Raw genomic sequence first — 55,597 nt, forward strand, 5'->3', positions numbered from 1 at the left:
GAGAGGACAAACCGGTGCGAGCAGTGGTGCTGGAAGTCCAACGACGATACGACAAAAGGAAAACCTGGTCCTGGCCCGTCTATCTGAGCACCTTGCGGGCGATCGAGGAGTGCCCGGTGGTGCTTCTGGTCTTCTGTCAGGACGACAAGACCGCGGAGGACTGCTACCCAAGTTCGACGTCGCTCAGTTCGGCAAGGAGATCGGCATGGACGTGACCATCGAAGACGCCATGGTCCACCCTTTCGTCCGCGAGCTTGTCGAATACGGCGAGGTGAAGGGTGAGGCCAAGGCTGTCCTCATGATCCTGGACGGGCGGAAAATCCAGGTCCCGTTCGAAGCGCGGCGTCGGATCCTCGCCTGCACGGACCAGGAAACTCTGAAGACCTGGATCGAAAGGGCGCTCGTCGCCACCAGTGTCGACGAACTGTTCGACTGACTCGCGGGCATAGGGCGGGTATGGCGACGTCTCGCCGTACCCGCTCACCTGTCGTCGGGGCTGTGGGCCGCCTTGATCACGCGGGTCAGCGCGGCGTGCAGGTCCTGCAGTTCTTCGAGGTCCATGCCGAGGCGGGAGACGATGGCCGGCGGGATCTTCTCGGCCTGCGCCCGCAGCTCGCGCCCGGCCGGGGTGAGGGTCACGACGAGGGAGCGCTCGTCGTGGCTGTTGCGCTCGCGGTTGACGTAACCGAGCGCCTGGAGGCGTTTGAGCAGCGGGGACATGGTGCCGGGGTCGAGCTGGAGCAACTCGCCCAGCTCTTTGACCGAGAGCGGCTCGTGCTGCCAGAGCGCGAGCATCGCCAGGTATTGCGGGTGGGTCAGGCCCATGGGCTGCAGCAGCGGCCGGTAGAGCGCGATCACGCTGCGGGAGGCGATGCTGAGGGCGAAGCACACCTGCCGGTCCAGCGCGAGGAGATCTGTCGTCTCCGTCACAGGCTCCATGCGATGGCACCTCCGGGGGCATCTGGTAAATTACTTTGTGTACTAACTAATAGTCCACAAACAGTCTGTACGCAAACCTTCGGCCCCTGAAGGGACGTCCCCGTGTTTCACCGCAAGTCGATCGAGGAACGCATCGCCGAACGCCAGGCCAAGCTCCCTCCGCTGAAGGAGGGCAAGCACTTCGAGCACGGCCCGGCCAAGTTCGTGTTCGTCTCGTTGCTGGTGATCGTGGTGCTGGTCCACTTCGGCGGCCTTGCGCTCGTGATGCACTTCTACTCCTGAGCGCGGCCGATCCCGGACGGCGGGAGCGGTCAGTGCCCTTGGACGTGCGGGAAGACCTGGCTGAAGTCGCGGGCGGCGAGCCGGTCCCGGCGGATGCCGAAGATCAGGATGCCGCCGTCCCCGAACATCATCCCATTGTCCTCGTCGAGCTGGAGCAGGGTGACCCACTGGGCGGCCTCCGCCGCGAAGCCGGGATCCTTCGGGGTCAGCCCCCCGACCCTGTACGCGGCCGCGACCTCGATCGGCGCCTGCAGGGCGTCGGAGTAGCCGCCGACCTGGTGAACCCGGTCACCTCCCGTGCCGGCGAACTCCGCGAGCAGGTCGCCGAACGGCTCCCCGGATTCCTCCCCCGCTTCCTCCTCCTCCAGATCCTCGTCCGGTTCCTCCTCCACGGGACGGTCCCAGAACTCCTGCCCCAGATTGACCAGTTCGTCATGGCTCCGCGTCGGCCAGGTGGCCACGGTCCGGGCGGCGAGCGGGGCCTCGGGGAACACCCGCGCGTCTCCGCTGACGGGCACGTCGCGCTCAGGCACCCGGACGGCGCCGGGAGGCAGCAGGATCACCCGCGCGGCCGCGTTGTCCCAGGTGCTGAAGAACAGCAGCGCGCCCTCGGCGGGCAGGTCGACGTCCGTCTCGTACGCCGCGAACGCCGCGCAGTCCAGCTCGGCGAGGAACTGCATCGCCCTGCCCTCGTCCGCGCCCGGCCACGGCACCCCCTCGGGCAGCCGGGGCAGGCCGCCCAGCCGGCCGACCACGGTCTCGCCCTCCTCGGCCCTCGACAGCCGCACGGCCGGACGAGCCAGGGCGATGAACGGCGCGGCGAGCTCCTCGGGTAACAGCTCTCGGACGTACCCGGCGAAGTCCTGCATCCAGTCATCCATGCGCTCATCCTGCCCAGATCCGCTCTCGTACGGAACAGCCGGCGGACGCGGCGTTCACCCCTTGACGGCGCCCACGATCACGCCCTTGGTGAAGTGACGTTGCACGAACGGATAGATGATCAGAGCCGGGATGACCGCGACCACCACGATGGCCATCTTGATCGCCAGGGTCGGCGGGGCGTCGCCGGTCACGCCGGCCGTGGCCGCGGGCAGCGGGTTGGAGTCGACCACGTACTGCCGCAGGATCAGGGCGAGCGGCCACTTCCTGGTGTCGTCGATGTAGAGCATCGCGTTGAACCACGCGTTCCAGTACCCGACCGCGTAGAACATCGCCACCACGGCCGTCACCGCCTTCGACATGGGCAGCACGATCCGGAACAGGATCCGGAACTCCCCGGCCCCGTCGATGCGCGCGCTGTCCAGGATCTCCCCGGGGATGCTCATGAAGAACGAGCGCAGCACCACCACGTTGAACGCCGACACGGCCGTCGGCAGGATCAGCGACCAGTAACTGTCCTTCAGCCCCAGCCCGCTCACCATCAGGTACACGGGGATGATGCCGGGGATGAAGACGAACATCAGCAGCACGCAGAACAGCAGCGGCCGGTGCAGGAACGAGCCGGGCCGCGACAGCGAGTACGCGCCGAGGATGCTCACCCCGGCGCTGACCAGCGTCCCGGCCACGGTCACGCCGGTGCTGACCATGACCGCGTGACTGACCACCGTGTCGGAGAAGATCTGCCGGTAGGCCTCGAACGTGATCCCGTCGGGCATCAGCACGAGCCCGCCCGCCCTGGTCACCGTGGCGGTGGAGCTCAGGCTGGTCAGCACGATCGTGTAGAGCGGGCCCAGCACGGCCACGACGATGATGGTCACCAGCGTGCCCTTGCCGACTTGGCCGACCGGCGACGGACGCTCCTCCCAGGGCGCCAGCCCGGCCGGCCGGCGGGTGCGGGGCCTGCTCGTCAGTGCCGTCATGATTTCGAATACACCCCTCGCTCGCCGAACGCGTGCGCCACCCGGTTGGCCGCCACGATGAGCAGCAGCCCCACCAGGCCCTTGAACAGCCCGGCCGCGGCCCCGTAGCCGAGGTCGCCGGTCCGGATCCCCGACCAGTACACGAACGTGTCGAACACCTCGGACGCCTCGCTGCCCACGGCGCTGCGCTGCAGCATGAACTGCTCGAACCCGACGTTCAGCGCGTCGCCCAGCCGCAGGATCAGCAGCAGCACGATCACCGGGCGCAGGCCGGGCAGCGTGATGTGCCACATGCGCCGCCAGCGGCGGGCCCCGTCCACGGCGGCGGCCTCGTACAGGTTGGGGTCGATGGTGCTGAGCGCGGCCAGGAAGATGATCGCGCCCCAGCCGGCGTCCTTCCAGATGGTCTGGGAGGTGATCAGCAGGATGAACGTGTCGGAGTTCGTCATCCAGTCCACGGCCTCGCGGCCGTTCTCCCGCAGGATCTGCGCCAGCAGGCCCGCTCCGCCGAACATCTGCTGGAAGATGGCCACGACCAGCACCCAGGAGAAGAAGAACGGCATGTAGACCACGCCCTGCACGAACGCCCGCAGCTTCGCCGAGGCGAGGCTGTTGAGCAGCAGCGCCAGCATGATCGGCAGCGGGAAGTAGAAGACGAGCTGGAAGGCGGTGATCGACAGGGTGTTGGTGATCGCGCGCAGGAACTGCGGGTCCTCGAAGAGCAGCGCGAAGTTCGTGAAGCCGATGACCGGGCTGCCGAGGATGCCGTCGGTGTACGGGTTGTAGTCCTGGAAGGCGATCACGTTGCCGAGCGCGGGGAGCCACCAGAAGGCGAGCACCACGAGCAGCATCGGCAGGTTCATCACCAGCAGCGGCCAGTCCCTGCGCAGTTTGACCCGCCACGTGGGCCTGGGCGGCGGGGGAGCGGGGCGCGTGCCGCTCGGGGCGGGCCGCCGGGTCGTCACCGTGCCCATGGCGGCGCCGTCCTGGAGACGTGCTGCGGCGTCGTCGCGTACGTCACGGGGACTCACAGCCGCCCGTTGTCGCGGGCGACCTTCATGTAGAACTCGCGCGCCTCGTTGCCGCCGCCGTCCTGCCACTCCTTGAGGATCTTGGGCCACTCGGAGACGGGCCGCTTGCCGCGGTAGATCTCCTGCAGCTTGTCCTCGGTCGGGACCGTCAGCCCGGCCATCTTGGACGGGCGTTCCACCCGGATGCCGACGAACGGGTCGTTCTCCAGGATCGCCGCCGCCTTGGTCGACCAGTCCCACAGGCCCTGGACCAGGCCCTCGTACTGGCTCATCGCGTTGGCGTTGGGGCGGCCCGACAGGAACAGGTACGTGGGCGCGACCTCCTTGCGCCCGAGCGCGGTCTGCTTCACCTTGCCGCCCTCGACCGTGTAGTGCTTGCCCTCGACGCCGTTGGTGACCAGCTCGTACTCCTGGGTGCCGAACGGCCCCGACGCCCAGTTCGACAGGGCGAGCAGCTCGCGGGTGCGGGCGTCGCCGAGGCCCTTCTTGATGAAGACGAACATGCTGGCGGGCTCGTTGCGCCACATGATCGGCTTGCCGCCCGCGTGCGCCGGATAGGGATCGACGATCATCTGCCTGAAGTCGGGGTTGTCGGCGCCGAAGCGGCCCATGTTCTCGTGCCAGGAGCCGAGGCCGTCCCGGTAGACGATCATCTCGCCGTTGCCGAAGATGGCCTTGTTGTCGGCGTCCTTGTTGGCCACCACGTCCGGATGGATGTAGCCGGCCTCGAACAGCTTGGTCGCGAACTCGATGGCGGCGGCCCACTCGGGGGTCTCGTACTTGTACTCGAGCGTGCCGTCGCTCTTCTTGCGCCACTCGCGCGGCGCGCCGAAGGCCCGCTGGAGCTCCTGGTCCATGCCGCCGCCGTAGGCCCAGCGCTTCTTCCTCGGGTCGGTGAGCTCCTTGCCGAGCGTGACGAGGTCGTCAGCGCTCCTGGGATGCTCCAGGCCGAGCTCGCGCAGGATGTCGTCGCGGACGAACGTGGCGAAGGGGAACGGGTCGTTCTGCCACGGGATGCCCTGGAGCACGCCGCCGAAGACGCCGTACTGCCAGGCGGCGGTGTCGTAGTTGGCCAGCAGCGGGAACTCCTTGGCCTTGTCCCCGGCCAGATAGGGGGACAGGTCGGCGAAGAGCTTGTTGGCGGCCTCGGTGAAGTGGCCGATCTTGATCAGCTCCCACTCGGGGATCATCACCATCTCCGGCACGTCGCCGCTGGCCAGGACGGTGCTGAGCTTCTGCCCGTAGGTGTTGCCGTCGGAGATGTTGAAGCGGACCGTGCCGCCGAGCCGCTCGTTGACGGTGTCGTAGTAGGAGTTGTTGCCGAGCCCCGGCGGCACCGTGCCCCACAGCGGCGTCATCGCGGTCACCTCCTTGCCGCTGGTGAGCGGCTTGGTGGTGACGGCCCGCACCATCTCGGCGGGGCGGGTCAGGAAGCCGGGCTGGACGAACTCGCTGCCCGGCAGGTCCGGCTTGAGCCCGGGGATCTCGAACGGCGTCCTCGTGGGCACCAGGCTCTTGAGCTTGTCGGCCGCCACGGCCGTGCCCTTAGACACTTCCTTCTTCTCGGCGCAGCCCGCCACGAGGACGCTCGCGCCTACCAGGCCGAGAAAGCCCCGGCGGGTTGTTGAGTTCTGCATGGCTCTGCCCCTGTCCCTGTCGGGATGGCCGCTCTAAATTAGTTGGTATTCCGACCAAACAAATTAGTAGACTGGGACCGCACCCACAAGTGAGCACGATGGTCACAGGTTGGTGAAGGGAGCCGGCGATGCGGCATGCTGGGGTCACCTCCTGGCGGGAACGGGGCTGATTTGATCACTTCTACGACCGGGCCTCAGCCGGCCGACTTCGCCGACGTACGGGCCACCAACCTCGCGGTCGTGCTGCGCTTCGTCCGCGAGCACGCGCCCTGCTCGCGCGCCGACATCGCGGCCTCCACCGGGCTGAACAAGGCGACGGTGTCGAGCCTGGTCGCGGACCTCATCGATCGCCGGCTCGTCCGCGAGACCGGGCTGACGGAGAACCGCGTCGGCCGGCCGGCCACGATGCTCGTCCTCGACGGCTCGCCCTACGCGGCCATCGGCGTCGAGATCAACGTCGACACCGTGTCGGCCGTGGCCGTCGACCTGGCCGGCGAGCGGCTGCTGACCTGGCGGCGCTCGTTCTCGGCCGGCGACTCGGTCAACCAGGGTGTGGCGGCCGTCGGGGCGGTCGTCAGGCGCGTGGTCGGGCGCATGGCCAAGGAGGAGCGCCAGGTGCTCGGCCTGGCCGTGGCCGTTCCCGGGCTGGTCGACGTGCAGGGCACCGTACGCATCGCGCCCGGCCTCGGCTGGCGCGACGCCGACCTCGGCGGCGACCTGGCCAAGGCGCTGCGCGACCCCGGCTTCCCCATCCAGGTCGACAACGACGCCAACCTCGCGGCCCTGGCCGAGCAGCGCTTCGGCGCCCACGCCGGCGCCTCCGACCTGGTCTACCTCACCGGCGAGCTCGGCGTCGGCGCGGGCGTCATCCTCGACGGGCGGCTGCGCAAGGGCGGGCGCGGCTTCAGCGGCGAGATCGGCCACGTCCAGCTCGACCCCGAAGGCCCCCGCTGCCACTGCGGCCGGCGCGGCTGCCTGGAGGCCATGGCCGGGATCGGCGCCGTGCTGCGCAGGGACCCGTCGCCGGCCGAGACCCAGGTCGAGATCGAGGAGGTCGTGCGCCTGGCCCGCGCGGGCGACGCCGGCACCCTGGCCACGCTCGACTCCGTCGGCCGCCATCTGGGCCAGGGCGTGTCTCTGCTGGCCAGCCTGCTCAATCCCGAAGTGGTGATTCTCGGCGGCTACTACGTGCCGCTGGCGCCGTGGCTGCTGCCCGCCGTCCACGACGAGCTGGCCGGCCGGGTCGTCGCCGAGGAGGCCGGCGGGTGCCAGGTCGTGGCCTCGACGCTGGGGCACGACGCGGCGGCGCTCGGGGGCGCGGCCCGCGTGCTCGACTCCGTCGATTCGGGAAGATTGCCCGGGGGATTGTCGCGAATCCCTTGACCTTGGTCACGGCGGCGTGCACCCTTCAGTCAACCCACCGAAATGCCCGCGTAACTTCCCCAGGCCGGTCGTCGAAGCGCTTCGACACTCTCAGAGGGATGATCATGCAACAACCCCCCTTCCGTGACCCGGCGGTACCCCTTCCCGACCGGATCGACGACGTCCTGCGCAGGCTGACCCTTGAGGAGAAGGTGGGCCTGCTGCACCAGTACCAGGCGCCGGTGGAGCGGCTGGGCATCGGCGCGTTCCGCACGGGCACCGAGGCGCTGCACGGCCTGGCCTGGCTGGGCCCCGCCACCGTGTTCCCGCAGGCCGTCGGCCTGGCCTCCACCTGGGACCGCGACCTGGTCCGCCGGGTCGGCGAGGCGACGGGAAACGAGGTGCTCGCCTTCCACCACAAGGACCCCGCGGGCGCCGGGCTCAACGTGTGGGCGCCCGTGGTCAACCCGCTGCGCGACCCCCGGTGGGGGCGGAACGAGGAGGGCTACTCGGAGGATCCGTGGCTGACCTCCGTGCTGGCCGCCGCGTACGCGCGGGGGCTCTGCGGGCTCGACAGGCATCGTGGGAGCGCTCCCGCAATCCTCAGGACGGCCCCCACGCTCAAGCACTTCCTCGGCTACAACAACGAGACCGACCGGTGCACGACCTCCAGCAACCTGCCGCCGCGGGTGCTGCACGAGTACGAGCTGCCCGCCTTCCGCGCGCCCATCGAGGAGGGCGTGGCGGTGGCCGTGATGCCGTCGTACAACCTGGTCAACGGGCGGCCCGCGCACCTCAGCCCGCTGATCGGGCAGGTGCTGCGGGCCTGGGCGCCGGACGACCTGCTGGTGGTCAGCGACGCGTACGCGCCGGGCAACCTCATCGCGCCGCAGGCTTACCACGACACGCTGCCCGAGGCGTACGCGCACGCGGTCAAGGCCGGGCTCGACAGCTTCACCCAGGACGACGACCGCGCCGAGGCCACGCTCGGCCACCTGCGCGCGGCCCTGGCCCAGGGGCTGCTGGCCGAGGCGGACGTGGACGCGGCCGTGCGGCACGCGCTGTCGATCCGGTTCCGGCTGGGCGAGTTCGACCCGGCGACGCCGTACGACGACGTCAACGACAACGTGGTCAACTGCCCCGAGCACCAGGCGCTGGCCAGGGAGGCGGCGCGGCGCTCGTTCGTGCTGCTGGCGAACGACGGGCTGCTGCCGCTGCGCGACGTGACCAGGATCGCCGTGATCGGCCAGCTCGGCGACGCGCTCATGGAGGACTGGTACAGCGGCACCCTGCCCTACGCCGTCACCGCCCGCGCCGGGCTGGCCGAGCGGTGCGAGACCGTGTTCTGCGAGGCCGTGGACCGGGTGACGCTGACCGCCGAGTCCGGCCCCATCGCCGCCGACCCGGCCGGCGGGCCGCTCGGCGTGGGCGAGCGGGCCGGGCTGTTCGACCTGTTCGACTGGGGCGGCGGCGCGTACGCGCTGCGCTCGGTCACCACCGGCCGGTTCGTGTCCGTGGACGGCGTGACGCTGGTGAACGACCAGCCGGGCCCGAACGGGTGGGAGGTGCGCCAGACGTTCCGGATGGAGGAGCGCCCGCGCGGCACGCTCGCCCTGCGCCACATCTCGACCGGCTGCTACGTCGGCGCCGCGGACGACGGCGTGCTGTGCCTGGTGGACGACGCCGACCAGGCCGTCTGGCTGGCCATGGACGTGGTCAGGAGCGGCACCGAGGAGGCCGCCAGGCTGGCCGGTCAGGCGGACGTCGCGGTCGTGGTGGCCGGCGATCATCCGCTGGTCAACGGGCGCGAGACCGAGGACCGCATGACGCTGGCCCTGGCGCCCGCCCAGGACGCCGTGGTGCGGGCCGTGCGCGCGGCGAACCCGCGTACCGTGCTGGTCCTCACCAGCGGCTACCCGCTCACCTGGACCGCGCGCGACCTGCCCGCGGTGCTGTGGTCGGCGCACGGCGGCCAGGAGTACGGCCACGCCCTGGCCGAGGTGCTGTTCGGCGACGCCGACCCGGAGGGCCGGCTGACCCAGACCTGGTACCGCTCGGAGCAGGAGCTGCCCGACCTGCTCGACTACGACATCATCGCCTCCGACGCCACCTACCAGTACTTCCGCGGCGTCCCCCTGCACCCGTTCGGCCACGGCCTGAGCTACACCACCTTCGACTACGCCGGCCTGCGCGTCCGCCTGGCCGACGACGTCCTGGAGGCCGAGGCCACGGTGACGAACACGGGCGCGCGGCCCGGCGTCGAGGTCGTGCAGTTCTACACCCACCAGCAGCGCTCCCGCGTCAAGCAGCCGCTGCGCCGCCTGCGCGGGTTCGAGAAGGTGCGCCTTGAGCCGGGCGAGAGCCGGACGGTGACGCTCCGGCTGCCCGTCGCCGAGCTGGCCTTCTGGGACGTCACCAGGAGCAGGTTCGTCGTGGAGCACGCGCCGCACCAGCTCATGGTCGGCCGCAGCGCCACCGACCTGCGCCTGAGCGCCCGCTTCGAGGTCGCGGGCGAGAGCGTCCCGCCCCAGCGGGGGCCGCTGCGCGCGTCCTGCCACGACGAGTACGACGCGATCACCTTCGTGGACGAGACCAGGGTGGACGGCGACGCCGTGCGCTCGGACGCGGAGGGCGCCTGGATCCTGTTCCGGCAGGTGGACCTGACCGGCCGGACGCGCTGCGTGGCGCGGGCGGGCAGCACCGAGGGCGGCGTGATCACCCTGCGCCGCGGCGACCCTCTCTACGGGCCGCCGCTGGCCACGTTCCCGGTGCCCAGGACCGCCCGGTACGGCTATCACTCCGTCGAGGCCTGGCTCGAAGACGCCGGCGGGGTGCAGGATCTCTACGTGGTCTTCGAGAACGAGGGCGTGACGCTGGCCGGGATCGACTTCGGAGCCGGGGCTTGAGCGGCCGCACGGTGACGATCGCGCAGGTCGCCAAGCACGCGGGGGTGGCCGTCAGCACGGTGTCGTACGTGCTCAGCGGCAAGCGGACGATCTCGGCCGACACCAGGCGGCGGGTGCTCGACAGCATCAGCGCGCTCGGCTACCACCCCAACGCCGGCGCCCGCGCGCTGGCCAGCAAGCGCTCCAACGTGATCGCGCTGGTGCTGCCGCTGCGCGCGGGCATGCACGTGCCCGTGCTGATGCGCTTCGCCAGCGCCGTCGTGACGGCCGCGCGCCGGTTCGACCACGACGTGCTGCTGCTGACCGCCGACGAAGGTCCGGAGGGCATCCGGCGGGTGGCGGCCAGCGCGCTCGTGGACGCGCTGGTGCTCATGGACGTGGAGCTGGACGACCGCCGGGTGCCGCTGCTGCGCGAGCTGGCCGAGCCGAGCGTGCTCATCGGCTTCCCCGCCGAGCCGGCCGGGCTCACCTGCGTGGACCTCGACTTCGCCGCGGCGGGGGCGCGCTGCGTGGAGCACCTGGCCGAGCGCGGGCACGAGGAGATCGCCCTGCTCGGAGCGCCGTCGGTGGTCTACGACCGGGGCACCGGCTTCGCCACCCGGACGCGCGAGGGCTTCGCCCGGGCGCTGGACGCCCACGGGCTCAAGGGCGTGACGCTGCCCTGCGAGGAGACGTTCGACGAGGTGTACGAGACCGTCCGCGACCTGCTCCTCGACCGTCCCGGCCTGTCCGGTCTCGTCGTGCACAACGAGGCGGCGGTGAGCCACGTGCTGGCGGCGCTGCGCCAGCTCGACCGGCGGGTGCCGCACGACGTGGCCGTGGTGGCGATCTGTCCCGACGACGTCGCCGAACGGGCCGGGCCGCCGCTCACCTCGGTGCTGATCCCGGCCGAGGAGGTGGGCAGGGAGGCGGTCCGCCTGGTCATGGACAAGCTGGAGGGCCGTGCGGTGCCCGAGTCGACCCTGCTGACGCCGCTGCTCGCCGTCCGCGCCAGCACCTGACCCGTCCCGGGCCCGCTGCGGCAAACACCCTCTCGCCCCAAAAGTACGGAAGGTAATCGTCCGTACGCTCAGCGTACGTCAAATCTGCCTGGTTTGTGGTTCCCTGTCGTATTTCACGGGCAGGCTGGCGGAGGCGAGGGGGAGATTCATATGAGTACGTCTGTGCAACCGGCGTCAGCCGGCGCGGGGGGCGGCGGCGGACCGTCAGGCCTCGCCGACGTGATCGACACGATCCTCGACAAGGGCCTCGTGATCGACGCCTACGTCAGGGTGTCGCTCGTCGGCATCGAGATCCTGACGATCGACGCCCGCGTCGTCGTGGCCAGCGTCGACACCTACCTGCGCTTCGCCGAGGCCGCTAACCGGCTCGACATGACCAAGAGCGAGAAGGGCCTGCCCGACGTCATCGCGGACGCCAAGGGCGTGCCGAGCCAGGACAAGGCCAAGGACATGATCCAGGGCGTCGTGGAGGAGGCCGGCGACTCGCTCGGCGAGCTCACCGGCAAGCAGCGCGATCCCGCGGCCGAGGCGGCCGAGTCCGAGACCGAGGTCGAGGTGGACCGCGCACACCAGGGCCCGCCGAAGAGGAAGTTCCGGCCCAAGCGAGAGGAAGGCTGAGCGCCATGGGACGTCCGACGAAGGTCTCCGGAGCCTCCGCGCCCGACCAGGCCGCCGCCCAGAGCCAGACCCTCGGCTCGTACGTGTACGGCATCGTCCGCGCGAACGCGAAACTGCCCTCCGGCCAGCGCGGACTGGGCGACCCCGCGGGCGAGGTCAGGCTGATCCAGCAGGGCGAGATCGCGGCTTTGGTCAGCGACGTCCGGCTGGACGAGCCGCTCGGCCGGCCCGACGACTTCTACGCGCACGAGAGGCTGCTGGACGCGCTGGCGGCCAAGGGCCCCGTGCTGCCGTTCCGCTTCGGCGCCGTCCTGGCCAGCGCCGACGCCGTCGAGGAGGAGCTGCTCGGGCCGCACCACGACGACTTCCTCGGCGCGCTCAACGAGGTCGAGGGTCACGCCGAGTACGTCGTCAAGGGCCGCTACGACGAGGGGACCGTGCTGACCGAGATCCTCGCCGAGAGCCCGGAGGCGCAGGCGCTGCGCGAGGCCATCCGCGGCAAGCCGGAGGACGCGACCAGGAACGAGCGGATCAGGCTCGGCGAGATCATCAACGCCTCGATCGAGGCCAAGCGCGAGATGGACACCAACCTGCTCGCCGACGCCCTGACCGGCCTGTTCACCCAGGCGGTCATCCGCGACCCCTCGCACGAACAGGACGCCGTGCACCTGGCCCTGCTGAGCAGGACCGACGAGCAGGAACGACTGGAGCAGGCGCTGCGGGAATTCGGCCAGCGCTGGGAGGGCCGGGTCACCCTGCGGCTGCTCGGCCCCATGGCGCCCTACGACTTCGTCGTCGCGCAGGCGTGAGGAGCATGAGCGATGGGCCTGATAAGCGGCATCTTCACCTGGCCGCTGACACTGCCGGTCCGGGGACTGATCCGGCTCGCGGAGCTCATTCAGGAGCAGGTCGAACGGGAGACGCGCAACCCCGCGACCGTGCGCAGGAAGCTGGAGGAGATCGAGGCGATGCGCGCCGCCGGCGAGATCTCCGAGGAGGACGAGCGCCAGGCGATCGAGCAGGTGCTGCGCATGGCGACCCGGAGGTGAAGCGATGACGATCAGGCGTCCCGCCGCGGAGCAGCCGCGCGTACGCCGCCGGTTCCGCACGGATGCCCCGTCCCGGTCGCAGGACCAGCCGTCCGAGCAGCCACCTGGCCGGCCGTCTGGGCGACCGCCTGAGCAGCCGTCCGAACGATCGCCGGAGCCGGAACGGGGGCGGCCCGGGGGTGGGCTGACCGCCGTGACGGCCGGCGGCGTCGGCCAGCGCCAGATCGCCGAGCTGACCACGAAGCACGTCGAGGGCGTCACCTCGGTCGCGCCCGCCGACGGCGGCTGGGTGATCGACGTCGAGGTGGTCGAGGACCGCCGGATCCCCTCGTCGGGCGACATCCTCGCCCTCTACCAGGTGCAGATCGACAAGGAGGGCAGCCTGTTGTCCTATCGCAGGATCCGGAGATACAAGCGGTCCAACGCCGAGTACAGCGAGGCGTACTGACATGGACAGAGCATCGTCGTCCGGCGCCGTGGCCCGGCCCGCGTACGGCTCGATGGGGTCAGGCGGCGGCCGTGAGCCCGCCAACCTCGGCGACATTTTGGAGCGGGTGCTCGACCGGGGAGTGGTGATCGCCGGGGACATCCGGGTGAACCTGCTCGACATCGAGCTGCTCACGATCAAGCTGCGGCTGCTGATCGCCTCGGTGGACACCGCCAAGGAGCTGGGCATCGACTGGTGGAAGCACGACCCGTTCCTGTCGGGGCGGGACCGTCAGCTGGTGGAGGAGAACCGCCGCCTGCGCCGCCGCGTGGCCGCACTCGAACGCCCGGGAGACCTCGATGACTGATGCGGGCTCGGGCTCGGGCGAGGGCTTCGCGGAGGGCGAGGGCTTCGCGGTAGGCGGGAACTTCGCGGAGGGAGAGGGCTTCGCGGCGGGTGAGGGCGAGGGGACCTATCTCTACGCGGTGGCCCGCGACCCGCTGCCCGCTCCGGCCGGCGTGGCGGGCGCCCCCGTGCGCACGATCGCCCACGCCGGCCTGGTGGCCTATGTGAGCACGGTGCCGCTGGAGCGGTTCGGGGAGGAGCCGCTGCGCCGGTTGCTGGAGGACATGGACTGGCTGGCGGAGACCGCCCGCGCCCACCACCTCGTGGTCGACACCGTGGCGGCGCTCACGACGACCGCGCCGGTCCGGCTCGTCACCGTGTACGCGGACGACGCCCAGGTCGCCGACCTGCTGGAACGGCGGGAGAACGACTTCCTGCGCCTGCTGGAGCACGTCACCGGCCGCAGGGAGTGGGGCGTCAAGGCGTACGCCGTCCAGCCCGCCGAGCAGGAGCACCCGCAGCAGAGCGCCGAGGCGCACGCCGGGCGGCCCGGCACCGCGTACCTGCAACGCCGCCGGACCAGCCTGCGCGGGCGGGAGCAGGCGCGCAGGCAGGCGCTCCAGCGGGCCGACCACATCCACCGCGCGCTGGCCGCCGTCGCCGCCGCCGGGCTGCGGCACCGCGCCCAGGACCCGCGCCTGTCCGGCCGGGACGCCCCGATGCTGCTGAACGGCGCGTACCTGGTGGACCAGGAGCGCGACGCCGAGTTCGCCGACCTGGTCGCCACCTTCGGCGGGGACGGCGTGGAGCTCAGGATGACCGGACCGTGGGCGCCGTACTCGTTCACGGTCATGGAGGCGACATGAGACGGGCCAGGACCGGGACATGAGACGGGTCAGGGTGCGGACGTGAGACGGGCGGTCATGACGGCGGCGTGCGGGGAGGCGACGTGAGACGGGACGTGGTGGCGGAGGAGCGGCTGCCGCCGGAGCGCGTGGCGCTCGTGGACCTGCTGGACCGGCTGCTGGCCGGCGGCGTCGTGCTGACCGGCGACCTGGTGCTGTCCATCGCCGACATCGACCTCGTCCACATTTCGCTGCGCGCCCTGATCGCGTCCGTGGACGAGCTCGAAGGGAGCTGGTGAGCGGCCGTGGAGACGCCCCGCTGGCGCGTCGCCGCCGACCCTGAGACGGTCGAGCGCGACCTGAGCCGCCTCGTCCTCACCCTGGTCGAGCTGGTACGCCAGCTCGTGGAGCGCCAGTGCGTCCGCCGCATGGAGCAGGGCAGCCTGACGGACGAGCAGATCGAGGTGCTCGGCGTCACCCTGATGCGCCTGGAAGAGGCGATGACGGACCTCTGCGCCCGCTTCGAGCTCACCCCGCAGGACCTCAACCTCGACCTCGGCCCCCTCGGTACGCTCCTGCCCGCGGACTGATCCCGTCCCGCGTGAACCCTGTCGCCCGCTCCGGGTGAAGGAAGGTGACAGGAACCGAGGAACGGAGTTCGAGCTTGACGCCGGACACAGAGCTGAGCGACGCGGAGGTGATCAGGCGTGCCAGGAGCGATCCCGGGTTCTTCTCGACGTTGTTCGACCGGCACGCCCCCGCCCTGCACCAGTACGTGACGCGGCGGCTGGGCGACTCGCTGGCCGACGACGTGGTGGCGGAGACGTTCCTGGCCGCGTTCCGCCGGCTCGCGCACTACGACACCGCCCACCGCGACGCCCGCCCCTGGCTGTACGGCATCGCCGCCAACATCGTCGGCAAGCACCGGCGGGCCGAGGTCAGGGCGTACCGCGCGCTGGCCAGGACCGGCGTGGACGAGGTCGCCGAGAGCTACGCCGACCGGGTGGAGGCCCGGGTGTCGGCGGGCGGCGCGCAGCGGGAGCTGGCGAGCGCGCTGGCCGCGCTGTCGCCGCGGGACCGCGAGGTGCTGCTGATGGTCGCCTGGGCCGACTTCAGCTACGAGGAGGTGGCCGGCGCGCTGGGGATCCCGGTCGGCACCGTACGTTCACGCCTGCACCGAGCCAGGAAGAAGACCAGGGCGGCGCTGGGCGGCGTCGACCCGAGCGCCGTCGTGACGGAGGAGGAGCCCGGCCGTGGACGATGACCTGAAGCTGCTGAAGAGACTGCGCGCCGACGCCCCTGAGCCGACCGGTGAGCGCCTGGACGCGCTGCGCGCCCGATCCCTCGATCGGCGCCGCGCGCCCAGGAGAGCGCGCAGGTCGTGGCTGGCGCCGTCCGCGCTGGTGCTCGCCACGGCCGCCGCCGCGGGGATCGTGGTGCTCAACCGGGTCGACCAGCCACCCGCGCCGCGGATCGCCACCACGCAGGTGACGACGACGCCGATCGGCGAGCCGCGGGTCGTGCTGCTGCGGGCCGCCTCGGTGGCCGAGCGGCGCGAGCCGGCCGCCACACCGAGGGACGACCAGTGGCTGTACCGGCGGGCCGTGGTCAGGCAGCCCGGCGACACCGAGCGCGACACGCAGGAGTACTGGACCCGCTACGACGGCGGGCAGCAGGCCACCCGGCACAACCACGGCCCGCTCGACCTGCGCACGATCGAGCCGGATCCGGACGACGACGACCTGTCGCCCAAGCAGTACGCGGCCAGGCTGGCGGCCCTGCCCACCGATCCGGTCAAGCTGCTGGCCCACGTCAAGGGCGACGCGCACTGGCGGACCAAGCCCGTGCGGGAGGCCGGGCAGGAGCCGCCGGACGCGCGGGCGTTCCGGGTGCTCACGCTCTACCTCGGGCAGCCGGCCGCCGTGACTCCCGAACTGGCCGCGGCCATCTTCCGGGCGCTGGCCAGGATCCCCGGCGTGCGGATCGACCAGGGCGTGCCGGACGCGATGGGGCGCCCGGGCCTCGGCCTGGCCTACGACCCCGGTCAGCGCCGCGCCGACGGCCGCCTCGTCGAACGGTCGTACACCGTGCTCGATTCCGAGACCTTCCAGTATCTCGGCAGGCGGGTGGAGAACCTGGAGGACGACGTCATCCACGGCTCTCTGGTCGCCGCCAAGGGCACGTTCTACGCGACCGCCGAACTCACCACCGGAGTCGTGAACAAACCCGGCCAACTCCCCTGAACCCGGAGAGCTGCCCCGGCAGGCCCCCCGCCTAGCATCGGATGAATGGAGGCGGACGGGCAGGCCGGGGCGCGCGGGTTCGAGGCTCGGGAGTTCGAGGTCCGGGAGTTCGAGGCGCAGCGGGCGCGGCTCTTCGGGCTGGCCTACCGGCTGCTCGGGTCGGCCGCCGAGGCCGAGGACATGGTCCAGGAGACCTACCTGCGCTGGCGGAACGCGGGACCGGTCGAGCTGCCGGCCGCCTGGCTGGCCAGGGTCGTCACCAACCTCTGCCTCACCCGGCTCGCCTCGGCCCGCGTACGGCGCGAGAGCTACGCGGGTCCCTGGCTGCCCGAGCCCGTCTACACCGGCGACGGCGCCCTCGGCCCGCTGGAGACGGTCGAGCAGCGCGAGTCCGTGTCCATGGGCCTGCTCGTCCTGCTGGAACGGCTCAACCCGATGGAACGGGCGGTGTTCGTGCTGCGGGAGGCGTTCGGGTACGGGCACGCGGAGGTCGCCGGGATCCTCGGCATCGAGGAGGCGCACTCACGCCAGCTGCACCGGCGCGCCCGCGCGCACGTCGGGCAGCCGCGCAAACGCTTCGACGGCGACCGCGGGCAGCATCTGCGGATCGTCAGGAGCTTCTTCGCCGCGACCGTGAACGGCGACGTCGAGGCCCTGGAACGGATGCTCGCCGACGACGTGGCGGCCTGGGCGGACGGAGGCGGCGGCACCGCCGCGCGCCGGCCCGTGCGCGGCCGGGCGAGGGTGGCCCGTTACCTGAGCGGCCTCAGCAGGCGCCCGGAGGCCGGCTACGTGACGTCCGCCTTCGCGGAGATCAACGGCGAGCCGGCGGTGCTCATCCGCGAGCCCGGCGGGCTGCTCGCGATCGTGGCCGTGGAGATCGCGGACGGGCGGGTCGTTGCCGTCCGCACGATCGTGAACCCGGCCAAGCTCGCCTACGCCGCCGCCCAGCTCATGTGACCGACGTCATGGGCCGGGGCTGTCACGGACGGGTCGCGTGTCCGGTTCAAGTGGGGACTTCGACACGGGAGGAACCATGAAGGACCGCATCGTGGTGCTGGGCGCCGGATACGCGGGGCTGGCGGCGGCCAAGCGCGCCGCCCGCCGGCTGCGCCGCACCGGAGCGCGGGTGACGCTGGTCAACGCGACGGACCGGTTCGTCGAGCGGGTACGCCTGCACCAGCTCGCGGCCGGGCAGCGGTTGCCCGATCTGCCGCTGGCCGGGCTGCTTTCGGGGACCGGGATCGAGCTGGTGGTGGCCAGGGTCGTCGGGATCGATCCGGTGGCGAGGACGGTCGGCCTGGACGCGCCGCCGTACACGGTGGGCTACGACCTGCTGGTCTACGCCCTCGGCAGCGGCTCGGACGTGGCAGCCGTGCCGGGGGCGCGCGAGCACGCGTACCCGCTGGCCACCGGCGACGAGGCGGCGCTGCTGCGGGCCCGCCTCGCCTCGGAGAAGGGGCCGGTCACGGTGGTCGGCGGCGGCCTGACCGGCATCGAGGCGGCGGCGGAGTTCGCCGCCGCGGGCCTGCGCGCCGAGCTGCTGTCCGCCGGCCTGGTCGGGCCCGGGCTGTCCGCCCGCGGTCGCCGCCACGTGCACCGGGCCCTGGCCCGCATGGGCGTCTCCGTACGCGAGCACACGCGGGTCACCGGCGTCGGCCCCGAGAGCGTGCTACTGGCCGACGGGGACGAACTACGCGCGGGAACCGTGGTGTGGGCGGCCGGCTTCCGCGTCCCCGCCCTGGCCTCCGCCGCCGGCCTGGCCACGGACGAGCACGGCCGCATGCTGGTGGACCGCACCCTGCGGTCGGTCTCGCACCCGGACGTCTTCGGCATCGGCGACGCGGCCGCCGCCGGCCACGCGACCAGGATGGCCTGCCAGACGGGGCTGCCCATGGGCGTCTGCACGGGCCGGGGGGTCGCCGACCTGCTGACCGGCCGCGAACCACGCCCGGCCAGATTCCGCTACGTCTGGCAGAACATCAGTCTGGGCCGCCACGACGGCGTCACCCAGTTCACGAGAGCGGACGACAGCCCGGTGGACGCCATCATGACGGGCGCCGCCTCCGCCGCCTTCAAGGAAACCATCACGCGAGGCACCGTCTGGACCATCCGCCACTGACTCCGCCCTCACCCGGCCCAGCCGGTCGCCGCCGGGCCTAGCCGTCCTTCAGCAGGTGCCATGGACGGAGGGCTGTCGTGGCGGGCGGGTCGCCGCCGGGCCTGGGCGCATCCTGAGGTATGCATCGTCCGGCCTGGCCACGTTCTGGCCATGCACTGTCAGGCGTGATCGTCGTTCAGGAGGTGCCACGGCAGGGTGATCGGTGTGGCGGGCGGGTCGCCGGCGACGATGCGGCGTACCAGCGGGCCCAGACCCGCCGGCACGACCTGCTCGTCGCCGGGAGCCGGCCCGGACAGCTCGCCCAGGGTCCACCAGTGGAAGCGGTCGGTCGACTCGCGTTCCTCCTGGTCCATGCCTGAGGTGTCCACGTCCAGCTCGTCCACGCGGAGGGCGAAGAAGGAGTCGCGGGAGAAGAACCGCCGGCCGCCGGTGGTCCACGGGCCCTCGCTGGTCGCCACCACCGGCCCGAGCGCGTCGGGGGAGACGACGTGTCCCAGTTCCTCCCGCAGCTCCCTGGCGGCGGCCTGCCGCGCGCTCTCCCCGGGATCGAGGCCCCCGCCCGGCGTGAACCACGCGTACGGCGGATCCTCCACCTGCAGCAGCCGGCCCCGGTAGAGCAGCAGCCGATCGGCGCGGTCGATCAGCAGCACGCGCGCGGACTCCCGGAGGATCACCTCGCTCATCTGATCGCCCCGCACCTGATCGCCCCGCATCTGATCGCCCCGCATCTGGTCGCCCCGCATCTGGTCGCCCCGCGCCTGGTCGCCCCGCGCCTGGTCACCTCGCTCAAGGTCGTCGCCTCGGCTCACGTGGCCATATTCGTCATTTCCGTCATCTCCGTCGTGATGGCCCAGCGCTCGTGGTCCCGCCACGCCCCGTCGATGAACTGGAACCTGGGCGAGTAACCCTCCCGTTTGAAGCCGACCCGCTCGATCAGGCTCAGGCTGGCCGTGTTCGACGGCTGGATGTTGGCCTCCAGCCGGTGCAGCTCCATCTCCCCGAAGGCGTACCCGACGAGCAGCCGCAGCCCCTCGGTCAGGTAGCCGCGGCCGGTCGTGGAGGCGTAGGCGGAGTAGCCGATGGTGGCGCTCTGGTGGGTGCCGCGGATGATGTTGTTCACGTTGACCCGGCCGACGATCGCGCCGCTGTCGCTCCGGCAGATGAGGAAACCCTCGTGCAGCGGGCCGTCGAACCTGGACAGGTATCCCTCGAAGTCCTCGTACGTGACGACCGGCGGGCCCGGCATCCACCTGGCCAGCATCTCGGCACTCTCTTGGTGCAGCACCGACAGCTCGTCGAAGTCCGCCAGGCAGATGTACCGGATCGCCACCCGGCCCTCTTGCGCAAGATAGATCACGTCAGTCATTCTCCAGGCCAGTCGGGGCACCGCCAGGTCGGCCCCGGACCTGCGCCGTACTCGACGAGGAACGGCACCGCGTGCGGCAGCGGCGCCCCCCAGACCCGCCCGCCCAGCCCGCACAGCACACCGAGCCCGGCGGTCAGGCTGGCGACGTGCCCGACCACGGCGATCGTCCCGCCGGGATGCGCCGCGACCAGCGACGTCAGAGCGGCGGTGACGCGGGCGGTGACGGCGTGGCCGCTCTCGCCGTCGGCCACCGCCTGGTCCAGGTCGCCGTCCACCACCCAGGAGCGCAGCACTTCGGCGGTGCGGGCCCGGACCGCCGGGTCCCGCGTGCCCTCCATCCGGCCCAGGCCGACCTCCTCCAGGCCGGGCACGACGGTGACGCCGGTGGTGAGGCCGAGGGTGCCGGCGACGATGGCGGCGGTCTGGCGGGCGCGGACGGCCGTGCCGGCGTAGACGTGGGTGATCCCCTGGCCGCCGAGTCGCAGGCCCGCCTCCGACGCCTGGACGCGACCCCGTGCGGTCAGTGCGGCGCCGGGTTGTGCGCCCGCGGTGCCGGTGACGACGTTCTCGGACTCGGCGTGGCGCAGGCAGTGGAGCCGTACGTGATCGTTCACCGCGATTCCCCTCCGATCCCCCCGTACCGCAAGGGTCATTATCTTCTGTGACAGGTGCGGCAGCAGGGGTGTTCGGGGCAAGATGGTCAGCGCAGGCGACGTCCCGACGATCTTCAGGGGGTAGGGGGTCGGATGACAGCCCTCGACATCCATTTCCAGGCACTCGAAGACTGCGCGAAGACCGCGCGTGAGGTGGCCGGCCAGCTCCAGTACACGGCGACCAAGGTCGAGTCGGCGGGCTCCGGGCTCCTGGGCGGCGCGTCCATCTTCGGCAAGCTCGCCGGGGCCTCCGGCCTGGCCTCCGCGGTCAACGACGTCGAGACGATGGTCGGCGACGAGTTCGAAGCCGCCCGCGACAAGATCGGCGCCGTCGCGAAGGCCCTGGGCGCGGTGGAACAGAACGTCCGCGCCGCCAACAAGGCCAACGGGGCGGCGGCGTAGTGGGCGCCGGCCTGGCCGAGAAGATCGCCGCCTTACCGATGAGCTGGCAGCTCGTCCCGATCGTGCAGACCATCGAGGGCACCAGCCCCGCGGACATCCGCGAGATCGCCAAGCGCTGGCGCAAGGCCGCGGGCAAGGCGAGCGAGCAGTCCGGCCGGCTGAACCGGGCGGTCGGCGACGTCGACAACGCCTGGAAGGGGCAGTCCGCCGACGCGTTCGTGGGATACATGGGCAAGTACCGCAAGGCGGGCATGGCGCTGCACGACGCGGTCGACAGCGCCGCCGGCTCCCTCGACCAGGCGGCCCAGGCCCTGGAGACGGCCAAGACCAAGGTGACCACGCTCTGCAACGAGCTGCTCCAGTTCAAGGCGGGACAGGCCGACCCCGAGAGCGACGCCGCGCAGCAGGCGCTCATCAAGAAGGTCCTGGAGGCCGTGCCCAAGGCCACCGAGCTGGAGAGCACGGCGAGCAAGGCCCTGTCCACCGCCATGACGGAGATCAACAGGCAGCTGAAGGAACGGACGCCGACGTTCCGCTCCATCGACAGCCCCGGCGACGAGCCGTGGCGGCCGTCGAACGGCAACATCATCGATTGGAAGCCGGTCCCCATCCCGAAGACGACGCCGACGTCCTTCCAGGGCGGGAACGGCGGCAACGGCGTCACCCCGGCCGCGTACACACCCGGCGGCGGGTCCGGCGGCACCGGCTCGGGTGGAGCAGGGGGCGTGCCGGAGCCCCTGACGTTCGCGCCGGGGACCGGGACGGGCGCGCGCATCATCCAGGCCGCGCGGCAGCACATCGGCAAGCCGTACGTGTGGGGCGCCAACGGCCCGAACGCCTTCGACTGCAGCGGGCTCGTCTACTACGTGCTCAACCAGGCCGGCATCAAGATCGGCGACACCACGGCCGCCGGATACCAGGCGAGCGGCAAGCCGGTGTCGTCGCCGCAGCCGGGCGACATCGTCTTCTTCGGCCATCCGGCCAGCCACGTGGGCGTCTACATCGGCGATGGCCAGATGATCCACGCGCCGCGCCCGGGGGCCGACGTCACGGTGGGCCCCGTCTCGGCCAACGGCCGCTCCATCAGCTACCGCCGCTTCACCTGAGCGCTCCTTCGGACGCGGGCCCCGCCGGCGGGGTCGCCGGCTGACCGTGCCCCTCCGCGGGCGAGCCCGGGAATGCGGAGGCCCCGGACCGTGATCACGGTCCGGGGCCTCTCGTCGTCCGTCGGGGTGCGGCCCCGCGGTGTCGTCAGCGTTTACCAGTCGCCGCCGCCGAAGTCGCCGCCGCCGAAGTCGCCGCCGCCGCCGAAGTCGCCCCAGCCGCCGCCGTCACCGCCGCCGAAGTCGCCGCCGCCGTCGGAGTAACCCTCGGCGTAGCCGGCGCCGTAGCCGCCGAAGCCGAAGCCGCCGCCGAGCATGCTGCCCATCATGGTGCCGATGAACATGCCGGTCATGATGTCGCCGAAGCCGCCGTAGTAGCCGTAGGCGTACGGCTGGTAGGCGGGGCCGGCGTCGTAGTAGGGCCGGCGCTGGCCGTCGACCATGACCTCGCGCATCTGCGGGTCGAAGCCGCGCTCCACGGCCTCGGCGTCCATCTTGCAGGCGGGCACGTCGCGGACGGCGCCACCGGGCGGGGCCCAGCGGATGTCGCGGACGGACGGGCCGTGCTGCGGGTTGAAGAAGCAGGGGGCGCGGCGCTCGGGCACCGGCTCCTTGTTGACCTTGGCCTTCACCACGGCGAGCGCGTAGCGGCCGTCCTCAAGGGTCTGCGTGACCTCGCGGACCTGGTCGGCCCGCTCGACGGTGGCCAGTTGCGTCTTGGCCTTCTCGTAGGAGTCGAGCGCCGTCTGCCACTCGTCGATGTGGCCGCCGCCCTGACCGGCGAGCGTCACGTCGGTGTCGAGAGCGGTGATCTCCTCGCCGAGCTTGGTGACGTCCTCCTCCACGGTCTGCTTGACCGCGGCCAGGTCCTTGGCGTCCTGGATGGCCTTTTTCTTCTTCTTGTTGCTGGAGTAGAGGAAGTAACCGCCACCGCCGACCACGATCAGCCCGCCCAGAACGGCGAGCGCGGCGGTGCCGCCGGCCCCCGGGTCGGCCTGGCTGCCGGAGTCGAGGGCGGAGCGGTCGCCCTTGACGGCCATGTCCACGCGGTTGGCGAAGTCCCTCATGCCGGCGGTCAGGTCACCCGCGTTGGCGGTGGTGGACAGCCGGGCCAGCTGGCCCGCTAGGCCCTGCCGGCGGATGGAGCTGGACGCGGCGTAGAGCGTCGTGCCGTCGAGGACCGCGTAGGTCGAGGACGGCGCGCTCTCCGCCTTCATGGCGGAGTTGAGGCCGGTCATGAAGCCGGCGATGCTGGAGTCGTCGACCGTGCCGTCGGGCAGCGCCACAGCGTAGATCTTGCTGCTCGCCCCCTCGAGCGCGTCACGGATCTCACTCTGCTGGTCGGACGTCAGTGACGAGCCGGACTCCACGTAGAGCGGGTCCTTCTTCCAATGGGAGACCACCGTGTTAGGGTCCGGTGGCGCCGCCGCGTTGGCGGCAGGGGACAGCGCAAGAACGACGATCAGACCGGCGATCAGAGCCGCGATCGCGGCCCCTGCTCGGCGCAGCGAATGGGTCATTGGCAGCAAGCCTCCTTCGCCCTTGAGGACGAACGGGCGGTCGGCAAAGTTCCTCAATGCGCACGCTACCTGTCCGGAGACTCGCAGGTGCGCATCGTGACCGAAGCGCAGTCACCGGTTCGGCTGCGTTCCGGTCGGGCGCGGGTCAAGGACGCTTCGCCAGGGCCGCTCACGTGTCCTTGATCTCGCAGATGGTGGCGCCGGCGGTGACCGTCTGGCCCACCGCCGCCGTCAGCCCGGTGATCGTGCCCGACTTGTGCGCCGTCAGCGGCTGCTCCATCTTCATCGCCTCCAGGACGACGACCGTGTCGCCCTCGCTCACCGCGTCGCCGTCGGAGGCGACGACCTTCACGATGGTGCCCTGCATGGGGCTGACGAGCGTGTCGCCGCCGGCGGCGGCCTTCTTCGCCTTGCCGCTCCCGCGCCTGGGCGCCTTGCTCGCGGCGGGCGCGGGGGCGGCGGCGCCGCCCAGGCCCGCGGGCAGGACGACCTCCAGGCGCTTGCCGCCGACCTCGACCGTCACCGTCTCACGGGGGGCGGTCTCCGCCGAGGCGATCTCCCCTTCGTACGGCGGCACCGGGTTGTCCCACTCCGTCTCGATCCACCGCGTGTGCACCGAGAACGGCGACGACGTGAACGCGGGGTCGGACACGACGGCCCGGTGGAACGGCAGCACGGTCGGCATCCCCGCGATCTCGAACTCCGCCAGCGCCCGCCGCGAGCGCTCCAGCGCCTCCTGCCGGGTCCGCCCGGTCACGACGAGCTTGGCCACCAGCGAGTCGAACGTCCCCGGCACCGTCATCCCGGCCTCGTAGCCGGAGTCGAGCCTGACCCCGGGCCCGGACGGCGGGCGCAGCGTCGTCAGCGTGCCGGGGGCGGGCAGGAAGTTCCGTCCGGCGTCCTCGGCGTTGATCCGGAACTCGATCGAGTGCCCGCGCACCACCGGGTCGTCGTAGCCGAGCGGCTCGCCGCCCGCGATCCTGAACATCTCGCGGACGAGGTCGATGCCCGAGACCTCCTCGGTGACCGGGTGCTCGACCTGCAGCCTGGTGTTGACCTCCAGGAACGAGATCGTCCCGTCCTGACCGACGAGGAACTCGCACGTGCCGGCCCCGACGTAGCCGGCCTCCTTGAGGATGGCCTTGGAGCTGGAGCGCAGGATCTCGACCTGCTCCTCGCTGAGGAACGGCGCCGGGGCCTCCTCCACCAGCTTCTGGTGGCGGCGCTGCAGCGAGCAGTCGCGGGTGCTGACCACGACCACGTGGCCGTCGCGGTCGGCCAGGCACTGGGTCTCGACGTGGCGGGGCCGGTCGAGGTAGCGCTCGACGAAGCACTCGCCGCGCCCGAACGCGGCGACCGCCTCGCGCACGGCCGACTCGTACAGCTCGGCGACCTCCTCCATCCGGCGCGCCACCTTGATGCCGCGCCCGCCGCCGCCGTACGCCGCCTTGATCGCGATCGGCAGCCCGTGCTCCTCCGCGAACGCCACCACCTCGGCCACGTCCGCCACCGGATCCTTGGTGCCCGCGACCAGCGGCGCGCCGACCTTCTGCGCGATGTGCCTGGCCCGGACCTTGTCGCCGAGCGCGGCGATGGCGGCGGGCGGCGGACCGATCCAGATCAGGCCCGCGTCGATGACGGCCGCGGCGAAGGAGGCGTTCTCGGCCAGGAAGCCGTAGCCGGGGTGCACGGCGTCCGCCCCCGAGCGGCGGGCGACGTCGAGCAGCTTGCCGATGTCGAGGTAGGTCTCAGCGGGCGACTGGCCGCCCAGCGCGTACGCCTCGTCCGCGACCTTGGCGTGCAGGGCGTCGAGGTCCTGGTCGGCGTAGACCGCCACGCTGCCGATCCCGGCGTCCTTGCACGCACGGGCCACCCGCACCGCGATCTCGCCGCGGTTGGCGATCAGAACCTTCCGCACCGGCCTTCCCTTCCTGTCATGGGTTCAGCGGCCCAGATAGGCGCCGCCGTTGACGTGCACCACCTGCCCGGTGACGTGCCTGGCTCCCGCGGAGGCCAGGAACAGAACGGTATCGGCCACGTCAGCGGGACTGCCAGGGCGGCCGTTGCGCGTGTTCTCGACGCGGGTCCTGATGCCCTCCTCGGTGAGGCGGCCGCGGAAGAACTCGGTGTCGAGGACGAGCCCGGGGGAGACGACGTTGGCCGTGATGCCCCTGGGGCCGAATTCGGCGGCCAGGTCGGCGGTCCAGGACTCCAGGGCGGCCTTGGCGGCGCCGTACGAGCCGGAGCCCGTGCCCCTGGCGGCGATCGAGCCGAGCGAGACGATCCGGCCGCCGTCGTTCAGGCGCGGGGACAGCGCGGTCGTCACCAGGACGGCGGACATGAGGTTGGCGTTGAGGTTGGCCCACCAGCTCTCGGCCACGTCGATCAGCTCTTCGGGCTGTGTGCGGCCCAGGTTGGTGTTGCCGCCGGCGTTGTTGACCAGCACGTCCACCCGTTCGGGCAGGTGGGGCAGCGCCTCGCGCACCTCGGCGGCGCTCGCGGCGTCGAACGCGACGAACTCGGCCCGCAGCTCGCGGGCGGCCTCGGCCAGCACGGCCTCGCGGCGGCCGGTGATCGTGACGCGGTCGCCGAGCGCGACGAACGCCTCGGCTATCGCGTATCCGATGCCGGTTCCGCCGCCGGTCACCACAACCTCGCGCATGAAACCGACAGCTCCCGAATGCGATCCGAACATTCCTCGGGTAGACCATAGCCGCTCGGCATATCTCCGGCGACGGCCGGTGCCCCTTCCTTAGGGTGAGTGCGCTTTCACAGGTTCCCAGGAGGTATGCATGAGCCAGAGCATGCTCGGCGGCGACCCCGCGGAAATGCAGCAGATGTCGACCCAGTTCACGCAGCAGTCGGAGGCGGTCCGCACCACGATGACCGCGCTCGACCGCGAGGCCGCCAAGGTGGGCACGGCGTGGACGGGGCCGGGAGCGCAGCGCTTCCAGCAGGCGTGGCAGAACTACCGGACGGCGTTCCAGCGGATGACCGAGGAGCTGCAGGAGGCTTCGCGGGTCATCGGGACCTACCGGCAGAACATCGAGTCCGCCACGAAATGATCACCGAGAGGGGCCCTGGCGAGGGAGCTGGGGCTTCTTTCCGTTGTGGGCGGGTCTCCGTGGTGAGCACGGCCTTTCCGTACGGGGAGGAGGGGCGCGGGGCCGTTCTGGCCGATGACAGCCTCGGGGCGCATTGACGGTGGCTGTCAGAGAGGCCGACCGAAACCTCTGATGCGTATGTGACGTATTTGGTTAAATGTCTCTGTTCATGACGCCCATCCGGAGAGGACTGTCATGGCGGAGAAGGACTCCTCCACGCCCGAGCGCATAGGCGGCCGCACGATCGTCGGCCACCTGGGCGAGGGGCCGCGAGGCCCGGTCCATCTGGCACGTGAGTCCGAGGGCGCTCCCCAGGTCGTGATCAAGACGATGGCCGCCGATCCCGGGTTCGTGGACCGGCTGAAGGCCGTCACCCGGGTGTCCGGCCCTCATGTCGCCCGCACGCTGGACGCCGGCGTCGAGGGCGGCGTCGCGTACGTGGTCAGGGAGCACGTCGAAGGCCGTTCACTGACCGCCGCCGTCGCGGCCGACGGCCCGCTGACCGGCGACGCGCTGGAGCGGGTGGCCATCGGCACGCTGACCGCGCTGACCGCCGTCCACGCGGCCGGGTTCGCGCACCGGGGGCTGACCCCGTCGAACGTGATCCTCACCGGCGACGGGCTCCGCGTCACCGACCCCGAACTCGGCGATCCGGCCGGCGAACTCGGCTACCGGGCGCCCGAGCAGTTCGGCGGGCAGCAGTACGGGCCGTACGCCGACGTCTTCGCCTGGGCCGCGACCGTGGTCTTCGCCGCCACGGGGACCGCGCCGTTCCGGGCCGACGCGGCCGCCGTGCTGAACGAGGAACCGCGGGTCGGCGCGTTGCCTGAGCCGCTGCGTCAGGTGGTGCTCGCCGCGCTCGCCAAGGATCCGGCGGGGCGGCCCACGGCGTACACGGCGCTGGAGCGCCTCCGCGCCGCCGCCGGCGCCCCCACCCCCGGCCCGGCCGAGACCCCCGCCGCCCCCGGAGCTCCCGGAGCAGCAGGTGGCACGATGGCCGGAGGCGCCGCAGGTGGTGCGGTGGCCGGAGGCGCCGCACAGCCGGCGGCCGCGGTGGTGCCGACCCTGCTGCCGATCCAGCTGAACATCGCGGGCCTCCAGGCACCCCAGATGCCCCCTCCCCAGACCGCCCACCCCGCACCGCCACCCCAGGCCGGGCCGCCATCCCAGGCCGGGCCGCCATCCCAGGCCGGGCCGCCATCCCAGGCCGGGCCGCCATCCCAGGCCGGGCCGGCACCTCAGGCCGGGCCGCCGACCCAGGCCGGGACGCCGCCCCAGGCGGTGCCCACGTCACCCGAGACCGGGCCGCTGCCCCAGTCCGTCCCGATGCCACCCCCGCCCGCTCCGCCCGGCCCGATGGGCCCGCCCCAGATGGGCCCGCCTCCGATGGGCGCGGGTCCGGCGGGCCCTGGCCCGATGAACCCGATGGGGCAGGAGTCGGGTCCGATGGTTCCGGGGCCGGTCGGTTCCGGGCCGGTGGGGCAGTCGGCGATGGGGCCTGGGGAGGCTGGCTGGGCTGGGCCTGGGCCGGTCGGCGGGTCTGGGCCGGTGTCGGGTGGGGCCGGGGAGCCGGTGCCCACGTTGATGTATCAGACCTGGGGACCCCCGCCAGGGCCCGGGCGGCCGGAGCCGGCCAACGGGTGGACGCCTCCGAGCGCGCCCAGGCAGGACGACGGCCGGCAGCAGAAGCCGTTCCCCATCGGGCTGGTGGCGGGCGTGACCGCCGTCGTGCTCATGGCCGGCCTCGGGTTGTGGGGCGCGAGCCAGTACTCGGGCAAGGTGACGTTCGCGCCGATCGCCGCCACCGGCGGCGGGACGGCCACGGGTGAGTCGTCGGCGGAGGCGGTCCCGAACGCCGTGACGACCGTGCCCACGCAGCCCCAGGGCGAGGTGACCGCGCCCTGGGCGACCACGCCCGGCCAGGGGGACGACGAGGTCGGCCCGATGGTGCTGCCGACCGAGGGCCCCACGGGCACGGCGAGCGTCCCGGTGCTGACGACGGTGCCGACCCCGGCCCCGCTCCCGACCAGTTCGGTGGCGGTCCCCACGGGCAGGCCCACGGTGACGAAGACGGCCAGGCCGCCGGCGACGCCCACCAGGAGGCCGGTCAAGAAGACCCCCACCAGGCAGGCCAAGCCGACGGCCACGGTGACGAAGACGGCGCGCCCGACGGCCAAGCCGACCGCCACGCCCACGCCGACCAGGACCACCCAGGCGCCCAAGCCGACCCCGACGAAGACCACCAAGCCGCCGGAGCCGAAGCCGACCAAGACGACCGCGGCCCCGGTGAAGAACCCCTACACCGCGGCCCAGGTCTGCGGCGGCGGTTTCTCGGTCCAGCGGTCCAGCTCGTTCTCGGGCGGCACGACGTACCAGTTGTGGAACAACAGCACGTCGCAGAACTGCGTGGTCACCATCAAGTCGGGCGCGAACGTCGGCAAGGAGACCCCGGTCAGCGCGACGCTGGAGGTGCAGGGCGGCGGCAGCAAGACCGACTCCGGGTCCTTCAAGTGGTACGCGGGCCCGGTGAAGCTGTCGGCGGCGGGGAAGTGCGTGCGGTATTCGGGCAGCGCCGGTTCCGGCAGCACGAGCGCGGGATGGGCTAATTGCGGGTGATTCCCGATGACCCCGGCAGGGGCCGCCCGGGGCGCAGGACGCCTCGGGCGGGGCGCGTGATCGTCCGCGCCCTCCTGGCGACCGTGCTCGCCCTGCACGCCCTAGCGGCCCCGGCCGCGGCGGCGGCGCCCGAGGAGTGCAATCCGAAGAAGGGCACGCTGAAGCTGCCGGCCACCGAGCCGTGGGCGCAGAAGCGGCTGGACATCAAGAACGCCTGGCGGCTGACCAGGGGCGCGGGCGTGCGGATCGCGGTCGTCGACAGCGGTGTCGACTATCGGCATCCGCAGCTGCCGATCGCCAAGATCATCGACGAGACGCACACCGGGCACACCGACTGCGTGGGCCACGGCACGGCCGTCTCGGGCATCATCGGCGCCCGCTACGTGGCCGGCGTCTCCTTCCACGGGGTCGCGCCGGAGTCCACGATCGTGGTGGTCAAGCAGAGCAACAAGAGCGAAGGCGACATCAACAAGCTCATCAGCGCCATCGACGACGCGGTCTCGGCCAAGCCCAAGGTGATCAACATCTCCGTGAAGGCCGCCGACCATCCCCGGCTCAAGGCCGCCGTCCAGCGGGCGCTGGCGGCGGACGTCGTCGTGGTCGCCGCCGCGGGCAACGTCGACGGCCCGGAGGACGAGGACGTGCCCGCCTATCCGGCGGCGTACGAGGGCGTGCTCGCCGTGGGCGCGGCCACCCCGGACGGCCGCCGGGCCGACTCCTCCAACGCCGCCACCCCGGTCGGCGTGCTCGGCCCCGGCACCGACATCACCGCGCCCTGGCCGGGCGGGACCTTCATGCGCGGCCTGGAGGGCACGAGCTTCGCGGCGCCGTACGTGGCGGGCACCGCCGCCCTGGTGCGGGCCCGCTTCCCCCAGCTCGACCAGGAGCAGGTACGGCGGCGCATCATCGCCACCGCCGACGGCGCGGCCGGGGCGGGCACCGGAGCGGGCATGGTCAACCCGCTGCTCGCGCTGACCGCAGTGCTGCCGTACGAGCGGGGCGGCATGCCCGTGGTGGCCGAGCCGCCGGCGAGCGCGCTGCCGGCCGACGCCGTGGCCAAGGTTCCGCCGCGGGACGAGAACGCCGTCGGCATCGCCATGGCCGTGGGCGCCGGCGTGATGCTGGCGATCATGCTCACCGCCGCGTTCGCGCTGCTCATTCCGCAGGCGCGGCGCAGAAGGTGGCGTCCCGGCCGCATGGCTTAAAAGTTGCAATTGGGTGAAATGTCAATCTGCACGTCAAATCCCCTGATGCGGAAGTGACGGATGCGATTGAATGTCGCGTTGAAGATCGTGGATTGACTGGAGGGACGGAAATGCACCCCTTGCGGCCGGGCGATCCCGAGAAGCTGGGCGCGTACGACCTCTTAGGACGCCTGGCCGACGGCCCGCGTGGCGTGGCCTTCCTCGGCAAGGAGTCCGACGGCGAGGAGGCCGGCGACGCGCCGCTCCGGGTGATCAAACTGCTGCCGCCCGCCCCGAGCCTCGGCGGCGGCGACGACATCGCCCGGCTCTCGGGAACGCAGCGCGTGTCGAGCTCGTACGTCGCCAGAGTTCTGGACGCGGGCAGGCACGGCGAGCAGCTCTACGTGGTACGCGAGCACATCCAGGGCCACAGCCTCGCCGAGGTCGTGACCCACGACGGCCCGCTCGACGCCGACGCCCTCGAACGCGTGTCCGTGGGCGTGCTGACCGCCCTCACGGCGGTGCACCTGGCCGGCATCACGCACCGCGGGCTGACCCCGCACAACGTCATCATGGGCCCCGACGGGCCCCGCGTGACCGACATCGACCTCGGTGAGCCGGTCGGCGAGGTGAGCTACCGCGCCCCCGAGCAGATCAACGGCCTGGGTTACGGCCCGTACGCCGACGTGTTCTCCTGGGCCGCCATCATGGTGTTCGCCGCGACTGGGAAGCCGCCGTTCGGCCCCGACGAGGAGTCGGTGCTGACCGGCGAGCCCGACGTGGGCGAGGTCGGCGTCCTGGCCGAGCCGCTGCGCCAGGTGGCGCTGTCGGCCCTGGGCAAGGACGTGGGCTCGCGCCCCACCACGTACGTGGCGCTCCTGCGCGTGCTCGGCGACAAGCGCGGCGTCACCGGCGGCCCCAAGGCCCCGCCGCTGCAGCCCGGCATCGCCGCCGCTCCCGGGACCCCGGTCGGCGCGGCTTCCGGTCCGCAGGGCCCCTTCAACGCTCCCAACGCCTTCAACGCGCCCGGCGCTCCCGGCCAGCCCGGCACGCCGGCGCCCGGCGCCTTCGGCGTTCCAGGAGCGCCCGGCGTTCCAGGGGCGTTCAACGGCCCCGGTGCTCCCGGCGCCGCGGACGCGCCGATCGAGGGTGTGCCCGTGCCGAGCCTGCCCCCGATGACCGGGCAGCCCATGCCGGGCCAGCCGCCGATGGGCGGGCCGTCGGGGCCGCCGCAGCAGCCGTGGGGGCCGCCGTCGCTGCCGCAGGGCCAGCTGGACGGCCCGGGCCCGATGGCCGGCGTGCCGATCGCGCCCGCGGGCCCCGGCGCTGAGCCGCCGCCCGAGCAGCAGCGCCCGACGGCGGTCCTCGGCCAGACGGTGCCCTCCCGCCCGCCGCGCAGGTTCCCGCTGGGCCTGGCCGCCGCGGTCGGCGCGCTCGCGCTGCTGTCCGGAGTGGGACTGTGGGGCGCGGGCCAGTACGCCTCGACGCACCGCTTCGAGGTCGTGGCGGCGGCGAACCCGTCGCCCGTGGGCACCGTGGAGGCCGGCGGCAAGGGCGGCGAGGCCCCGTCGTCGGACCAGGGTGAGGGCCAGGGCCCGGGTCAGCCGCAGGGACAGACGCAGACCCAGCCCGACCCCGGGCAGACCCAGGCCGAGGTGACCGTGCCGTGGGGCGTGACGCAGAGCGCCGACCCCGGCAACGACGTCGGCCCGATGGTGCTGCCGAACGACTGGACCTCCCAGTCGCCCGCGACGCCCGAGCTCAGCACGGTGCCGACGCCGCTGCCCATCACCACCCGGCCCGTCGCGCCGCCCAGGGTGACCGTGCAGCCGCCCGTGGCCCAGCCCACGGTGACCGTGACGGCGAGCACCCCGTCCACGCCGACGCCCTCGAACGAGATCCCGCCCCAGACGACTGAAACTCCGACGCCCACCCCGTCCGAGTCCGGGACTCCGGTGCCGACCGTCACCGTGACGATCACGCCCACCCCGACGGTGACCGAGACCGCGACCCCGGTCCCGACCTCCACCGCCACCGCGGCGCCGACCCTCACGTGGCTTCCCACGACGGCTCCCACGAGCAAGCCGACGGCGACGCGGACCGCCCCGCGCCCCTCGCTCACCGCCAAGCCGGCTCGCAACCCGCACTCGCCGGCCTCGGTCTGCGGGTCGGGGTTCGTGGTGAAGGGCGCGAAGGAGTTCCAGGGCGGCCAGGTCGTCCTGCTCGTCCACCAGGCGAGCGGTGAGGGCTGCGTGGTCACGATGAAGCGCGAGGACGTCGGCCAGAAGGCCAACATGAGCGCCGCGATCTCGGTGCAGAACGGCGGCAACAAGAGGGACAACGGTTCGTACGAGTACTACGCGGGGCCGGTCAAGCTGCCCGCAAAGGGTAAGTGCGTCCGGTACTCCGGCAGCGTCGGCAACGCCGGCACCGCCGGCTCGGCCTGCCTCTGACCCCTTCGGAGCACTCCGGCACGTGAAAACCCCCTCCGGGCAGGTCCCGGAGGGGGTTTCGCGTCAGAGGGCTCCGACCGGTGTCACAGAGCGCGAGCCGTCCCCGACCGCGCTCAGGGACGGAGACCGTTCTCAGGGACGCGGAGCATTCATCAGCTCGTCCCTGGCGTCCGTGGCGGCCCGCTCGGCCATGACGACGGCCGCGGTGATCTCGTCGGCCAGGCGGCGCGCGTCCAGGCGCTTACGGCTCAGCGGGTGGATCTCCAGCGCGACCAGGGTGCCGAGCGCGTCGGTCCTGGCCACGATGCGGCCCTCGTCGGCCCGCCCGACGAACTGCCGCGCGCTCCACTCGGCCGCCCGCTCCTCGGCCCGCCTGGCGGAAGCCACGACGGCGTCCAGCCGTTCCATCAGCTCCCGCATCTCGCGCGACCCGGGCGTCTCCGACGTTCCGGGCGTTCCGGCAGCCTCGCGATTCCCCGGCGGCCCGGGCATTTCAGGCATGAAGGGCATGGCTCATCCTTCCCGCAGCACACGTTCGATGTGGGGCGCGAGCGGATCGCCGCCCGGCAGGAATGGGTCCCGTCCGGACAGCCCCTCGGTCAGCTCCGTCAGCCGCTCGCCCATCGCCCCCTTGGCCGCGCCGATGGCCTGCTTGACGGCCTCGGCCAGCTCGACGTGGTCGAGGTCGCGCAGCCGGCGCGCGTCGATGCTCAGGCCGAGCAGCCCGCCGGTTCCCGAGACGCGGGCGCGGACGACCTCGCGGGCGTCGGCGCCCTCCATGCGTTCGCGGGCCAGCTCGTCCAGCGCGCCGCCGAGCGCGGCGGTCCAGGCGGTGACCTCGCGGACGAGGCCGGCCAGATCGCCCTCCCTGCCCTGGAGGAACGCGTCGATCTCGGTCACGACTGCTCCTCCATCGGCACCCAGCGGTCCTGGTGCTGGATCTGCGGCGAGATGTTGAGCTCGCGCGGGCCCTGCTCGGGCTTGCCGGAGTTGTAGAAGGCGCCCAGCAGGTCGTTGAGCCGCAGCTCCAGCTTGTTCAGCTCGCCTTCGTTGGTGACGTAGATGTCGGCGAACTGCTTGAGCAGGTTGCCGAGCGCGCCGGCCCAGATGCCGAGGTAGCTCAGCAGGGCCGCCCGGCCGACGGGGTGCGCGCTCATGCCGGCCAACGCCTTGAAGACGGGCGCTGATCCGGCGTACAGGCCGAGCACGGACAGGTCGTACTCGGCGACCTCCTTGAACTGCGTCTGCATCGCGCCGCTCATGTCGTCGCTGACCTTGCCGAGCTGGCTGAACAGGCCGTTGACGTTGAACCTGACGTACTGCTGGAGGATCTCCGCCGCGTCGCCCTTCCAGTTGGGGGCGATGTCGTCGAAGTAACCGCGCCACAGGTTCGACCGGTCGCCCTCCAGCGAGCCGCTCATCTCCTTCCAGGTGTCGCGCCTGCTGGAGAAGAGGAACGGGTTGCCCACGTTGAGCGTGGCGGCCACGTCCAGGGCGAGCGCGGCCACGCCGAGGCCGGACAGCAGCATCGCCTGGCGGGTGGGCTGGCGGGCGACGTTCAGCTGACTGATCAGGCGGCGGTGGAAGCCCGGGTCGGGACGGGCGCCGGCCGGCGTCACCTGGACGGTCCGCGCGACGTTGCCGCTGCGGTCGGCGATGTGGAGCTGCTGCGTGCCCGCGGGAGGAGTGTTCTGGCCCGGTACGACGAGCTGCGGCGGCTGGTTGGAGGGGGTCGACATCAGGAGCCTCCACCCGGCCGCTCGGCGTTGCGGTAGTTGTTGGCCGCCATGGCGATCTTGCCGCTGTCGGCCTGGAGGAGGTTGTGCAGGATTCCCGCGCTGTCCTTCCAGGAGTCGGAGATGCGGTTGAAGCGGTTGACGAACATCAGCCCGACCAGGGGAACACCGGCCAGGGGAGCCAGGTCCACGCCTTCGAAGCGAGGCGTGTACTCCTTGACCTGGTTCACGCCCTGGGCGGCGCCGCTGATGGAGCCGGCGAACTTGTCGATGGACCCGGCGACGGCCTCGTAACCGCCCTTCGCACCGTCACCCTTCTGACCGGATGCCGGCTTGGACGAGGTGGGCTGAGAGGGGGCGGGGGAGGCACTGGGCCGCAGCGACGGCGGCAGGCACGCCGGTGGCGGGCACGTCGGCGTGTGCGGGCACGGGCTGACGACGGTCACGGCCGGCGTGGGCACGGGCGCCTGCGACGGCCCGGGTGACTGCGACGGCCCGGGTGACTGCGTGGAGGTGCTGGGGGACGGGGTCGACACGTGATCAACGTAGCACCGGAGATAACCCGAAAAATGGCTATAAGTCCAGGTTAGAGCCCCATTCAGCTACGTTTCACGTACGTGTCACGCGCTGTTCTCCTGGGTCAGTACGGCTTGTATCCGCCGCCGCTCGCCATCGACCTGATGCCCGGATGGCCGTCCAGGTTCCCGTACCGGCTGTAGGTGTAGAGCACGCCGGCGATGATGTTGTCCACCGGCTCGCGGATCTTGTCGTACCCGGGCAGATGGTGCCGGTCGAACGTCGGCGGGATGGTCTGCATCAGGCCCTGGGAGGGCACGCCGTTCCGGGCGTTGATGTCCGTGAGGTTGATGGCGTTGGGCCGGCCGCCCGACTCGTGGAAGATGATCGTCCAGATGCGCTCGATGTCCTTGGGGTCGTTCGGGTCGAGGTCGCTCACGTTCAGGCCGCGCTTCTTCATGATGGCGGCCATCTCGGGTGAGCGGATGACGGTGAGCGCCTGCTTGATCCACTCGACGACCTGGGGCTTGGGCGCGGGGGCGTTGCCGTACGACGAGGGCGCGCCGGCGCCGCCGCCCGCCGCGCCTCCGCCGCCACCGTCGAGGCCGCCACCGGGGCCGCCGGGGTTGCTCGACGAGGCGAGCGTGGTCTTCGGGTCGTAACTCCCGATCTTGCGCCAGTCGACCTTCTTCTCACCCGGCTCGAAGTCCGCGCCACCGGCCGCGCGGATGCCCTTGAAGAAGCCGAACCCGTCGCCGAGCTGCCCGTCGAGGGCGTTCTTGGCCGTGGTGAGCGCCTTCTGGGCCCTGGTCACCTGGTTGCCGGCCTCGGTGACGGGGTCGGCGTCGAACTGGCCGCGCACGTGCGCGTCGATCTGCTCCTGCGTGGCGTCGGAGTGCTTGCCCTTGAAGGCGCTCTCGGCCGTCTGCGCGGCCTGGTGCATCCCGTTGATGGTGTTGTACGCGCTTTCGAGGGTGGACGCGGCCGTGTCGAGCGCCTTGGCACAGGAGTCGAGGGCGCCGTCCAGCTGGCTGCCCGCCTTGGGGTAGGCCGCCATGTAGCCGGCGAAGGCCCGCGCCGAGTCGCCCTGCCAGGCCTTGCCCACCTCGGTGACGTACTTGGGCAGCCGGTTGATCGAGGTGGAGGCGTGGTCGCCGGCCGCCCGCAGACTGGCCGCGATGGCGCGGATGGCCGCCGGGTCGCCGTGGACCTTCTCCCTGAGTTCGGCGAGTTGCGAGGCGACGCTCATGCGCCGGAGGCTCCCGCGGCGCCGCGGAAGTTCGCGGCCACCTGGCCGAGCGCCTCCTCGACGCCCTGCATCCGGTTGCGCCCCCAGCCGTACTCGTCCTTGACCGAACCCCAGACGTCGTCGATCTTCTTGGCCAGGGCGCTCGCGCCTTCGAGCTTGCCGAAGATCTCGGCGCTGGTGGCGCCCTTCGGCGCCTTGCTCTTGCCGTCCGTGAACGCGTCCTCGAAGTCGAGCATGTTCCTGACCTTGTACGCCTCCTGGCGGCACTCCTCGATCGCCTGGACGTGCACGTCGACAAAGCTCATGGAACTCCCTGACCGGCCGAGAAAACGGGTGCGACGGAGCATAGTGGACGGCTCACACCGACTCCAGGTACGCGGTCTGGATCAGCCGGGCGCCGAAGCGGCGGTCGGCGTAGAAGCCGCGGCCGACCGGCAGCGGCTGCGGCCGCACGTTGCCGAAGAGCTGGCCCTCTTCCCGGTTGCCCGACATGATCAGCGCCGGGCTGGCCATCTCCTTCATCCGCTGCACGGCCTGGTCGTACATGGCGCGGCTGGCGCCGCCGCTCTGCCGGGCCAGGATGAGGTGCAGGCCGATGTCGCGGGCCTGCGGCACCAGGTCGGCCAGCGGCGCCAGCGGGTTGTTGGAGGTCGCCACCAGGTCGTAGTCGTCCACGACGATGTAGAGGTCGGCGCCCTGCCACCAGCTGCGCGCCCGCAACTGCTCCGGCGTCAGGTCGGCCGGCGGCAGGCGCTTCAGCAGCGCCGAGCGGGCGTCCTGGATCAGCTCGGTGGCCGCGGTGCTGGAGGCCGCGTAGCCGATGCGGTGGTCGGTCACCGCCGTGTCGAGCAGCGAGCGCCGGTAGTCGATCACGATCATCATGGCCTCGCGGGCCGTGTTCCTGGCGACCACGCCCTCCATGATCAGCTTGATCACGTTCGACTTGCCGCACTCGGTGTCGCCGAACACGATGAAGTGCGGGTCGGTGTCGAAGTCGAGCGCCACCGGCGACAGCGTGTCCTCGTCGATGCCGATCGCGATCCTGCCCCGGCCCGTCTGCTCCGGCCCCGGCAGCGCGGAGACGGGCAGCAGCGCCGGCAGCAGCCGCACGGGCGGGGCCGCGGGGCCCTGCCACGACTGCTTGACGTGCTCCACCAGGGAGCGGGTCGCGTCCGCCACGTCGTCGGCGCCCGTCTTGCCGTCCACGCGCGGCAGCGCGGCGAGGAAGTGGAAGCCGTCCCTGGTCAGGCCGCGCCCCGGCACGCCCTCCGGCACGGCCAGCTGCGCCTTCCTGTTGACCTCGGACTCGTAGGAGTCGCCCAGCTTGAACTCGATCCTGGTGCCGAACAGGTCCCTGATCCCGGACCGGAACTCCGACCACTTGTTGGTCGAGGCCACCACGTGGATGCCGTAACCGAGGCCGCGCGCCGCCAGGTCGGTGATCACCGTCTCCAGGCTCTCGAACTCCTGCCTGATCGTCAGCCATCCGTCCACGACCAGGAACACGTCACCCCAGCCGTCGCTCTGGAAGGTGCCGTCGGCGGCCATGCGCCGGTAGGTGGCGATCGAGTCGATGCCGTGCGCCGCGAAGCTCTGCTCCCGCTGCCGCAGCAGCGCGCTCACCTCGGCCACGGTCCTGCGCACCCGGTCGGTGTCGAGCCGGGTGGCCACGCCGCCCACGTGCGGCAGCCCGTCCAGCGCCGCCAGGCCGCCGCCGCCGAAGTCGAGGCAGTAGAACTGCACCTCACGCGGCGTGTGGGTGAGCGCCATGCTGGTGACGATCGTGCGCAGCGCGTTGCTCTTGCCGCTCTGCGGCCCGCCCGCCACGCCGATGTGGCCCGCCGCTCCGGACAGATCCAGCCAGTACGGATCCCGCCGCTGCTCGAACGGCTTGTCGATGATCCCGATGACGGCGTGCAGCCGCCCGCGACCGTCCCAGCCCGGCGTGGACAGGCCCAGCTCGGGAGTGGCCGACAGCGGCGGCAGCAGGTGCGCCAGCGTGGGCGGATCGCCGAGCGGGGGCAGCCAGATGCGGTGCGCGGAGGGGCCGTGGCCGGCCAGCCGGCGGACCACGATGTCGAGCAGGCTGTCCTGCGAGCCGCGCTCGTCCACCTCGGCGGCGCGGCTCTCCTTGGGCTGCTGCTTGGCCACGGGGACGGGGATGTAGGTGGAGCCGTACTCGACGACCTGGCGCATGATGGTGCCGCCGTCGTCGATGCTGGGCCGGCGGGACTCGGACTGGTAGGCGCCCGACACGTACGCGGCCTTGAACCGCGTCATGCCGGTGGTCTCGAACTTGAGGTAGCCGTTGCCCGGCGCGGACGGCAGCTCGTACGCGTCCGCCACCCCCAGCACCACCCGGCTCTCCATGGCCGAGAACGTGCGCAGGCCGATCCGGTAGGACAGGTGGGTGTCCAGGCCGCGCAGCCGCCCCTCCTCCAGGCGCTGGGAGGCCAGCAGCAGGTGGACGCCGAGCGAGCGGCCGAGCCGGCCGATCATCACGAACAGGTCGATGAACTCCGGCTTGGCCGACAGCAGCTCGCTGAACTCGTCCAGCACCACGAAGAGCGTCGGCATCGGCGCCAGCTCGGCCCCCTGCTCCCTGGCCCGCTCGTAGTCGCGCAGCGAGGCGTAGTTGCCCGCGGCGCGCAGCTGCTCCTGCCGGCGCACCATCTCGCCGTGCAGGGCGTCGTACATGCGGTCGACCAGCGGGAGCTCGTCCTCCAGGTTGGTGATGACGGCCGAGACGTGGGAGAGCGAGTCGAGGCCGAGGAAGGTCGCGCCACCCTTGAAGTCGACCAGGACGAAGTTGAGGATCTCCGACGAGTGCGTCAGGGCCAGGCCGAGCACGAGCGTGCGCAGCAGCTCGCTCTTGCCGGAGCCGGTGGCTCCGATCACCAGCCCGTGCGGACCCATGCCGCCCTGCGCGGACTCCTTGATGTCGAGCTCCACGAGACGCCCGTCGGCGCCGATCCCGATCGGCACCCGCAGCCGGTTGCGTCCGGCGCGGGGCCGCCAGACGACCGCGGGGTCCAGGTGGGCGGGGTCGCCGACGCCGAGCAGGTCGGTCAGCGTGGTGTTGACCGCCAGCACGTCCTCGGCATCGCCGCCGGTGGCGGCGGAGGCGCGCAGCGGGGCGAGCTGCCTGGCCATGCCCTCCGCGCGCATGTAGTCGAGCCCGTCGGGGTCGCCGAAGCGGGTCTTGTGCTCCTTGCCCGTGTGATCGATCTTCACCATGTGGAAGCCGTCCGGCCAGACGTCCAGCCGCAGCGTGCTGTTCTCCTCCACGTCGGGGGTCGAGCCGGACAGGTCGATCACGGTCACGCCCTGGATGGCGTCCGCGCCGAGCTGGGAGTCCTGCGACACGTAGCCGCCGTCCACGATCAGCACGTGGTACGGCAGCGAGTCGGCGGCGGCCCCCGGGCGGAAGCGGGCGCGTTCCTTGAGCTCGTCGCCGACCAGCCGGTCCAGCTCGCTCAGGTTGTCGGTCATCAGCCGCACCTGGCCGGCCGCGTCGGTCTCCTCGGGGTGCAGCGCGTGCGGGAGCCACTTGATCCACTCCCAGTGCGGCATCCACTCGGCGTTGGCGCACACCATGATCCGCATGTCGTCCGGCGAGTGGAACGCGGTCAGCTGGGCGACCATGGCCCGCACCAGGTCCCGCATCGCCGTCGGGTCGCCGGACAGCCTGATCCGCGCGAACGAGCCGAGCGCCACCGCCACGGGCAGCTTGGCCACCGTCGAGTGCGCCCTGATGAACCGGCGCAGCGCTCCCGCCGACAGCGCGTCCAGGTCCTCCACGGGCTTGGAGTCCGGCGGGATGATCTGGACGGCCAGCTTCTGCACGCCGGTGCCGAGCCGTACGGTGGCGAAGTCCTCGTCGCGGGGGCGGCGCTCCCACAGCCGCGGGCTCATCGCCACCCACCACAGCCCGTCCGGCTCGGGGTTGCTCCACTCCAGTGCCTCGCGCTGCTGCTTGGCCGCGCGCCTGGCCCGCTTGCGCACCTGGTCCAGGTAGCGGAAGTAGTCGCGGCGAGCGCCGTTGAGCTTGTACTTGCGCTCGCCGGACTGGCGGCCGACCTGGCCCAGCGTCATGCCGACCATGGACAGCGCGAACAGGCCGCTGGACACGTACATGATCGGGTTGGAGTTGCCGAACGAGGTGAACATCAGGGCCATCGCGGCCGCGCCCGCCAGCATCGGCAGGTACGTCAGCACGAGGACGAAGCCCTGCCCCTGGATCTCGGGGATCTCGGGAGGGGATTCGAGCAGGATCTCGCCCCGCGGCGGCTTGGGGCCGGGGCGGCGCTCGGGGCGGCGGACGACGACGATGCTCATCGAGACGTTCTTACCAGAAGAGACCAGATATGTTCTGTGTTGTCCGTGAGCGTTGCTGTGGACGGAGAGTTAAGAGTTGGGTCACATCGTTCAGGGACCTCCGCCCGGTCGGCCCCCGATGCCGGGACCTCCCCACGGTCCGCCTCCCGTGCAGGGACCACCGCAGATCTACAACGGGCGGATGGGTCCGCCGCCGCCGCAGGGGCCCTTCCAGCAGGGCGCCCTGCCGCAGGTCCCCATGCCGCTGCCGACGCAGTGCCATGTGACCGTGGTCGGTCCGCGGCGCAAGGCCGACCTGGCGCTGCCCGCCGACATCCCCCTCCCGAACGTGCTGCCCAGCCTGCTGCGCGCCCTGGGCGAGGTGGGCGGCGACGCCGCGTCGGCTCCCGGATGGACGCTGCAGCGGCTCGGCGGGGCCCCGATGGACCTGGGGCAGAGCCTCAGCACGCTGGGCGTGCTGGACGGCGAGATCCTCTACCTCAGGCCGCGTGAGGCCGTCCTGCCGCCCGCCCTGTACGACGACGTGGCCGACGTGGTCGCCACCGGCGTGCGCGGCGGACGCGGCGTGTGGTCGCCCAAGCACACCAGGATCGTCGGCGCGAGCGGCGCCATGGGCCTGCTGATGCTGGGCTCGATCGGGCTGGCGGTGTCGGGCATGCCCGGCTTGACCGTCACGATCGTGGCCGGGCTGCTGGCGCTGCTGCTCATCGTCACCGGCACGCTGCTGTCGCGCGCGGTGGGCGACTCGATGGCCGGGGCGCTGATCGGGCACGCGGCGCTGCCGTACGGGTTCGTGGCGGGCCTGTTCGCGCCCGGCGCGGCGGCCGGGTTCGGGGCGCCGCACCTGCTGGCCGCACTGGCCTGCACGGCGCTGGTGGCGGCCGTCAGCGGGGCGCTGATCTCCGACGGCGTGCCCGGCTTCCTCGGCACGGCCGGCGTCGCCACGGTCGGCGGCATCTGCGCCGCGGTGGTCATGATCTGGGCGGTGCCCCCCGCCGGGGTCGCGGCGCTGGCCATGGCGCTGCTGCTGGCCTTCAGCCCGCTGGTGCCGACGCTGTCGTTCAAGCTGGCCAAGGTGCCGCTGCCGGCGATGCCGACCACGGCCGAGGAGCTGCGCGGCGACAACCAGCGGCTCGACGCTCCCGTGATCCAGGAGCGCACCAGGGTCGCGCAGGGCTACGCCACGGGCATGATCGCCACCCTCGCGCTCTCGGCCCTGGCCACGCAGGCGCTGCTGGTGCTCGACGACGACTGGGTGTCGGACGTCATGACGGTGTCGCTGTCGCTCACGCTGATCATGCGGGCCCGGGTCTTCCGCGGTCTTGGGCAGCGGCTCTGGCTCCTCGGCACGGGCCTGGCCGGGTTCGCCATGCTGGCGCTGTCGCTGGGGGGCGAGGGCGGGATCGTGGGGTCGCTGGCCGTGGCGATCGGGGTGCTGTGGCTGTCGCTGATGACCGTGGGCGTCGGTGTCTGGCTGGCGACGGGCAAGCCCTCGCCGTTCTGGGGCCGCGCCGGCGACATCCTGGACGTGGCGCTGATCGTCCAGCTCTTCCCGCTCGCCCTGGGAGTGCTGGAGCTGTACACCTGGGTGCGCGGACTGTCGGGATAGGGGAGTGACATGCAGGAGTTCGGAGATTTCGGCAACATCGACGTCGACAAGCTGCTCAGGGAGATGGACCGCGAGGTCGGCCGCCTGGACGACTTCCAGCGCGACATCGGCAAGTGCGTCGGCCGGGCCGAGGACGAGAACGGCTTCGTCACCGTCGAGTACGGCACCGACGGCGTACGGGAGCTGGAGCTGCACCCGAAGGCGATGCGGCTGTCCTCGGGCGAGCTGGCCGAGCTGATCAAGGACGTGCTCCGCGAGGCGACCCAGGACTTCCAGGACCGGATGTACACCCTGGCGAACGACGCCTTCGGCGAGGCGGACAACCCGCTGAAGCAGATGAAGGACCCCGACGCCGCGCTGGCCAGGATCAAGCAGGCCGAGGCGGTCTACGACCGCGCGTTCGAGGACGTGATGAAGGACTTCGACAAGATCCGCCGCCGGATGGATCTCTAACGCGGCCCGGCAACCGTTCTGGCGGCCGCGAAGTCAGAGCACATTGAGCCGCTGACCTGGTGATTTGTCCGGAAGTCACCATGTCGCGATGGATCCGTAATCTGAGTTTGCTGGGAAAAATGGGGTCAATGGTGACTACGATGCCATTTGATGTTGTTCGCGGGGGGTAGTCGGTTTCCTTGCGGGACCGCCCGCCCTAGCAGACGAAGCCATCTCGACTTGGAGGTCCAGTGGCACTGTACGGGGCAAGCCCGACTCAGCTGACGAACGCGGCAGGCTACTGCGAGGAGACCGCGCAGTACATCGAGGGCATGCGGCAGCGGGTGCAGGCGATCAAGACCCAGCTGACGACGCAGGGGTGGAAGGGCGGGGCTTCCCAGAAGTTCAGCGGCGCGCTCGACCAGTGGGACCTGGAGTTCAAGGCCGTCATCAAGAGCCTTGAGGACATCTACGACCGCCTGAACATCGGCGCCGGGGTCTACAAGAACGCCGCCGACGAGAACATGGACCTGGCCGGCCGGGCCACCGGCGCCGGCGCCGGTCGCGTCGACTCCCTCATCAACCGCTGACCTGGACGGAGCACAACGCCATGGGTATGCCCGCAGAGGACTACACGTTCGTCCGGTTCGGCTCGATGGACGAGGCCTACGAGGACCTCAAGAAAGTCATCACCGAGCTCGACCGGGTCACCGACCAGCTGTACGCCGACATCAAGAAGGAGCTCGGGCCGAGCTGGCAGGGTGACGCCCAGCAGTACTTCGACAAGAAGCGCGAAGAGTGGAACACCCACGAGAAGGCCATGGGTGAGCAGCTCTTCCAGGCGGCCTCCTCGGTCAACATCGCCAACGGCAATTACCAGGCCGCTGAGCGCCGCAACATCAGCATCTGGTCTGACTGACCCAACACCTTCACCCTCTCGGCCATCGCCGCCGCGCGATGGCCGAGAGCACTGTTGCCGGGGAAAGACATGAGCGAAAACGCGCCGGAGATGAACGTCGACCCCAACCTGTTCGACGCGCGGGAGAACTCGCCGTCGAGCATGCGGGTGATCGCGCAGGAGCTGAAGAGCACCTACGACGCCCTGAACGGGAAGAGTGAGCGCCCGAACGGCAACGTCCACCAGATCCACAGAGGCGGCGAGGTGTCCACCTCCCAGTTCGGCCAGTGGAACGACGCCACCCGTCTGGCCGCCGTCCTCGGCTCGGACAACGCGGGCAGGAAGTTCGTCGAGGTGTACGAGAAGTTCATCAAGGCGTTCGAACAGGTGGCGGACGCGGTCGATGCCAGCGCGCAGAACCACGACGCGGCACGCCGGACGAACGAGGGTGAGGCCTGATGGGTGATCACGGGTCGGTCTGGCTGGCCCAGGGCGGCGCCGCTCCGTCGGGGGAGTACCCCACGCAGGACAAGAGCCAGATCAAGCAGTGGCTCGACGGCGCCGACCCGTTCCTCCTCGACAGCGAGGGGCAGACGTACCTCAACGCCAGCAGCAAGGTCCAGCAGGCGTACACGGCTCTGGAGACGCACGCCCCGAAGATCGCCGCGATCTGGAAGGGCCCCGACGCCAACAAGGCCAAGGAAGCGCTGGAGCTGCTGCACGCCACCGGCAAGGAGCTGTCGGACGCGCTGCAGAAGATGGGCTCGCAGCTGTCCACGTACGCCCAGCACCTCACGCTCGCGCAGGCCAAGGTCAACGAGGAGCAGAAGGTCCCGGCGGGCACGGAGGACGCGGACACCGTCAAGAAGATCATGGAGGACATCCATGCTCGACGGACGATGCACGAGCTCAACGAGAAGATCGTCGAGGTCTACAACGCGGCTCCGAAGTACCTCAACTACAACCTGCCGACGGTCAGCATCCCCGGCGGCCCGCCGACCACGACGAACCCGAATTATCCGAGCGGCTCGCCGTACACGACCACCGGCTCCGGCTACGACGGATCGGGCGGCGGCAACTACGGCGGCTCGGGCGGATCCGGCGGATCAGGCGGCTCCGGATCCGGCGGCTCCGGATCGGGCGGCGGCTCCAACCCGGGCGGCTCCGACCCCGGTGGGACGAACCCGGGCGGCACCAACCCCGGCGGGACGAACCCCGGTGGCTCCGACCCCGGCGGGTCCGACCCGGGCAACTCCGACCCCGGCGGCCCCGGCGGGCCCGGCCAGGGCACGCCGGCGGACCCCGGCCAGACGCAGCCCCCCACCACCACGAACCCCGGCGACGGCACGGTGCCCGCGGTCATCGGTGACCGGGACACCACCACGACCACCGGCGGCCCCACCTCCACCGACCCGCGCCAGACGGACATGGCGAGCTACCGGCCCCCGGTGGTCCCGACCACTCCGACCCTGCCGACGACCATGACGCCGCCGCCCACCACGCTGACCCCGACGCCCGGCTACGGCATGCCGGCGCCCGTGGGCGGCACTCCGGGCATCCCGTCGGTCATCGGCTCTCCCGGGGTCGGCGGCGCCCACCCCGCCCTGGCCGGGCCGGGCTCCGTCCGCGCCGGCGGCGTCGGGCCGGGCGGCATGCCGATGATGCCGTTCATGGGCGGCGCCGGAGGCGGCGGGGAGTACAGCGACCTGGAGCGGAACACGTACATGCCGGAGGACTCCAGCAACTGGACCTCCGGCCATGAGACGACGGATCCGGTGATCGGATGACGAACAACGGCGCCAGCCCCTACGGCGACCTCGGCAACTTCGGGATGCCCGGCATGGGGCAGGGCGTCTCGTTCCAGAAGGGCGAGCTCGACCGGGCCGGCGGGAAGATCGACGGCCACGTCGAGTACTTCAGCAGCCTGAGCGAGAAGGCCGACGCCCTGCGCGTGCCCTCACCGCACTTCAGCGTGCTCGGCATGGGCGTGCAGAGCGCCCACGAGAAGGCGATCCAGAACCAGCGCGACGTGCTGAAGCGGGCCCACGACTCGCTGGCCTCCTGGAAGTCGGCGCTCAAGGCGGCCGACGAGAACTACAAGGCCGCGGACGACGGGAGCGGCAACCAGTACCCGCCCGGCGGGCCCGGCGGCAAGTTCCCCGGGGGCATCAACCCGGCCGGGCTGAAACCGGGTGGCCTCAACCCGGGCGACCTGCCCAACGGGGGCGGGCTCGACCTGCCCAAGCCACCGGGCGGCGACCTTCCCGGCGGTGACATCCCCGGCCCTCCCGGCGGCGATCTTCCCGGCGGGAACCTGCCGGGCGGCGACCTGCCGGGGTCCGACCTGCCCGGTGGGAACACCCCGGGCGGGCCGGGCTCGAACCTGCCCGGCACCGACATCCCCCAGCCCGAGGTGCCGAAGACCGACCCGGCGGACATGAAGGTCCCCGACATCGGCGCGGCGCTCAACGACCCGTCGAAGACCGACCTGTCGCAGTTCCAGCCGCAGAACCCGTCGCTCACCGGCAACCTGCCGCCGGGCACGGACCCCTCGGCGCTGGGCAACCGCACGGCCGTGCCGAACACGTACGGCGGGCCGGGCGGCGGCGTCAGCGCCGGAACCGGCGGAGGGCTCGGCGCGAACGGCTTGCCGGGCGGCGGCGCTGCGGGACTGCGCGGCGCCGGCCCCGCGGGCGGCGCGCCGATGATGCCCATGATGCCGATGACCGGCGGCGCGGGCGGCCAGGAGGGCCGCGACCGCGAGAAGACCATCGGCCTGTCGGAGGACGAGGGTCTCTGGATGGGCGATGAGGACATCGCGCCGCAGGTGATCGGCCAGGAGGAAGTGTGAGCGCCGGCAAGGAGATGTTCGACGCGGCGACGACGATGTCGGCCGGCGCCGCCCTCATGATCCTGCGGCCCTGGGCGTTCTACGTCGCGGCCACCATCGCCACCCTGCGCAGCCATCCCGAGGGCATGCGCGACTCGGCCACCAACTGGCGCTCCGCCGACAAGAACGGCGTGACCACCGAGCTCGACAACCTCGTGGGCGAGCTGAACAAGCTCAAGAAGGAGCTGAAGGACCAGGGCAAGTGGGAAGGGGGCGCCTTCGAGACGTTCGAGGAGGTCCACGGCAACTTCCTCAAGTCGGTCGAGCAGCTCAAGAACGCCCGCAACGACGCCGGTGACGCCGTCGACTCGAACGCGAACTTCCACTCGCAGGTCGCGGTGGTCGCTCTCGCCATCGCCATCGCCATGGCGGCCTGGGGCCTGTTCGTCTTCGCCGCACGATGGCTGCCCGCCTACAACGCGGTCGTGCTCGGCATCGACGCCGCGCTGGGCAAGGCCATGCTCCAGGGCGCCAAGAAGATCCTGACGAACAACATCAAGGCGGCCCTGATCCTCACCGGCGTCATCTTCGGCGTCATCACCCTCAGCGAGATGACGGCCAAGTCGTTCCCCACGGTCAAGGCCATGCCGAACGACATGTCGGCGATGACCGGCAAGGGGAAGACCCCGGACGACATGCGCCAGCCGTTCACCAACGACGGGCTGGAATACGACAAGGAGACCGGGCAGCTCATGCCCAAGACCAACCTGGAGATCTGACTCGTCCCCGCAGGCCCCGGCCCCCGCCGGCGCGCTATCGCGCGCCGGCTTCGCGGCTCGGCGTCACTGCGACTGCTGCTGCTGGAGCGGCATGGTGTCCGGCACCGGCGTCCCGGCCGCCGCCGGGTCCAGCGAGGGACCGTCGGGGATCAGCCGCAGCAGGTGGGCGGGCACCGGCGCCACGTCCGTGGCCTCGTAGCCCAGCTTGCCGAGGACGTCGGCGGAGGCCAGCCGGAACCTCCGGCCCTGATCCGTGATCAGCGAGTACTGGTGCACCGCCGACAGCTGCCCGTCGCCCGGCAGGGTCCCGGCCAGCACGGCGGTGCCCGGCGGCAGCAGGACCTGGTCGACCTTGTCGGGTCCGGCGCTGGCCGGCGGCGTCGGGATGCGGATCTTGCTGCCGGTGGACAGGACCGCGCTGGTCGAGCCCTTGAGGGTGTTGCCGTAGACGGCGCAGAGCGGGGCCGTCACGCCGGGCGCGCGGAAGCGCGGCATCGTCTTGGGCAGGCCCGGGTTCTGCAGGGTGCGCGCCGACGCCTTGGTCGCGTTGGCGCTCGCGGCGTCGATGGCCGTCTCGCGGACCGGGCTCTTGCCGTACGCGGTCTTGCTGGCCGGGTCCTGGAGCAGCAGCATCGCCTGCGTGTGGCTGATCGGGGCCAGGCCGTCGGGCAGCAGCACGTACCAGCGGTCGGGCGCGCCCGCCATGGAGGCCACCTTGTAGACGTGCCCGGCCCTGGCCGCCGCGCCGCCGGGTCCGCGGGTCTTCTTGCCGCGCTGCGGGATCACCGGAGGGGCGAAGTCGGTGCCGGCGGGGATGGCGTTGACCCAGGAGGCGGGCACGCGGCGCGGCGTCTGGTCGGTGAGGCGGTCCACGTTCCGCACGCGCATGCGCTGGTTGGCCCAGAGCACCCAGTTCTGCTGCCCGTCGCTGACGACCAGGGCCTCGCCGCCCACGGGTGTCCCGCCGACGTCGATCCCGGCCACGAGCGTGACGTACGCCTTGCGCACGTTGGCGGCGTCGGCTCCCTCGACCACGCACGCCGACCACGGCGCCTTGACCAGCCGGGCCGGCTTGGGCAGCGAGTCGGGCGCGCCCATGATGCCGACCTTGTGCCCCCGGGTGTAGCCGGCCAGCGACTCGGCCGACACCGTCCTGACCTTGATGTCCTGGCTGTCGAGCAGCAGCCGGGCGGAGACGTAGTTCGCGACCGGCTGCAGCGTGCCGCTCTTCTGGTTGTAGACGTAGGAGGCGCCGGTCTCCTCCTCCAGCAGCAACTGGCCGGGGTCCGTCAGCTTGGTGGCGTTGCCGGGCTTGAGCAGGCCCCAGATCCCGAACGCGGCCATGATCAGCACCGCGATGATGATCCCCGCGAAGGTGGCGACGTTGTGCCGCCGCATCGGGGACTCGGGCAGATCCGGCTCACCCTGCAGCAGGGCGAGTCCCAGGCGCTGCGTCATGAAGCGATGCGCCTGATAAAGATCTTTTTGGTTCTGCATATTTGCATATGTTACGCATGTTGACTATGGGTCTTCTGTACGGCAAAGAAACGATCCACTAAGCTCCTTGATCGAGTGCCAAGGGGGAGTCTCATGGGAACGGAACCACCTAAGGACTGGCCGGGGCTCGTCGCCGACCGGGACGGTGTCACGTACGACGCGAAGAAGATCGAGAACATCGCCGGAGCGCTGCGCGAGGCCCTGAAGCCCATCGACATGATGGGCGTCGGCACCCGGCCGGGCTCCCTCCAGGACCTCAGCATGGTGAGCTACACGCTGACGGCGCTGCGTGAGCAGCTGCAGACCGTCAAGGGCTGGGCCGGCGGCGAGTTCGGCTCCCAGCTGGAGAACAGCCACACCGAGATACAGAAGATGTATCAAGAGGTGCTGACCAGCCTCAACACCGCGATAGCCCTCGTGGAGGCGGGAGCAGGCACCTACAAGGTGACGAACGCCGCCAACCAGGGCGGGAGCTGATCGGCGTGGGCAAGACCAAGCACCAGGTGCACATGCTGAAGAGCATGTGCCTCGACTGGAGCGTCAAGACGGACGCCTACAACGTCGAGCAGGTCGTGACCCTCATCAGGGGCCTCGACCCCACCAAGGGCATCCCCAAGGCGGCGACCGCCTACGAGAACGCGCACAAGGCTCTCGGCACCGCCAGGGAGGCCGTCAAGGACCAGGCCGTCGAGCTGGCCAAGGTCTGGGAGGGCAAGTCCTCGGTCGAGGCGCAGACCGCGCTCGGCATCCTGTACGTCACCATGGGCAAGCTGGCCGAGGCGATGTCCCCCCTCAAGAACTCCCTGGACGGTCTCGGCAAGGTGGTGCAGGCGCACCAGGCCTTCATCGAGGACGGCCACAAGGGCATCCTGGACACCTGGCACAACCAGGGCATCGGCACCTGGAACGACAGCATCCCCGACGTGTGGAGCACCTACAAGGGCTACTACCGCAACCCCAGCGGCGGCGTCGGTGACGACAACGTCGAGAACGAGGCCGACCACAGCTGGGGGTCGCAGAACGACCTGGCGGGCGAACACCTGCAGACGCTCAGCACGGACCTCCAGGCGGTCTTCGACGTGATGCCGAACTCGGTGGAGTCGACGCTTCCCGACATCAAGCCCCCGGACCCGTGGAACGGCCAGCCGCCGCCGGTGAAGTACCCCAACGGCACGCCCACGCCGCTCAACACCGCCTCCAACCTGCCTCCGTACGGGCCCCCGTACGGACCGGGCCAGAACGTGCCCGGCCCCGGCGACTTCCCCGGCGGTCCCGGCGGCACGCCGAACCCGCCCGGCACCGGTGACCCGTCGCTGCCCGGCGGTCCCGGCGGCGGTCCCGGCGCCGACGACCCGTCGCGTCCCGGCCTGCCCGGCACCCCCGGCGTCCCCGGCGCGCCGGGCGGGAACGTGCCGCCGGGCCAGACGCCCACCACCACCGACCCGAACGGCGCCGTGAACCCCCCGGGCACCGTGCCGAACCCCAAGACCAACCTCCAGGACTTCCAGCCCACCGCCCACACGAACCAGCCCTTCGGCACGAACCCGCCCTACGGCCAGAACGTCCCCACCACGACCACCCCCGGCTACAACAGCCCCGGCACGCCGTCGTACGGGCCGGGCACGACCGGCGGCACCTTCGGCGGGGTGGGCGGCGTCGGCGGCGCTATGGGCCCTGGCGCGGCGGGAGCCGCCCGCGGGGCCTCGGGCTCGGGCGCCGGCATGCCGTTCATGCCGATGGGCGGAATGGGCGCCGGCGCGGGCGGGGGCGGCGAGTCCCAGGACCGCGAGTCCAGCACCTGGCTGCACGAGGACGACGACGTCTGGGGCGGCGACGCCGACTCGGTGGTCAACGGCCGCATCGGCTGACCCGCGCCGCGACGGGCGCCGTTCACGGGAGGAGACGCCCCTCGGCACGGCGCCCACGGCAGGGACAGCGCCGTTCATGGGAGCAACTGCCCTCAGTACAGCGCCGTTCACGGGAGCAACAGCCCCCAGTACAGCGCCCAGGGCACGAAGAGCGCGCCGCCCGCGACGACCAGTCCCAGCCGGACCCGCTCGCCGCGGGTCGCGGCGCGCCGCCACCGTGCGGCGGTGAGCGCGGTCGCCACCACGGTCGCGACCGCGACCGCCTGCAGCGCCAGCCAGACGACGGGCCGGCCGGCCAGCAGGGGCCCCGGCTCGGACAGCTTGCCGCCGGTCATGATCACGTAGAACAGGTACGAGAACCCGCCGATCACCGCCGTCAGCCCGCCCGCGCTGACCAGCCGCGCCGCCTTGACCGGAGGCACGCCGCGCCGCCCCCTGATCCGCCGGACCAGCGCCACCAGGGGATAGCCGCAGAAGGCCATCAGGAAGATCACCAGCGCCGCGAGCTGCGCGCCCGCCGACTCCCACCACGCGGTGGGCGGCACCGCCACGGTCCGGCTCGCCTGCTCGGGCGCGGGCCCGGACACCTGCGCCTCGGGCGTGCGTCCTGAGACGGCCTGCGCCACCCAGGTCCCGACCAGCTCGGGATAGCCGGGCGCGAGCTCGGGCAGCCGGGTGACGCCGCCGTCGGGGGTCAGGTGCGCGGCGTGATCGGCGCCGGGGAAGAACCGGAACGTGTACCGGCGGTTCCCGCCCGCCTCAAGGGCCTTGGCGAAGATGGGCGGAGTCTCCTCAGGGGGCGTGAGCAGGTCGTGCACGCCCCAGATGGCCAGCACGGGCTGGCGCACCCGCCCGATGACCGGCGCCGGGTCGAAGTAGGGCTGGGGGAACATCCCGCCGTCCGCGATCACCCGGTACAGGTTGTGCTCGGCCCGGTCCACCAGCGACCCGCTCACGCCCGCCTTGCGCAGCCCGGCCGCCACGGCCCAGGTCTGCTGCCGCAGCGGGTTGAGGCCGTTGGCGCCGACGAGGATGACGAACGCGACGTCACGGGAACGGGCGGCGGCGATCGGGACCACCCATCCGCCCTCGCTGAGCCCCCACAGGCCGACCTTGCCCGGATCCACGCCGGGCTGACGCCGCAGCATCTCCATCGCGCCCAGCGCGTCGTCGGCGAGCTGCTGGTACGAACGCTCGAACAGCGAATAACCCTCAGAACGCTTGTCGTAGACGAGCACGGACATGCCCTGCCGCGCGAAGGCCACCGCCTCACCGAGCAGCTTCTCCCGTGGGGTTCCGGTCCCGGCGCCGTGCACCAGCACCACCCCCGGCCGTCCCTTCTCGGCGCCGGCCCGGCTGATCACGCTCCCGTGCAGCTTCAGGCCCCCGCCGCCGCGAAAGCTCACCTCGGTCGAGGTCAGATCCGCCGGTACGGCCGGCGGTTCGGCGACGGCGGCCCGGGTCGCGCCGGGCCAGGAGGCCGAGGTCTCGGCGGCGGCCCGGGTCGCGCCTGGCCAGGCGGCCGAGGTCTCGGCGGCGGCGCGGGTCGCGCCTGGCCAGGCGGCCGAGGTCTCGGCGGCGGCGCGGGTCGCGCCTGGCCAGGCGGCCGAGGTCTCGGCGGCGGCGCGGGTCGCGCCTGGCCAGGCGGCCGAGGTCTCGGCGGCGGCGCGGGTCGCGCCTGGCCAGGCGGCCGAGGTCTCGGCGGCGGCGCGGGTCGCGCCTGGCCAGGCGGACGCGGCGAAGACGGTCGATGCGGTTAACACGGCGCTCAGGGCCGCGACGGTTCTTCTCATACCGCCGAGACTAGTCTGCAGAGAGTTGTCGGCAAAGGAAAGTCTGCAGATATCGTTCGTGAGGACTAGCCTGATCCTCATGAAGGATGAGGAGCCGTACCTGCTCGACGACCCCGACCGGCTCAAGGCGCTGGCCCACCCGATGCGCCGCCGCATGCTGACCCACCTCAACGTGCACGGCCCCGCCACCTCCACCACCCTCGGCGAGCTGCTCGGCGCGAAGACCGGGACCACCAGCTACCACCTGCGCCAGCTGGAGAAGTACGGCTTCATCGAGGAGATCCCCGAGCGCTCCACGGGCCGCGAACGCTGGTGGCGACGGGCCCGGACCCCCAGGGACATGCGCCTGCCCACCCCCGACCAGGTGGCGCCCGAGGACCAGGCCGTGCTGGAGGAGTTCCACCGGGTCGGCTACGAGGAGGACCGCCTCCTGTTCGAGCGCTTCCCCGCCGCCTACCGGGCCGACCCCGCCTGGGCGCGCGGCTCGCGCGGGCTGGCCCGCCTGACGAAGCAGGAGCTCGACGCGTTCTACGAGGAGTACATCGCGCTGCTCATGCGCTACCACCGTCCGGCCGAGGAGACCCCGCCGGACGCCCGCCCCGTCTACGTCCGATTCTTCACCCTGCCCGCGGACGACGACTGAGGTCAGGCGGTGTCCGGCAGGGCGGCCTGGATCGGCGTGAGGTTGCCCGTCGTCACCAGGAACCCGCGCCCGGCCGGCCCGCCGGTCGTGCCGCGTGGCAGCCGGATGTTGAACAGGTCGCCGTCGGTCTGTCCCTGCACCGCCAGGAGCACTCCCGTACGCGCCTTGCGTGCCTCCGCCACGAACCCCCGGTAGGCCACGGCCAGGTCGCCCGTCGTGCCCGCGACGAGCAGGCCGTGGTCGCCGTCGCGGCCGGTCCTGAGCACCTCCTCCAGGGCGGTGCCGAGCGGGCCGTCGGCGTTGACCAGCTCGGCGTCGTCCACCAGCACGACGTAGTGGCGCTGCTCGGCCAGGATCTCCAGCAGGTCGGTGGCCTCGCCGTTCAGCACGGCCAGCGCTCCTTCGAGGTCGCGCAGCGGGCTGCGCCTGGGGGCGACGGCGACGACCGGCGTGCCCTGCGAGATCAGCCAGCGGGCGGCCGTCATCAGCACCGACGAGCGGCCGGAGCGCGACGGCCCGGCGATCACGGCGGCGGGCCCCTGGGCCATCAGGTCGATCCCGAGCGGCGCGAGCGCGTCGCCGCCCGCGCCGAGCAGCGCCCACAGCGGCGAGGGCGCGCTGAAACCCGGCTCCAGCGCCAGCGCCTGCGCGGCGATGATCCGCATCGGCAACGCGTCCACCCGCAACGGCGGCTCCCCGCCCCACCGCCACGCACTCCTCCCGGGCACCACGGCATGCGCCGGACCACCGGCCCGGCCGGACAGGCCCGCGGCGGGGTCGGCGGTGCCGGACGCGGCGACGGTGCCAGACGCGGCGACGGTGCCGGACGGGGTGGTGGTGCCGGACGAGGCGGAGTCGACGAAGCCGGACGAAGCGGCGCCGGACGGGTCGGCGGCGGCCCGGGCCAGAGCTTGCAGGGCGGCGACCTGGGCCGGTCCGGCCGGATCGGCGGCCAGCAGGGCGATCTGGTGCTCCACGATGCCGTGCTCGCCCATCGACAGCGCCCGCCCGGCCGGCATGACCGAGGGCAGCCCCTTGAGCGGGAAGCCGGCCAGGCCGTAGTCGGCGTTGTCCGACAGCCGCAGCAGCAGCCGGTCGTCGAACACCGTCGACACCTGCCCGAGCAGCCCCGACCGGTCGGCGCTGACCACCGCCCTGAACCCGACCGCCGGCCCCTCACGCAGCAGCTGGAGCAGCGCCTCGATCAGCCGCCCGTAGTCGTAGCCCTCGAAGGCGGCCACGAAGCCCTCCCACCGGTCGAGCATGAACACCAGCCACGGCAGCCGGTGCCCCGCCTGCCGGTACTCGGCCAGCGAGGCGTGCCCGGCCTCGGCCAGGAGTTGCTGGCGGCGGCCCACCTCCACCCGCAGCCGCGTCAGCAGCCGTTCCACCCGGTCGAGCTGGTCGCGCGTCACGACCGCGCCGCAGTGGGGCATGGCGACCAGGGGCAGCAGCGCGCCGGAGCCGCAGTCCACGGCGTGCAGGTGCACGTCCTCGGGCGAGGCGTGCCGGGCGATGGAGCCGGCGATCGTGCGCAGCGCCGTGGACCTGCCGCTGCGCGCGGCGCCGGCGATGAGCAGGTGCCCGCCGTGGGCCACGTCGAGCGCCAGCCGCTGCCGGTCCTGCGCCCACGGCCGGTCGGTGCTGCCGAACGGGATCGGCGCCACCTCCTCGCCCCCCGGCCGGCCGCCCAGCCGACCGGCGGCCTGACCGGCCGCCCAGCCCGAGCCCAGGTCAGCGGTCCGGTCGGCGGGCTGGTCGTGAGGCAGGTTCGCGGGCAGGTCGAGGACGAGGTGGGTGGGCAGCGGGTCCAGCCACGGGCTCGGCTGAGCGGGCACGCCGGCCAGGCTCGCGGCCTCGATGAGGGCGTCGGCGACGAGCGTGAGGTCGGTGGTGGTCGACTCCTCCTCGACCGGCCGCGGTGGCGGCGGCAACGGCTTCCCGAGGGCGCGCCACTCCACGTCCAGCACCCGCACGCTCCCGCCCTCCGGCCGGGGATCCCCGGGCCCGGCAGGCGGCGCGGGGGAGCGCCCGCCGACCCGCGCCGTCTGCACGGCCACCGCCGCGCCCACCCCTGAGCGCACGTAGCAGCGCCCGGGGGTGTTCTTGGAGATGTGCGCGGCGTCCGGCGTGTCGATGACGTCGGCCGACTCGGCCGGCTCGGTCACCCGCAAGGCGATCCGCAGCGAGGTGTTGGCCTGGATGTCGGCCGTCACCACGCCGGCGGGCCGCTGGGTGGCCAGGATGAGGTGGATGCCCAGCGACCGCCCCCTGCGCGCGATGTCCACGAGCCCGGTCACGAAGTCCGGCAGCTCGGCCACCAGGGCGGCGAACTCGTCGAT

General features: G+C 71.9%; 56 protein-coding genes (2 of these 56 cut by a window edge). 35 read left to right on the forward strand and 21 right to left on the reverse strand.

The window, feature by feature from the left end:
* Both B0I32_RS08090 and B0I32_RS08095 read left to right on the forward strand, forming a co-directional pair.
* Positions 1 to 215, forward strand: the 3' portion of a protein-coding gene (locus tag B0I32_RS08090; protein ID WP_106236420.1) for a hypothetical protein. 187 nt of this gene lie to the left of the window's left edge; only the last 215 of its 402 coding nucleotides appear in the window; the start codon falls outside the window, past its left edge; its stop codon occupies positions 213 to 215.
* On the forward strand, positions 206 to 436 hold the full coding sequence (locus tag B0I32_RS08095; protein ID WP_106236422.1) for a hypothetical protein: 231 nt from the start codon (positions 206 to 208) through the stop codon (positions 434 to 436). Before B0I32_RS08090 ends, B0I32_RS08095 begins: the two co-directional genes overlap by 10 nt.
* 44 nt (positions 437 to 480) lie before the next feature.
* On the opposite strand, the gene B0I32_RS08100 is transcribed toward B0I32_RS08095, so the two are convergent.
* On the reverse strand, positions 481 to 939 hold the full coding sequence (locus tag B0I32_RS08100; protein ID WP_106236424.1) for a MarR family winged helix-turn-helix transcriptional regulator: 459 nt from the start codon (positions 937 to 939) through the stop codon (positions 481 to 483).
* A gap of 102 nt (positions 940 to 1,041) precedes the next feature.
* Here B0I32_RS08100 and B0I32_RS08105 point away from each other — a divergent pair, with 102 nt between their 5' ends.
* Positions 1,042 to 1,221 carry a hypothetical protein gene (locus tag B0I32_RS08105; protein WP_106236426.1) on the forward strand — a complete coding sequence of 60 codons (180 nt, stop codon included), beginning with the start codon at positions 1,042 to 1,044 and terminating at the stop codon, positions 1,219 to 1,221.
* 29 nt (positions 1,222 to 1,250) lie between these two features.
* Here the strand turns inward: B0I32_RS08105 and B0I32_RS08110 are convergent, their stop codons facing one another.
* The 4 genes from B0I32_RS08110 to B0I32_RS08125 are packed head-to-tail and all read right to left on the reverse strand — an operon-like array spanning position 1,251 to position 5,748.
* Positions 1,251 to 2,102, reverse strand: coding sequence for a DUF1963 domain-containing protein (locus tag B0I32_RS08110; protein ID WP_106236428.1), 852 nt, complete (start codon positions 2,100 to 2,102; stop codon positions 1,251 to 1,253).
* Between the two features lie 54 nt (positions 2,103 to 2,156).
* Entirely contained in the window at positions 2,157 to 3,080 is a 924-nt protein-coding gene (locus B0I32_RS08115) for a carbohydrate ABC transporter permease (RefSeq protein ID WP_106236429.1), read from the reverse strand.
* On the reverse strand, positions 3,077 to 4,111 hold the full coding sequence (locus tag B0I32_RS08120) for an ABC transporter permease (protein ID WP_425438087.1): 1,035 nt from the start codon (positions 4,109 to 4,111) through the stop codon (positions 3,077 to 3,079). The genes B0I32_RS08115 and B0I32_RS08120 overlap by 4 nt, the downstream gene beginning before the upstream one ends.
* Positions 4,108 to 5,748, reverse strand: a complete 1,641-nt coding sequence (locus tag B0I32_RS08125; RefSeq protein WP_106236432.1) for an extracellular solute-binding protein — start codon at positions 5,746 to 5,748, stop codon at positions 4,108 to 4,110. The genes B0I32_RS08120 and B0I32_RS08125 overlap by 4 nt, the downstream gene beginning before the upstream one ends.
* A 171-nt stretch (positions 5,749 to 5,919) precedes the next feature.
* Between B0I32_RS08125 and B0I32_RS08130 the strand changes: the two genes are divergently transcribed.
* From B0I32_RS08130 to B0I32_RS08200, 15 genes are all read left to right on the forward strand, one after another.
* Positions 5,920 to 7,131, forward strand: coding sequence for an ROK family transcriptional regulator (locus B0I32_RS08130; protein WP_181307160.1), 1,212 nt, complete (start codon positions 5,920 to 5,922; stop codon positions 7,129 to 7,131).
* 98 nt (positions 7,132 to 7,229) lie between these two features.
* Entirely contained in the window at positions 7,230 to 10,016 is a 2,787-nt protein-coding gene (locus tag B0I32_RS08135) for a glycoside hydrolase family 3 protein (RefSeq protein WP_106236436.1), read from the forward strand.
* A complete protein-coding gene (locus B0I32_RS08140) occupies positions 10,013 to 11,017 on the forward strand; it encodes a LacI family DNA-binding transcriptional regulator (RefSeq protein ID WP_106236438.1) in 1,005 nt (334 codons plus the stop codon). The genes B0I32_RS08135 and B0I32_RS08140 overlap by 4 nt, the downstream gene beginning before the upstream one ends.
* A gap of 150 nt (positions 11,018 to 11,167) precedes the next feature.
* On the forward strand, positions 11,168 to 11,635 hold the full coding sequence (gene gvpJ / locus B0I32_RS08145) for a gas vesicle protein GvpJ (RefSeq protein WP_106236439.1): 468 nt from the start codon (positions 11,168 to 11,170) through the stop codon (positions 11,633 to 11,635).
* Positions 11,636 to 11,640: 5 nt separating this feature from the next.
* Positions 11,641 to 12,444 (forward strand): GvpL/GvpF family gas vesicle protein, encoded by an 804-nt coding sequence (locus B0I32_RS08150; protein ID WP_106236441.1) that lies wholly within the window; start codon positions 11,641 to 11,643, stop codon positions 12,442 to 12,444.
* Between the two features lie 12 nt (positions 12,445 to 12,456).
* A complete protein-coding gene (locus tag B0I32_RS08155; protein WP_106236443.1) occupies positions 12,457 to 12,684 on the forward strand; it encodes a gas vesicle protein GvpG in 228 nt (75 codons plus the stop codon).
* Positions 12,685 to 12,688: 4 nt separating this feature from the next.
* Positions 12,689 to 13,132 carry a gas vesicle protein GvpO gene (locus tag B0I32_RS08160; RefSeq protein ID WP_106236445.1) on the forward strand — a complete coding sequence of 148 codons (444 nt, stop codon included), beginning with the start codon at positions 12,689 to 12,691 and terminating at the stop codon, positions 13,130 to 13,132.
* Position 13,133: 1 nt separating this feature from the next.
* Positions 13,134 to 13,478, forward strand: coding sequence for a gas vesicle protein GvpJ (gvpJ, locus tag B0I32_RS08165; protein ID WP_106236447.1), 345 nt, complete (start codon positions 13,134 to 13,136; stop codon positions 13,476 to 13,478).
* A complete protein-coding gene (locus B0I32_RS08170; RefSeq protein WP_106236449.1) occupies positions 13,471 to 14,322 on the forward strand; it encodes a GvpL/GvpF family gas vesicle protein in 852 nt (283 codons plus the stop codon). Before gvpJ (B0I32_RS08165) ends, B0I32_RS08170 begins: the two co-directional genes overlap by 8 nt.
* 83 nt (positions 14,323 to 14,405) lie before the next feature.
* Positions 14,406 to 14,600: a gas vesicle protein gene (locus B0I32_RS08175; protein ID WP_106237026.1), complete on the forward strand. Its 195-nt coding sequence runs from the start codon at positions 14,406 to 14,408 to the stop codon at positions 14,598 to 14,600.
* Between the two features lie 6 nt (positions 14,601 to 14,606).
* Positions 14,607 to 14,891 carry a gas vesicle protein K gene (locus B0I32_RS08180; RefSeq protein WP_106236451.1) on the forward strand — a complete coding sequence of 95 codons (285 nt, stop codon included), beginning with the start codon at positions 14,607 to 14,609 and terminating at the stop codon, positions 14,889 to 14,891.
* Between the two features lie 74 nt (positions 14,892 to 14,965).
* Positions 14,966 to 15,565 carry an RNA polymerase sigma factor gene (locus tag B0I32_RS08185; RefSeq protein ID WP_181307162.1) on the forward strand — a complete coding sequence of 200 codons (600 nt, stop codon included), beginning with the start codon at positions 14,966 to 14,968 and terminating at the stop codon, positions 15,563 to 15,565.
* On the forward strand, positions 15,555 to 16,544 hold the full coding sequence (locus B0I32_RS08190) for a CU044_5270 family protein (RefSeq protein ID WP_106236452.1): 990 nt from the start codon (positions 15,555 to 15,557) through the stop codon (positions 16,542 to 16,544). The genes B0I32_RS08185 and B0I32_RS08190 overlap by 11 nt, the downstream gene beginning before the upstream one ends.
* 45 nt (positions 16,545 to 16,589) lie before the next feature.
* A complete protein-coding gene (sigJ, locus tag B0I32_RS08195; protein WP_106236454.1) occupies positions 16,590 to 17,504 on the forward strand; it encodes an RNA polymerase sigma factor SigJ in 915 nt (304 codons plus the stop codon).
* Positions 17,505 to 17,580: 76 nt separating this feature from the next.
* Positions 17,581 to 18,666 carry an NAD(P)/FAD-dependent oxidoreductase gene (locus B0I32_RS08200; protein WP_181307164.1) on the forward strand — a complete coding sequence of 362 codons (1,086 nt, stop codon included), beginning with the start codon at positions 17,581 to 17,583 and terminating at the stop codon, positions 18,664 to 18,666.
* Positions 18,667 to 18,824: 158 nt separating this feature from the next.
* Here the strand turns inward: B0I32_RS08200 and B0I32_RS08205 are convergent, their stop codons facing one another.
* Genes B0I32_RS08205 through B0I32_RS08215 form a run of 3 tightly spaced genes read right to left on the reverse strand, consistent with a single transcriptional unit; the run spans position 18,825 to position 20,646 of the window.
* A complete protein-coding gene (locus B0I32_RS08205; RefSeq protein ID WP_219911694.1) occupies positions 18,825 to 19,475 on the reverse strand; it encodes an NUDIX domain-containing protein in 651 nt (216 codons plus the stop codon).
* A complete protein-coding gene (locus B0I32_RS08210) occupies positions 19,472 to 20,023 on the reverse strand; it encodes a GNAT family N-acetyltransferase (protein WP_219911695.1) in 552 nt (183 codons plus the stop codon). Before B0I32_RS08210 ends, B0I32_RS08205 begins: the two co-directional genes overlap by 4 nt.
* Before the next feature lie 5 nt (positions 20,024 to 20,028).
* Positions 20,029 to 20,646 (reverse strand): histidine phosphatase family protein, encoded by a 618-nt coding sequence (locus B0I32_RS08215; protein WP_219911696.1) that lies wholly within the window; start codon positions 20,644 to 20,646, stop codon positions 20,029 to 20,031.
* A gap of 132 nt (positions 20,647 to 20,778) precedes the next feature.
* Between B0I32_RS08215 and B0I32_RS08220 the strand changes: the two genes are divergently transcribed.
* Together B0I32_RS08220 and B0I32_RS08225 are read left to right on the forward strand one after the other, a co-directional pair.
* On the forward strand, positions 20,779 to 21,087 hold the full coding sequence (locus B0I32_RS08220; RefSeq protein ID WP_106236459.1) for a hypothetical protein: 309 nt from the start codon (positions 20,779 to 20,781) through the stop codon (positions 21,085 to 21,087).
* Complete coding sequence (locus B0I32_RS08225; protein WP_106236461.1) at positions 21,087 to 22,193, forward strand: bifunctional WXG100 family type VII secretion target/C40 family peptidase; 1,107 nt, start codon at positions 21,087 to 21,089, stop codon at positions 22,191 to 22,193. The genes B0I32_RS08220 and B0I32_RS08225 overlap by 1 nt, the downstream gene beginning before the upstream one ends.
* Before the next feature lie 152 nt (positions 22,194 to 22,345).
* On the opposite strand, the gene B0I32_RS56360 is transcribed toward B0I32_RS08225, so the two are convergent.
* The 3 genes from B0I32_RS56360 to B0I32_RS08240 all read right to left on the reverse strand — a co-directional run bounded on the left by B0I32_RS56360 (position 22,346) and on the right by B0I32_RS08240 (position 26,372).
* Complete coding sequence (locus tag B0I32_RS56360; protein ID WP_146178082.1) at positions 22,346 to 23,710, reverse strand: hypothetical protein; 1,365 nt, start codon at positions 23,708 to 23,710, stop codon at positions 22,346 to 22,348.
* A 169-nt stretch (positions 23,711 to 23,879) separates the two neighbouring features.
* Positions 23,880 to 25,628: an acetyl/propionyl/methylcrotonyl-CoA carboxylase subunit alpha gene (locus B0I32_RS08235; RefSeq protein WP_106236465.1), complete on the reverse strand. Its 1,749-nt coding sequence runs from the start codon at positions 25,626 to 25,628 to the stop codon at positions 23,880 to 23,882.
* Between the two features lie 24 nt (positions 25,629 to 25,652).
* Positions 25,653 to 26,372, reverse strand: a complete 720-nt coding sequence (locus B0I32_RS08240; protein ID WP_106236466.1) for an SDR family NAD(P)-dependent oxidoreductase — start codon at positions 26,370 to 26,372, stop codon at positions 25,653 to 25,655.
* Between the two features lie 130 nt (positions 26,373 to 26,502).
* Between B0I32_RS08240 and B0I32_RS08245 the strand changes: the two genes are divergently transcribed.
* The 4 genes from B0I32_RS08245 to B0I32_RS57525 all read left to right on the forward strand — a co-directional run bounded on the left by B0I32_RS08245 (position 26,503) and on the right by B0I32_RS57525 (position 33,067).
* Entirely contained in the window at positions 26,503 to 26,775 is a 273-nt protein-coding gene (locus B0I32_RS08245) for a WXG100 family type VII secretion target (protein ID WP_165960088.1), read from the forward strand.
* Between the two features lie 234 nt (positions 26,776 to 27,009).
* Positions 27,010 to 29,430, forward strand: coding sequence for a serine/threonine protein kinase (locus B0I32_RS08250; RefSeq protein ID WP_106236468.1), 2,421 nt, complete (start codon positions 27,010 to 27,012; stop codon positions 29,428 to 29,430).
* A gap of 56 nt (positions 29,431 to 29,486) precedes the next feature.
* A complete protein-coding gene (locus tag B0I32_RS08255; RefSeq protein ID WP_181307166.1) occupies positions 29,487 to 30,635 on the forward strand; it encodes a S8 family serine peptidase in 1,149 nt (382 codons plus the stop codon).
* A gap of 110 nt (positions 30,636 to 30,745) precedes the next feature.
* The gene (locus tag B0I32_RS57525; RefSeq protein ID WP_106236471.1) at positions 30,746 to 33,067 is read left to right on the forward strand and encodes a serine/threonine protein kinase; all 2,322 of its coding nucleotides are present in this window, start codon (positions 30,746 to 30,748) and stop codon (positions 33,065 to 33,067) included.
* 132 nt (positions 33,068 to 33,199) lie between these two features.
* Here B0I32_RS57525 and B0I32_RS08265 read toward each other — a convergent pair whose 3' ends face one another.
* From B0I32_RS08265 to eccCa, 7 genes are all read right to left on the reverse strand, one after another.
* Positions 33,200 to 33,577, reverse strand: a complete 378-nt coding sequence (locus B0I32_RS08265) for a YbaB/EbfC family nucleoid-associated protein (protein WP_106236472.1) — start codon at positions 33,575 to 33,577, stop codon at positions 33,200 to 33,202.
* Positions 33,578 to 33,580: 3 nt separating this feature from the next.
* Entirely contained in the window at positions 33,581 to 33,967 is a 387-nt protein-coding gene (locus B0I32_RS08270; protein ID WP_106236474.1) for a YbaB/EbfC family nucleoid-associated protein, read from the reverse strand.
* Positions 33,964 to 34,806 (reverse strand): hypothetical protein, encoded by an 843-nt coding sequence (locus tag B0I32_RS08275; protein ID WP_106236476.1) that lies wholly within the window; start codon positions 34,804 to 34,806, stop codon positions 33,964 to 33,966. Before B0I32_RS08275 ends, B0I32_RS08270 begins: the two co-directional genes overlap by 4 nt.
* Positions 34,806 to 35,339, reverse strand: coding sequence for a hypothetical protein (locus tag B0I32_RS08280; RefSeq protein WP_106236478.1), 534 nt, complete (start codon positions 35,337 to 35,339; stop codon positions 34,806 to 34,808). The genes B0I32_RS08275 and B0I32_RS08280 overlap by 1 nt, the downstream gene beginning before the upstream one ends.
* A gap of 104 nt (positions 35,340 to 35,443) precedes the next feature.
* Positions 35,444 to 36,568 (reverse strand): transglycosylase SLT domain-containing protein, encoded by a 1,125-nt coding sequence (locus B0I32_RS08285; protein ID WP_106236480.1) that lies wholly within the window; start codon positions 36,566 to 36,568, stop codon positions 35,444 to 35,446.
* Positions 36,565 to 36,873, reverse strand: coding sequence for a hypothetical protein (locus B0I32_RS08290; protein ID WP_146178083.1), 309 nt, complete (start codon positions 36,871 to 36,873; stop codon positions 36,565 to 36,567). Before B0I32_RS08290 ends, B0I32_RS08285 begins: the two co-directional genes overlap by 4 nt.
* Positions 36,874 to 36,925: 52 nt before the next feature.
* Positions 36,926 to 40,906, reverse strand: a complete 3,981-nt coding sequence (gene eccCa, locus B0I32_RS08295) for a type VII secretion protein EccCa (RefSeq protein ID WP_106236483.1) — start codon at positions 40,904 to 40,906, stop codon at positions 36,926 to 36,928.
* 181 nt (positions 40,907 to 41,087) lie between these two features.
* Here eccCa and eccD point away from each other — a divergent pair, with 181 nt between their 5' ends.
* From eccD to B0I32_RS08335, 8 genes are all read left to right on the forward strand, one after another.
* On the forward strand, positions 41,088 to 42,515 hold the full coding sequence (eccD, locus tag B0I32_RS08300; protein WP_106236484.1) for a type VII secretion integral membrane protein EccD: 1,428 nt from the start codon (positions 41,088 to 41,090) through the stop codon (positions 42,513 to 42,515).
* A gap of 9 nt (positions 42,516 to 42,524) precedes the next feature.
* Positions 42,525 to 42,968, forward strand: a complete 444-nt coding sequence (locus tag B0I32_RS08305; RefSeq protein ID WP_106236486.1) for a hypothetical protein — start codon at positions 42,525 to 42,527, stop codon at positions 42,966 to 42,968.
* A gap of 230 nt (positions 42,969 to 43,198) precedes the next feature.
* The gene (locus B0I32_RS08310) at positions 43,199 to 43,537 is read left to right on the forward strand and encodes a WXG100 family type VII secretion target (RefSeq protein WP_106236487.1); all 339 of its coding nucleotides are present in this window, start codon (positions 43,199 to 43,201) and stop codon (positions 43,535 to 43,537) included.
* Positions 43,538 to 43,557: 20 nt separating this feature from the next.
* Positions 43,558 to 43,866, forward strand: a complete 309-nt coding sequence (locus B0I32_RS08315) for a WXG100 family type VII secretion target (RefSeq protein ID WP_146178084.1) — start codon at positions 43,558 to 43,560, stop codon at positions 43,864 to 43,866.
* A gap of 69 nt (positions 43,867 to 43,935) precedes the next feature.
* The gene (locus tag B0I32_RS08320) at positions 43,936 to 44,304 is read left to right on the forward strand and encodes a hypothetical protein (protein ID WP_146178085.1); all 369 of its coding nucleotides are present in this window, start codon (positions 43,936 to 43,938) and stop codon (positions 44,302 to 44,304) included.
* The gene (locus B0I32_RS08325) at positions 44,304 to 45,632 is read left to right on the forward strand and encodes a WXG100 family type VII secretion target (RefSeq protein WP_106236492.1); all 1,329 of its coding nucleotides are present in this window, start codon (positions 44,304 to 44,306) and stop codon (positions 45,630 to 45,632) included. Before B0I32_RS08320 ends, B0I32_RS08325 begins: the two co-directional genes overlap by 1 nt.
* Positions 45,629 to 46,696 carry a hypothetical protein gene (locus tag B0I32_RS08330; RefSeq protein WP_106236493.1) on the forward strand — a complete coding sequence of 356 codons (1,068 nt, stop codon included), beginning with the start codon at positions 45,629 to 45,631 and terminating at the stop codon, positions 46,694 to 46,696. The genes B0I32_RS08325 and B0I32_RS08330 overlap by 4 nt, the downstream gene beginning before the upstream one ends.
* Positions 46,693 to 47,454, forward strand: a complete 762-nt coding sequence (locus tag B0I32_RS08335) for a WXG100 family type VII secretion target (protein WP_106236495.1) — start codon at positions 46,693 to 46,695, stop codon at positions 47,452 to 47,454. The genes B0I32_RS08330 and B0I32_RS08335 overlap by 4 nt, the downstream gene beginning before the upstream one ends.
* Positions 47,455 to 47,517: 63 nt before the next feature.
* On the opposite strand, the gene eccB is transcribed toward B0I32_RS08335, so the two are convergent.
* Complete coding sequence (gene eccB / locus B0I32_RS08340; protein WP_106236497.1) at positions 47,518 to 48,951, reverse strand: type VII secretion protein EccB; 1,434 nt, start codon at positions 48,949 to 48,951, stop codon at positions 47,518 to 47,520.
* A 93-nt stretch (positions 48,952 to 49,044) separates the two neighbouring features.
* Here eccB and B0I32_RS08345 point away from each other — a divergent pair, with 93 nt between their 5' ends.
* The gene (locus B0I32_RS08345; protein WP_106236498.1) at positions 49,045 to 49,428 is read left to right on the forward strand and encodes a hypothetical protein; all 384 of its coding nucleotides are present in this window, start codon (positions 49,045 to 49,047) and stop codon (positions 49,426 to 49,428) included.
* 5 nt (positions 49,429 to 49,433) lie between these two features.
* Entirely contained in the window at positions 49,434 to 50,819 is a 1,386-nt protein-coding gene (locus B0I32_RS56375; RefSeq protein ID WP_146178086.1) for a hypothetical protein, read from the forward strand.
* Between the two features lie 107 nt (positions 50,820 to 50,926).
* Here B0I32_RS56375 and B0I32_RS08365 read toward each other — a convergent pair whose 3' ends face one another.
* Complete coding sequence (locus B0I32_RS08365; RefSeq protein WP_106236504.1) at positions 50,927 to 52,612, reverse strand: prolyl oligopeptidase family serine peptidase; 1,686 nt, start codon at positions 52,610 to 52,612, stop codon at positions 50,927 to 50,929.
* Positions 52,613 to 52,691: 79 nt separating this feature from the next.
* Here B0I32_RS08365 and B0I32_RS08370 point away from each other — a divergent pair, with 79 nt between their 5' ends.
* Positions 52,692 to 53,255: an ArsR/SmtB family transcription factor gene (locus B0I32_RS08370; RefSeq protein WP_106236505.1), complete on the forward strand. Its 564-nt coding sequence runs from the start codon at positions 52,692 to 52,694 to the stop codon at positions 53,253 to 53,255.
* 2 nt (positions 53,256 to 53,257) lie between these two features.
* On the opposite strand, the gene B0I32_RS08375 is transcribed toward B0I32_RS08370, so the two are convergent.
* Positions 53,258 to 55,597, reverse strand: the final stretch of a protein-coding gene (locus B0I32_RS08375; RefSeq protein ID WP_106236507.1) for an FtsK/SpoIIIE domain-containing protein. The gene runs 2,490 nt beyond the window's last position; the window shows 2,340 of its 4,830 coding nt (coding positions 2,491-4,830); its start codon lies off the right edge, out of view; it ends in the stop codon at positions 53,258 to 53,260.

The sequence above is a fragment of the Nonomuraea fuscirosea genome (assembly GCF_003001935.1).
Lineage (GTDB): Bacteria > Actinomycetota > Actinomycetes > Streptosporangiales > Streptosporangiaceae > Nonomuraea > Nonomuraea fuscirosea.

Bases quoted from the DNA above. Each gene is read 5' to 3' on its own strand.
- B0I32_RS08370 (WP_106236505.1), top strand. From the start codon at position 52,692: ATGAAGGATGAGGAGCCGTACCTGCTCGACGACCCCGACCGGCTCAAG.
- B0I32_RS08325 (WP_106236492.1), top strand. From the start codon at position 44,304: ATGGGTGATCACGGGTCGGTCTGGCTGGCCCAGGGCGGCGCCGCTCCG.
- B0I32_RS08250 (WP_106236468.1), top strand. From the start codon at position 27,010: ATGGCGGAGAAGGACTCCTCCACGCCCGAGCGCATAGGCGGCCGCACG.
- B0I32_RS08240 (WP_106236466.1), bottom strand. From the start codon at position 26,372: ATGCGCGAGGTTGTGGTGACCGGCGGCGGAACCGGCATCGGATACGCG.
- B0I32_RS08290 (WP_146178083.1), bottom strand. From the start codon at position 36,873: ATGAGCTTTGTCGACGTGCACGTCCAGGCGATCGAGGAGTGCCGCCAG.
- B0I32_RS08110 (WP_106236428.1), bottom strand. From the start codon at position 2,102: ATGGATGACTGGATGCAGGACTTCGCCGGGTACGTCCGAGAGCTGTTA.
- eccB (WP_106236497.1), bottom strand. From the start codon at position 48,951: ATGCAGAACCAAAAAGATCTTTATCAGGCGCATCGCTTCATGACGCAG.
- B0I32_RS56360 (WP_146178082.1), bottom strand. From the start codon at position 23,710: ATGACCCATTCGCTGCGCCGAGCAGGGGCCGCGATCGCGGCTCTGATC.
- B0I32_RS08100 (WP_106236424.1), bottom strand. From the start codon at position 939: ATGGAGCCTGTGACGGAGACGACAGATCTCCTCGCGCTGGACCGGCAG.
- B0I32_RS08095 (WP_106236422.1), top strand. From the start codon at position 206: ATGGACGTGACCATCGAAGACGCCATGGTCCACCCTTTCGTCCGCGAG.
- eccD (WP_106236484.1), top strand. From the start codon at position 41,088: ATGGGTCCGCCGCCGCCGCAGGGGCCCTTCCAGCAGGGCGCCCTGCCG.
- B0I32_RS08135 (WP_106236436.1), top strand. From the start codon at position 7,230: ATGATCATGCAACAACCCCCCTTCCGTGACCCGGCGGTACCCCTTCCC.
- B0I32_RS08265 (WP_106236472.1), bottom strand. From the start codon at position 33,577: ATGCCCTTCATGCCTGAAATGCCCGGGCCGCCGGGGAATCGCGAGGCT.
- B0I32_RS08115 (WP_106236429.1), bottom strand. From the start codon at position 3,080: ATGACGGCACTGACGAGCAGGCCCCGCACCCGCCGGCCGGCCGGGCTG.
- B0I32_RS08345 (WP_106236498.1), top strand. From the start codon at position 49,045: ATGGGAACGGAACCACCTAAGGACTGGCCGGGGCTCGTCGCCGACCGG.
- B0I32_RS08285 (WP_106236480.1), bottom strand. From the start codon at position 36,568: ATGAGCGTCGCCTCGCAACTCGCCGAACTCAGGGAGAAGGTCCACGGC.
- B0I32_RS08220 (WP_106236459.1), top strand. From the start codon at position 20,779: ATGACAGCCCTCGACATCCATTTCCAGGCACTCGAAGACTGCGCGAAG.
- B0I32_RS08160 (WP_106236445.1), top strand. From the start codon at position 12,689: ATGACGATCAGGCGTCCCGCCGCGGAGCAGCCGCGCGTACGCCGCCGG.
- B0I32_RS08200 (WP_181307164.1), top strand. From the start codon at position 17,581: ATGAAGGACCGCATCGTGGTGCTGGGCGCCGGATACGCGGGGCTGGCG.
- B0I32_RS08320 (WP_146178085.1), top strand. From the start codon at position 43,936: ATGAGCGAAAACGCGCCGGAGATGAACGTCGACCCCAACCTGTTCGAC.
- sigJ (WP_106236454.1), top strand. From the start codon at position 16,590: ATGGAGGCGGACGGGCAGGCCGGGGCGCGCGGGTTCGAGGCTCGGGAG.
- gvpJ (WP_106236439.1), top strand. From the start codon at position 11,168: ATGAGTACGTCTGTGCAACCGGCGTCAGCCGGCGCGGGGGGCGGCGGC.
- B0I32_RS08170 (WP_106236449.1), top strand. From the start codon at position 13,471: ATGACTGATGCGGGCTCGGGCTCGGGCGAGGGCTTCGCGGAGGGCGAG.
- B0I32_RS08125 (WP_106236432.1), bottom strand. From the start codon at position 5,748: ATGCAGAACTCAACAACCCGCCGGGGCTTTCTCGGCCTGGTAGGCGCG.
- B0I32_RS08150 (WP_106236441.1), top strand. From the start codon at position 11,641: ATGGGACGTCCGACGAAGGTCTCCGGAGCCTCCGCGCCCGACCAGGCC.
- eccCa (WP_106236483.1), bottom strand. From the start codon at position 40,906: ATGAGCATCGTCGTCGTCCGCCGCCCCGAGCGCCGCCCCGGCCCCAAG.
- B0I32_RS08330 (WP_106236493.1), top strand. From the start codon at position 45,629: ATGACGAACAACGGCGCCAGCCCCTACGGCGACCTCGGCAACTTCGGG.
- B0I32_RS08365 (WP_106236504.1), bottom strand. From the start codon at position 52,612: ATGAGAAGAACCGTCGCGGCCCTGAGCGCCGTGTTAACCGCATCGACC.
- B0I32_RS08315 (WP_146178084.1), top strand. From the start codon at position 43,558: ATGGGTATGCCCGCAGAGGACTACACGTTCGTCCGGTTCGGCTCGATG.
- gvpJ (WP_106236447.1), top strand. From the start codon at position 13,134: ATGGACAGAGCATCGTCGTCCGGCGCCGTGGCCCGGCCCGCGTACGGC.
- B0I32_RS08275 (WP_106236476.1), bottom strand. From the start codon at position 34,806: ATGTCGACCCCCTCCAACCAGCCGCCGCAGCTCGTCGTACCGGGCCAG.
- B0I32_RS08245 (WP_165960088.1), top strand. From the start codon at position 26,503: ATGAGCCAGAGCATGCTCGGCGGCGACCCCGCGGAAATGCAGCAGATG.
- B0I32_RS08155 (WP_106236443.1), top strand. From the start codon at position 12,457: ATGGGCCTGATAAGCGGCATCTTCACCTGGCCGCTGACACTGCCGGTC.
- B0I32_RS57525 (WP_106236471.1), top strand. From the start codon at position 30,746: ATGCACCCCTTGCGGCCGGGCGATCCCGAGAAGCTGGGCGCGTACGAC.
- B0I32_RS08305 (WP_106236486.1), top strand. From the start codon at position 42,525: ATGCAGGAGTTCGGAGATTTCGGCAACATCGACGTCGACAAGCTGCTC.